Below are 57671 nucleotides of genomic sequence, written 5' to 3' on the forward strand. Positions count from 1 at the left end.
ATATTTAATCGCTAATGCGACAATCATATTTAATCGCTAATGCGACTAAGTAAGTCATAACCTCTCAGGGGTTAACATCTATTCAAGTCTATTTCTATTTATAGTTTTAAAAGTTATAACTTTTTCCAAAAAAACGATCGGTAATATAAGTCGCAATAGAATTTAATTACATACTTAGAAATAACGGCGTAGGAATCATCAGTTATATAATACTGAAAAATTAATAATTAATTAGTATTATCGGCTTATTATCGGTTAAGAGTGTCAGCAAGTGAACTTAAACAATCAGTCAATTGGTTTAGATGCGCACAGCCACCGCACTGCAACTTCAAGCACGATGGGTATATAATGTCGCTACAGAGCCATCTCGGCATCCTTAGTTGCCGATAGAGAATTGAGATTAATATGAGCCACTTTTTTGCCCATCTATCCCGCCTGAAACTTATCAACCGTTGGCCGTTGATGCGCAATGTCCGCACTGAAAATGTGTCAGAGCACAGCTTGCAGGTGGCATTCGTCGCTCATGCGTTAGCCATCATTAAAAATCGTAAATTTAATGGCAATCTCAATGCTGATCGTATCGCGCTGCTGGCGATGTACCACGATGCCAGCGAAGTGATCACCGGGGATTTACCTACACCTATCAAGTATTACAACCCACAAATTGCCCATGAATACAAGAAGATAGAAAAAGTCGCACAGCAAAAACTGATCGAAATGCTGCCGGCAGAGTTGCAGCACGATTTTCGCTGTCTGCTTGATGAGCACTACTACAGCGAAGAAGAAAAAGCACTGGTTAAACAAGCCGATGCCCTGTGCGCTTACCTCAAATGTCTGGAGGAGCTATCCGCAGGCAACAACGAATTCATTCAAGCCAAAGCACGGTTAGAGAAAACCCTCGCCATGCGCCAAAGCCCAGAGATGGATTACTTTATGGAAGTCTTCGTCCCTAGCTTCAGCCTCTCACTCGATGAAATCAGCCTCGACTCACTGGATTAATCGTTATAGCCTGTTTATGCAGGCTATTTTTTATAAAAAACAATTAACAGTTTTTTCTAGCAATGTGCTCTTTCAGAATATATATAGGATGGGTAATACTCATCGAACCTATAAAACCACTTCTGGTTTTTATTGCTTTCCTCATACATTCGACACGATTCCTGTCCTGCACCAGTTTTTTATTTTGGGCAATAATTTCTTCAACAGTCATTGCATGAGCATATCCAATCGGCATGACACCAGAAAAAAATATGGCACAACACACTGAAAATAATGGTAATTTCATAAAAACCCTTAATCAAATTAAATAATTTCCATGTAATATAATAAATTGAATCAATATTAATTGATTGCAATCATATTACATAGAATATTTAAATTATCAAACCTAGCTAATAAAAAGAATATTATTTAATAGCTATTAATTTAATTAAGTGAATTATCGTTCAAATTAAAACGGAAATAGCACCGGCACCACCATCACACTCACAATCATCACTAATATCGTAAATGGCACCCCCATGCGGACAAAATCACCAAATTTATAGCCGCCAGGGCCTAAAACCAGTGTATTTACCGGCGAGGAGACCGGTGTCATAAATGCAGCCGACGCGGCGATACCAATAATCATGGCGAATGGATACGGGGAAAGTGACATCTCGCGGGCCGCCGCAATCGCGATTGGGGCCATCAATACCGCCGTTGCGGTATTGGAGATAAATAAACCAATCGTGGCGCAGAGCACAAACAAACACAGCAACATCACCCGCGGCCCCATCCCGCCGGCCACATCCATTAGCCCCTGCACAATCAAATCTACCCCACCGGTTTTCTGGAGGGCCTGCGCAAAGGGCATCATCCCAATAATCAGAATTAAGCTCGGCCAATGGATCGAGCGGTAAGCACTCTCCATATCAATGCAACGGAACTGCCCCATCAGCAGACAGGCCACCAATGCCGCAATCACATTTGGCACTTCATCAGTCAGCATCATCGCGACCATCAGCGCCAAGCAGAACAGCGCATGGGGCGCTTGGGAGATGGCAGGTGCCACTTCGTCAACTTCAGCAGGCAGATTCAGCACGATAAAATCGCGCGTTTTTTGCTGCAACTGGCGGATCAGTTTCCAATCGCCAATCACCAGTAAGATATCGCCAAACTGTAATTTTTCATCGACCAGTTTGCCCTCCAAAGTCTTACCATTGCGACGGATACCCACCACATTGAGGCCATAGCGGGTGCGGAAGGTGACCTCACGTAAGCTATTGCCCAATAAGGCGGAATCAGGAATAAGCGACACTTCAGCCATCCCGACGTTGCGGGCCTGCTCGGAGAAATATTCACCGCGCAGCACCAGTGGTTCTAGCATCTGTTCAGTACAAAATTGCCGCAAATCGACGTCGCAATCGGACATATCAATGAGCAGCACATCGTTTTCGTGCAGCTCCGATGAACTGGTGGCGCTGACCATCACACGCCGAAAGCGCTTCCAACGTTCGATCCCCACCACATTGGCACCATAGCGAGCGCGCAGATGCAGCTCATCGAGTGAGCGGCCAATCAGCGGGGAGTTGTGGCGGATAGCCAGGCGGCGAGCGCGGCCAGTCAGCTTATAATCGCGGATAAGATCACGAAAGGTGCGGCGCTTCCACTGATCTTTTTCTGAGTGCTCTTGTTTGCCCCCCAGCCAGCGGCGGGCCACTAACATATAAGCGACCCCCATCAGTAAAATGATGATACCTATCGGGGTGACGCCGAAGAAACCAAATCCTTTAATCCCTTCCCGCAGCAATTCGCTGTTGACTACCATGTTTGGTGGTGTCGCGACCAGTGTCATCATGCCGCTAATCAGGCCAGCAAAACTCAGGGGCATCATTAATCGCCCCGGCGAGATTTTCATCCGGCTGGCAACACTCAGTACCACGGGGATAAATATCGCCACCACACCGGTCGAGCTCATAAAAGCGCCCAAACCGGCGACGGTCACCATCAATAACGCCAGCATTTTGGTTTCACTGTGGCCCGCGACTTTCACCAGCCAATCCCCGACCTGATAGGCAACACCGGTTCTAACTAACCCATCACCAATAACAAACAGCGCCGCGATCAATATCACATTGGGGTCGCTGAATCCGCTGGTGGCCTCAGCAAGAGACAAGGTGCCACTCATCACAAAGGCGATAATCACCAACAACGCCACGACATCCATTCGCAATTTATTGGTGGTAAACAGCACAATAGCTATCAGCAGTAGCGTCAACACCCACAATAGTTCGCTGTTCAAAATGGCCTCGTTGGCAAAAAGTGAAGGGAAATTTCCGGTTTTGGCAGTAAAGCATTAAATTCAGCAGCGACCGCTGTCCAAGATCAATAATGACCTGCTAATTTATGAGCTTACCACTCAATAAGTCTATTAATCGTACTTTTTTTCAGAAAAAACACTCATCAATTTGTGATGCACTATTCACCAGTAAAAAAAATGTCACTGAAACATTCAGATATTCAGGGGCATTTAACCGACTGACTATACTGATAATAGTCAATGGCGAGCAGTCATTGGATCCTCTGGGCGGGAGCAGTGAATGATTAATATTACGGATTATCCGATTGTCCTTTTTCTGCTGTCATGTGGGCTGTTGTATAGCGCCGCCTATATCGGTCAGGCTTTCTTTCGACGCGGGCGAGATCTGGACGATAATATCCGCGAAAATTTTACCGTTATTCAAGGGGCGACACTCACCCTGCTGGGCCTGATTATTGGTTTCAGTTTTTCGATGGCCATCAATCGCTACGATCAGCGTAAGAATTATGAGGAGGCGGAAGCCAATGCGATCGGCACTGAATATCTGCGTACCGATTATCTGCCTGCGGCATCTAGCGCCACCACCAAAGCGCTATTAGTGCACTATCTTGATCAACGGATACTTTTCTATACCACACGCAATGAAACCCATCTAACAGCGATTAATAACCAAACTAATCAACTGGAGAGCGCCCTGTGGGTTGAGTTGCTAGAACCGGTGAATCAGCGCCCTGATCCCGTCAGAGCTTTGGTGGTTTCGGGGATGAATGATGTTTTAAATTCAGCGGGTTACACGCAGGCCGCTTGGTGGAATAGAATTCCACACGCCGCCTGGTTGTTGATGCTGATTATTGCGGTTTGTAGCTGCACTCTGGTGGGATATGGTTCCAAACAGGGCAAAAATGGCAAGATCATGACCTTGATATTGCCGCTGGTGATTTCGTTCTCTTTTATGTTAATCGCCGATATTGATAGCCCACGCGGTGGGATTATTCGCGTGAAGCCGCAAAACCTGCACAGTCTGGAAGAGAGTTTGCCGCCTCTCATCCACCCGCAGCAATAAAGCAAAAGAGTGCCAGTTGGCGCTCTGAGGTTAATGACAAAGTGTCAGCGGCGGAGAGGACAGATAGATCGTAAAGACGCCGTAAATCCATCCATGGAGGCTCGAGCCGCGCCATCCTTGGCGCGGACGCTTTACTCTTCTATCTGCCCTCACCTCTTGAGATCGAGTCGTCGAGGTTTGTCAGCAATCTGAGATCGGTTAAGCAGTGAAACGATTAATCCACCCGGCGAACAATGGCCCCATTCGCGGTGGCTGCAACAGCAATTTGCTCAAGTGATGTGAGCACCAGATCAACCTGATCCAGTTTTGGCGTGTCAGCCGGTGCATTCACCGCAATCACTTTGCAGCCCGCCGCCAGCCCTGACAAAATCCCCGCTGGCGCATCTTCCACCACGATGCAATCCGCAGGTGCCAGTCCTAAACCCTCAGCCCCCAACAGATAGGCATCAGGCTTGGGTTTTCCGTGTTTCACCAGCTCGGCGGTGACAAAAACTTTAGGTTCCGGCAAATGGCCCGCTGCACGGCGCGCGGAGGCAACCGGCACCGAACCTGAGGTCACAATCGCCCAGGGAATCGACAGCCTGTTCAGCCGCTCCAACAGTGCGACAGCCCCCGGCAGGGCGGTCACACCATCAGTGTCGTTGGCCTCAATGTGCTCTAATGCCAGAAACTCGGCCTGAAGTTCAGCATCACTTGCGCCTGGCATAAAATGGCGAAGAGAGGTAATTGCTTGTTTGCCATGGATAAAATCTAGCACTTCCGATGGATTGATACCGCGACTTTGCGCCCAGCCAATCCAGGCTCGTTCAACAGCAGGTAGTGAATCGACTAGAGTCCCGTCCAAATCAAAAAGAAAACCTTTACACTCCACAAGCACATCCTCATCTTTTTTGTAAACCAATCGCTTCAATCTGCCCTATCAGGCATTAATAATTTGCGAAATCTCAACGGCGCTCAAATGATATTGGCGTGGGCATGAATGCCAGATAGCCAGCATACGTTGATATTTGTCCCACATTGGGGTTTGAGAATTAAAACCGTGGGTGCCGGAGTCAAAATGGGTATAGCGCCCTTCGGTGTTGACCATAAAACGCACATAACTCAGGTAGCGGGATTCGGTGGCAGCATCGAAACCGAGGAACGCGATACGGCGCTCATCCAAATCCTGCTTATCTTTCAGATTGCCCCAGGAGACTTGCAGCGCGTGGTGCATCTCCATGATATTAATGATGGTTCGGCAAGTCTCTTCGCTCATTTCACCAAAATCGCGGTCCAGTTCACGCATCTGCAAACCAAAGCCACGTTCGACAATCGTTTGCTGGCGGCGGTAGCGCTCAGCGTTTTCTGGGTCCAGCATGGTCATCATCTTGTACTGATTCGACAGAATCAATCGTTGGGCGTTGGTCATATCCATCACTAAACTCCTAAGACATAAATAATGAGGAAATCATCGCACACAGGCTTAGCCCATACTTTGATTTGACAGGGGATTTTGCGCAGCTAATCCTTTGGGGCTAGAGATCATCGAGAAACGTTTTATCCAGCTGTTTAAATGCGCGCTTCAGCACCTCTGCCAGCGACTGATACGTCGGCGTTTGTTCAACTGGCGCAACAGCCTGCCCGGCTTCAGCCAGCTTGTTACGTACTTCGTGGAACCACTGCAATAGGGTTGGCGGTAGCGGCGTAATCGCACGTTTACCTAACCACCATAACCCTTGCAGTGGTAAACCACAGGCGAACAGCGCCGTGGCGATGGCGGGGCCTAATTGACCACCGAGCGCTATCTGCCAGGTCAGGGTAAATATGGCCAGTGGCGGCATAAAGCGAATGCCAAAACGGGTCGCGGTTACCACCCGATTCTCCGGAAACATCGGAGCCAGGCGTTTGTCCGCGGGCCAGGTCTTCATATAGTGCTGACCACGTTGCAGTACTTGAAACCAATTTACGGTATCAGAGGGTTTTGTTGTCATGGCTCACCTCAACTTCACAAGCAAAAATTAAAATTTTTTTGTAATCCACAAACTAAAAATTAGTCTGTTAAATATATTTTGTTTTTAGGCGACGCTATCGGTATCCTAGCTCGGCCTTTTGGCCGCTAGAAGATGACGATAAATATGTCAACTTTTTGCAGCATTTAAATCAATTTTGTTAAATCGCGCGGGCTTTTGCCACCAGGCGTTAACGTTTGTTCTTAATACTAAATCGGCGATTTTTCCTTCATCATGCATTTTTCGCTATCGTATGATGTTAATCATTAATGTCGACGCCAATATGCGCTACGCTTTTGGACAGATTGACGTTTTATTAACCACGTGTTTTTCGCTGTTTTTGCAAAAACAGCTGTCGAACACGACCATAAATAGGTACTTCCATGTCGAGTAAGCTAGTACTGGTTCTTAACTGCGGTAGCTCTTCCCTAAAATTTGCTATCATCGACGCGACCAATGGTGAAGAACACCTCTCTGGTTTAGCCGAATGCTTCCATCTGCCGGAAGCCCGCATCAAATGGAAAATTGATGGTGGCAAACAGGAAGCAGCATTGGGTGCTGGTGCAGCACACAGCGAAGCACTGAATTTCATTGTTAATACTATTCTGGCACAAAAACCAGAGCTTTCTGCTCAACTGACTGCTATCGGTCACCGCATTGTTCATGGTGGCGAGAAATTCACTGCATCAGCAATTGTTACCGACGAAGTTATTCAGGGTATCAAAGATTCCATCCCGTTTGCACCACTGCATAACCCCGCTCACCTGATCGGTATTGCTGAGGCATTGAAATCCTTCCCGAATCTGACGAATAAAAATGTCGCGGTCTTTGACACGGCCTTCCATCAGACCATGCCGGAAGAGTCTTATCTCTACGCCCTGCCGTACAGCTTATACAAAGACCACGGTATCCGTCGCTATGGCGCACACGGCACCAGCCACTTCTATGTGAGCCAGGAAGCCGCTAAAACCCTGAACAAACCGCTGGAAGAACTGAACGTTATCACCTGCCATTTGGGCAACGGTGGTTCAGTCACTGCGGTACGTAACGGTAAATGTGTTGATACTTCTATGGGCCTGACGCCACTGGAAGGTCTGGTTATGGGCACCCGTAGTGGTGATATCGACCCAGCAATCATTTTCCACCTGCATGATTCAATGGGGATGAGTGTTGATCAAATCAACAAGCTGCTGACCAAAGAGTCAGGTCTGCTGGGTCTGACTGAAGTCACCAGTGACTGCCGCTATGTTGAAGACAACTATGAAACCAAAGCCGATGCGCGCCGTGCAATGGATGTGTTCTGTCACCGTCTGGCAAAATACATCGGTGCTTACACCGCGCTGATGGATGGCCGTCTGGATGCCGTTATCTTCACCGGTGGTATTGGTGAAAACGCAGCCATGGTACGTGAACTGACGCTGGACAAACTGGGCCTGCTGGGCTTTGAAATTGACCACGAACGTAACCTGGCCGCGCGCTTTGGCAAATCTGGCACCATCACCAAAGATGGTAGCCGTCTGGCGCTAGTTATCCCAACCAACGAAGAGTTGGTTATCGCACAAGACGCAGCCCGTCTAACTGCGTAAGTCTCCTCAACACCGCAGCCTTCTGGCTGCGGTGCTACTTTTGACTAACGAGCAATCGTATAAGAGGTTTAGCCGTGTCCCGTACAATAATGTTGATCCCTACCGGCACCAGCGTTGGTTTAACCAGCGTCAGCTTGGGTGTCATCCGCTCCATGGAGCAAAAAGGTGTGCGCCTGAGCGTATTCAAGCCCATCGCGCAGCCACGTGCTGGCGGTGATGCACCTGACCAAACCACTACCATCATTCGTGCCAACTCCAGCATCACTGCTGCTGAGCCACTGAACATGGGTTATGTGGAAACCTTGCTGAGCTCTAACCAGCAAGACGTGTTGATGGAAGAGATTGTTGCCCGTTATCACGAAAACACCAAAGATGCAGAAGTGGTGCTGGTTGAAGGTTTAGTGCCAACGCGCAAACATCAGTTTGCCAATGCGCTGAACTATGAGATCGCCAAAACCCTGAATGCAGAGATCGTGTTTGTTATTGCCTTGGGCAATGATTCACCTGATCAATTGAAAGAGCGTATCGAACTGGCCCGCTCCAGCTTCGGTGGCAGCAAAAACAAAAATATCACCGGCGTTATCATTAACAAACTGAATGCTCCGGTGGATGATCAAGGCCGTACCCGCCCTGACCTATCTGAAATCTTTGATGATTCCACCAAGGCCAGTGTCGCGAACATCGATCCAAAGCAGCTGTTTGCCAATAGCCCGCTACCCGTTCTGGGCTGCGTGCCATGGAGCTTCGAGCTGATTGCGACCCGTGCTATCGATATGTGTAAGCACTTGAACGCGCGCATCATTAACGAAGGTGATATCAATACTCGCCGCGTTAAGTCTGTTACGTTCTGCGCCCGCAGTATCCCGCACATGCTGGAGCACTTCCGCCCGGGTTCTCTGCTGGTGACCTCCGCAGACCGCCCAGACGTGTTGGTTTCTGCTTGTCTGGCAGCAATGAATGGCGTTGAAATTGGTGCCATCCTACTGACTGGCGGTTATGACATTGATGATCGCATCAATAATCTGTGTGCGCGTGCCTTCCAGACTGGCTTGCCAGTATTTATGGTTGATACCAACACCTGGCAGACCTCGCTGAGCTTGCAAAGCTTCAATCTGGAAGTCCCTGCCGACGACCATGAACGTGTTGAGAAGCTGCAAAACTACGTTGCCAGCCATATCAGCAGCGAGTGGATCGACTCTCTGAGCGCCACCTCTGAGCGTTCACGTCGCCTCTCTCCACCGGCATTCCGTTATGAGCTGACCGAGTTAGCACGTAAAGCTGGTAAGCGTATCGTGCTGCCAGAAGGCGATGAGCCACGTACCGTTAAAGCAGCCTCTATCTGTGCTGAACGCGGTATCGCGACTTGTGTGCTGCTGGGTAACCCAGAAGAGATCCAACGTGTGGCCGCGGCTCAAGGTGTTGAGTTGGGTAAAGGCGTTGAAATCATCGATCCGGTTGCGGTGCGTGAGCAATACGTTCCGCGTCTGGTTGAGCTACGTAAGAGTAAGGGCATGACCGAAGTGGTCGCTCGCGAACAGCTGGAAGACAATGTGGTTCTCGGCACGCTGATGCTGGAGAAAGGCGAAGTTGACGGTCTGGTTTCCGGTGCGGTTCATACCACCGCGAACACCATCCGCCCGCCGTTACAGTTGATCAAAACCGCACCGGGCAGCTCACTGGTCTCTTCTGTGTTCTTCATGCTGCTGCCTGACCAGGTTCTGGTTTACGGTGACTGCGCGATCAATCCAGATCCAACTGCTGAGCAACTGTCTGAGATTGCTATTCAGTCCGCGGATTCTGCGGCAGCATTCGGTATCGAACCGCGTGTGGCGATGATCTCTTACTCTACCGGTAATTCCGGTGCGGGTAGTGATGTCGAGAAAGTGCGTGAAGCGACCCGTTTGGCACAGGAAAAACGCCCGGATCTGATCATTGATGGCCCGTTGCAGTATGATGCGGCAATCATGGCCGATGTGGCTAAATCCAAAGCGCCTAACTCACCTGTGGCGGGTAAAGCGACGGTGTTTATCTTCCCTGATCTGAACACCGGTAACACCACCTATAAAGCGGTACAACGTTCTGCTGACCTGATCTCTATCGGGCCGATGCTGCAAGGCATGCGTAAGCCAGTTAACGACCTGTCCCGTGGTGCCTTGGTTGACGATATCGTCTATACCGTGGCGCTGACGGCTATCCAGTCTGCACAGGCTGACGCCGCCTCTTAATCTCAGGATTGAGTGCCTCAGTGGTAAAAGAGACGCCAGCTTTGTGCTGGCGTTTTTGTTTGCTATATCAAAAAGTTGATTCAGGTACTTTGCCGCAGTTCGAATTTATAGCTGAAACTCTGGCTTATGGGTTCATCCGCTTCGCTGGCGTCATCATTATCCAGCAGATCAATCAGCATCTTACCGGCTTCTTTACCCATCTTTTTGTAGTCAATGCGCATTGAGGTTAAGGTCGGATGGGTTTGATCACAGCTATCTGACCCGTCCAGACAGGCCACCGCGATACCTCCTGGGATTTTGAGTAGCCGCCGCTGGCACTCGAATAACACGCCGAGCGCAATATCTTCGTGGCTACATATCACCGCGTCCAATTCGGGTTGGCGCAACAGCATCTCCGTCAGCGCATAGCGGCCAAACTGCAAACTGGCCACCTCTGGCGTGGTGACGGTTTGATCCGCATTCTTATAGTGCTCCAGCATCGCTTTGTGCCATCCATTGAGCTGTTGGCGTTGCAAACGGTTATCCATATGCGCGCCAATATAGCCAATATGGTGATAGCCGCGCTCTAGCAGGTGGCGACTTAGCTCATAGGCAGACTCAAAAAAAGCCGCCTCAAGAGTGATTTTAGCCCCTTTGAAGTCGGAACCTACCACATTGACCGTTGGAATATTCGCCCGTTCGAGTAGTTGATAGGTTTTATCGGCCAGCTGTGAGCCGAATATCACCACTGCCGCTGGACTACTTTGCAGCAGTGTCATCAATATTTCCGCTTCTTTGCGCTGGTTATATTCATGGCAGCCCAGCAATAACTGAAATTCATTTTTATTCAGAATTTGTTGTAGCGCCTGCATAAAGCGGGAGCTGGCTTTATCGGTTAATGACGGAATTAAAACGGCGATAGTGTCGCTGTGCCCTGATGCCAATGCGCCAGCAGCACGGTTAGGAATATAACCAAGAGTTTCAACCGCTTGCTCTATCTTCTCCCGTAATTTATCTGAAACCTGCTCCGGCGTTCGCAGCGCTCTGGAAACAGTCATCGACCCTACTCCGGCGTAGTTCGCCACGTCAGATAGAGTGACCCGCCCGGTATTACGGCGCTTGCGCGTTTTTTCCATGCTGATTTCCTGCCTGATTAAAATGTCTTGTCGGGTTAAAACCAGCCCTTCCTGACTGGCTTCGACAATACATTGCATTGTATATGGCTTATTCGGCGATAGCCAAAGCTCATAAAGTGGCAAATGATAGCGCTATCACAAATTTTGATAGCGCTATCAGGTAGCGCTATCAATTGCGATATCCATCACATTAATGGCAGTGATAACTCTCTACTCTCAGGTTAACACTCATCGGGAGTCATCAATATCATGTTAAAAACCCTGTTAACGCCTGACGTCATTCAGGTGGTCAGCCAAGCCAGAGATTGGCGTGATGCCATCGCGATTTCATGTCAGCCGCTGATTGATAATGGCTCAATTGAAGCGCGTTATGTTGAGGCAATTTATCGCTCCCATGAAGCTATTGGCCCGTATTACGTGGTCGGGCCGGGGATTGCCATGCCACATGCCCGCCCGGAAGAGGGGGTAAATAAACTCTCTTTGGCATTAACCGTCATTACCGAGGGTGTCACTTTCAATGCACAAGAGAATGACCCGGTAAAACTGCTCATCGTGTTAGCCGCGACAGACAGTACCAGCCATATTGAGGCTATTTCTCAACTCGCTCAGTTGTTCGATAACGATAATGATGTACAAGCCTTACTAAATGCCAAAACGCAGCAGGATATTTTATCGGTCATTACGCGTTACTAATCATGGTATTGAGTTTGGATGATAATTTTAAGGGGAAAGAAAATGAAAATTACAGTGGTTTGCGGTAACGGTTTGGGCACCAGCCTGATGATGGAAATCAGCATCAAAAGTATTCTGAAAGAGTTGGCCGTCAGCGCGGAAGTGGATCATGTCGATCTAGGTTCAGCGAAAGGGACACCCAGTGATATTTTCATCGGCACCAAAGATATTGCTGAGCAATTAGTGGCGCAAGCCGTTGGCGGCAAGATAGTTGCGCTCGATAACATGATCGATAAGAAAGCCATGAAAGAACGTTTGTCTGTGGCATTAACTGAATTAGGCGCGCTGTAACTGGAGGCTGGCATGGATTTCTTTCGCTTTTTAATGAGTGATGTTCTCTCCGAACCGGCAGTACTGGTCGGTTTGATCGCTTTAATCGGCTTGATTGCCCAGAAAAAACCGGTGACCGAGTGCATTAAAGGCACCGTAAAAACCATCATGGGTTTTGTTATCCTGGGCGCAGGTGCGGGTCTGGTGGTTTCATCTCTGGGTGATTTTGCCAATATCTTCCAGCACGCTTTCGGTATCCAAGGCGTCGTGCCAAATAACGAAGCCATCGTCTCTGTGGCGCAGAAGAGTTTCGGTAAAGAGATGGCGATGATTATGTTCTTCGCTATGGTGATCAATATTCTGATCGCTCGCTTTACTCCATGGAAATTCATCTTCCTGACCGGTCACCACACCCTATTTATGTCAATGATGGTCGCCGTTATTCTGGCAACCGCCGGGATTAGTGGTGTGACACTGATTGTTATCGGTTCGCTGGTGGTTGGGGTGGCAATGGTGTTCTTCCCCGCGATTGCCCACCCTTACATGAAAAAGGTCACCGGCTCTGATGACGTGGCAATCGGCCACTTCTCTACCCTGTCTTATGTTCTGGCGGGCTTTATCGGCAGCAAATTCGGCAATAAAGAGCATTCAACCGAAGACATGAATGTGCCGAAAAGCCTGCTGTTCTTGCGTGATACACCGGTCGCTATCTCCTTTACCATGTGTATCATTTTCATCGTGACCTGCCTGTTTGCCGGGCCGGAAGTGGTGAAAAGCCTGAGCGGTGGCAAAAACTGGTTTATGTTCTCGCTGATGCAATCCATTACCTTTGCTGCGGGCGTGTACATCATCCTGCAAGGTGTGCGAATGGTTATTGCCGAGATAGTCCCCGCGTTTAAAGGGATCTCCGACAAATTAGTGCCTAACGCTAAACCTGCGCTGGATTGCCCGGTAGTCTTCCCATACGCGCCAAATGCGGTATTGGTCGGCTTCCTGAGCAGCTTTGCCGCGGGCCTTATCGGGATGTTCGCGCTCTATTTGATGAATATGACCGTAATTATCCCCGGTGTCGTACCTCACTTCTTCGTCGGCGCAGCCGCCGGGGTGTTTGGTAATGCCACAGGTGGACGCCGTGGCGCTATTTTAGGGGCGTTCGCTCAAGGTTTGCTGATTACCTTCCTGCCAGTGTTCCTGCTGCCAGTGCTGGGTGATATCGGTTTTGCTAATACCACATTCAGCGACGCTGACTTCGGTGCTTTGGGTATTTTGCTGGGTATTATTGTTAGATAATCAGTGAAATAGCGGTAAGAAAGCGGCCCCCCAATGTTAGGTTGATATCCTATATTGGGGGGCCGTTCTGTTTATAGCCGCTTCTGTTTAGACGCTTAGTTTTTACGATTGAACGACACGCTTTTTATCTGCGCATATACCCACTGACCCGGTTTCAGCCCCAGTTCATCGCGCGCCCAAGGGGTAATCCGCGCCCATAACCATTGGTCGCCAATCGCGAGTTTGACATCCACCTGCCCATCGACCTCAAGGCATTCGGCTATTTTTACCGGCAAGATATTGCGGATACTGCTGTTTTGCGGTGGCTGCAACACTAACGAGACATCCGCTGCATTGATGCGAATACGCATTGAGCTACCCTCTGGCGCATCCAGCTTACTGACCCACAAGCGCTGATCAGCTAATGCCAGTGCGGTCATGGCATAGCGCTCATGATGACCAATCACACTCACCCGCAATATGCTGCTCGGCTCCTCGCGCTGCAACCAAGGGCGCAGTGCACTACTGGCCCACACCTCCTCCAGCCCGCCGACAGCGCGAACTTTACCGGCATCCATTACCACCACCTGATCCGCCAGCCGCAGGATCTCATCCATGCTATGGCTGACATACAAAATGGGGGTGTTTACATCTTGCGCCAGGCGCTCAAGATAGGGCAGCAGTTCGCGTTTGCGCGGTAGATCCAGCGAGGCCAAAGGTTCATCCATCAGCAGCAACTCAGGGGCTGTGAGCAGTGCGCGACCAATGGCCACTCGCTGTTTCTCACCACCGGACAGGGTTAGCGGAAAGCGGGTTAATAAGGGTTCGATACCCAGCAGATCGACAATCGCGTCAAACTGCCCGCGCATCGAGGGGGCCATGCCGTACTGCAAGTTGCCCCGCACCCGATAATGGGGAAACAGGCGCGCATCCTGAAAAACATAACCTACCCGGCGTTTTTCTGGCGGCAGATAAATTTGCTGCTCCACATCTACCAGTACCCGGCCATTGAGCACCACTTTCCCTTGCTGCGGCCGCGTCAGCCCGCCAATCACATTGATTAGCGATGTCTTACCCGCACCGGACAAACCAAAAATCGCGGTAATGCCCTGCGCCGGTAAATCCGTGGCCACCTGCAGGTGCAAATCACCCAGCTGTTGACTGAAATCCAGCTCTAGCATGGTGCCCCCATGCGCTTTTTACCCCACCGGGCCAGCCACTCGGAGAGCAGCAGTGACACCAATGACAAAATAATGGCGATAACACACAGCCGCGCCGCCGCAGCTTCCGCCCCGGGCGTTTCAATCAGCGTGTACATCGCCAGCGGGATGGTGCGGGTTTCGCCGGGAATATTGGACACGAAGGTGATGGTTGCGCCAAATTCCCCCAGTGAGCGGGCAAAGGAGAGCACGGTGCCGGCAATCACCCCCGGTAAAGAGAGCGGCAGCGTAATAGTGAAAAACACCCGCCACGGATTAGCGCCTAAGGTGCGGGCCGCTAACTCCAAACGGGTATCGACCGCCTCCAGCGCCAACCGGATCGCCCTGACCATCAGCGGGAAAGCCACCACCGCCGAGGCCAATGCCGCACCGCGCCAACTGAAACTGAAATTAATACCAAACCAGCTATAGAGCCATTCGCCAATAAAGCCGCGCCGGCCCATGCTGATCAGCAGCAAATAACCAATCACCACCGGCGGTAGCACCAGTGGCAAGTGAATGACGCTGTCTAACAACGATTTACCGGGGAAACGGCAGCGCACTAAAATCCATGCCATTAAAATACCTAATGGCAAACTGCACACCACCGCTACACCAGAAACCTTCAGGCTAAGAATAATGGCCTGCCATTCATACTCACTCAATATCATTAGCGTAGGGTAAATCCATAATTTTTGAAAATAGTCGCCGCCGCAGGGCTTTTCAGGTAATTATAAAAAGCAGTGACGGTCGGATTTTCATGATCTTTAACTATCGCCATTGGGTATTCAACCGGCTTATGACTGGCCTCCGGGAATATCCCCACAACTTTAACTTTCTTACTGGCTATCGCATCAGAGCCATAGACAATACCCAGTGGCGCTTCTGCCCGCTCGACCAGCGCCATTGCGCTACGAACATTGTTAGCACGGGCCATTTCTGGGGCTAAAGTTGACCAGGCCCCTAAATTCTCCAGTGACTCTTTGGCATAAATCCCGGCAGGAACATGGTCAGGATCGCCCACCGCTAAACGGCCGCCATCCAACAATTTTTTCCAGTCGGTTTTTTTATCAATGACCACTTTATCAATTTTGCTCTCTTGTGGCGCGATCAATACCAACTCATTGCCTAATAAAGTATAGCGCGTATTGGCAACAATTTGCTGTTTATCAATAGCATAATCCATCCATTGCTGATCTGCAGAGATAAAGAGATCCGCGGGCGCGCCCTGCTCAATCTGGCGTGCCAGGGTGGAGGATGAGGCGAAAGAGGCGACCACATCCACCTGCTGCTCTTTTTTATACTGCGCGGCAATATCTTGCAGTGCATTGGTCAACGAGGCAGCCGCAAAAACAGTAATGTTCTCTGCAGCGAACGCGGTGCTGGAAAATGTTGCCAGCAGTGCCGCACTCGCGACCCATTTACTCACTTTACCATATTGATTTTTCATGTTGTTCTCCGCATTAATGAGGCCGTTATATAGATTGAAATATAACGTAACATCAGCAGCAGGTCATGCGGTTTATCGGCAAGATGTGAGGTAACTTGAGTTGCAACCAGATGGGGAGAGATGAAGCGAAGCATAAAAACGAAAATGCCCAGCATTGAGGTGCCGGGCATTAAAATTCGGAGATCAGATTAGGAGCGTTCTTTGCTGTGGCCTGTTTTAGAGATGATGTTAAACACCTCTCCCAGCCCATAGATCATACCCAAAATCACTGCCATCACCACAGGTACCATGACCACGGCAAAAAGCAGACTTTTCAATAAATCTAACATGCCAGCCTCTCATTACTGCTTATTGAGCGATAACCTAGATTACCACAATAACTACCATCTATCATTTGCTGTAAATTATATCAGCAATAAGTGAATCCTGTTATTTTAACTAACAGCAAAAAAATGTAACCTGCCAAACGTGCGATCTGCCTATAAACAGGTAGTTAGAGCACGATAACTCTTTCCCGCTGGAGCAAAATAGACATGCAGGCCGAAATCCTACTGACATTAAAACTTCAGCAACGGCTGTTTGCCGACCCTCGACGCATTGCCTTGCTGAAACAGATACAGCACAGCGGATCTATCAGTCAGGGGGCAAAACTCGCCGGTATTAGCTATAAAAGTGCCTGGGATGCCATCAATGAGATGAATACCTTGGCGGAAGAGATATTAGTGGAGCGGGCAACCGGTGGCAAAGGTGGCGGCGGTGCGCATCTGACCCGTTACGGCGAGCGCTTAATCCAGCTTTATGATTTGCTCGAGAAGATTCAGCAAAAAGCGTTCGATACGCTGAAAGATGATTCGATGCCACTCGATAGCTTACTGGCCGCTATTTCCCGCTTTTCACTGCAAACCAGCGCCCGCAATCAATTTTTTGGCGCCGTCATTGAGCGCGACCACCAGCAGGTTCAGCAACACATCAATATTCTGCTGTCAGACGGTAAAACTCGTCTATCCGCAGCGGTGACCCAGCAGAGCGCCGATCGGCTACAACTTTCAACCGGCAAAGAGGTATTGGCGCTGATAAAAGCGCCCTGGGTGAAACTGGTCATTGATCAGGCACTGGCGGGTGCCGCAGATAACTCCCTTTCGGGGAGAGTTGCCAGCATCGAACCGGGCCACGATCACAGTGAAGTCATAGTGACCTTAACGGGGGGAGCCAGCCTCTGTTCGACGCAAAACAACAGTGAGTTACACCAACTGAATTTACGTGTCGGCAGCCCTGTTATTGCTCAATTCAATGCTGATCGCGTCATTATCGCGACACTTTGCTAAATAATTCAGCTCAGTTATTAGCCGTGAGTGTGGTATTGCTTATTGACAATCCGGCCCTTTCCGCTTATCCCTAACACTCATATTGTGTTGCAGAATGTGGGAAGGGTGATGTCTGAGTTGCATATATCGCAAGGTTGTTTTCGCCTAAGTGACACTCGGACACTCATCGTGCCGGAGTTATCTATCTCTGTTAGTGATAAAGAGCTGCCGGGCGATCAGCAGCAATCCGGCGATAGTTGGGCATTTGTTGGTGCTAATGGCAGCGGAAAATCAGCACTCGCCAAAGCATTATCAGGAGAGCTAACCCTGCTAAACGGCAGCCGCCAGAGTGATTTTCGCCATACGGTGCGGTTGTCATTCGAGCAGCTCCAGCAGTTAGTCAGCGAAGAGTGGCAGCGCAATAACACTGACCTGCTCAGCGCAGATGAAGATGATACCGGGCGCACCACCGCTGAAATTATTCAGGAAGAGTGCCAGGATCCGCAGCGCTGCCAGCAGTTAGCCGAGCAATTTGGTATCAGCCACCTACTCTCACGTCGATTTAAATATCTCTCTACCGGTGAAACCCGCAAAACAGTGTTGTGCCGCGCACTGATGCCACAACCGGACCTGTTGATTCTGGATGAACCCTTCGATGGGCTGGATGTCACCGCCCGCGCACAGCTAGCGGGCATGTTATCCACCCTCTCTGCGCAAGGTGTCACACTGGTTCTGGTACTCAATCGCTTTGATGATATCCCTGATTTTGTGCAGTATGTCGGCGTGCTGGCGGAGTGCCATCTGACCCATAGCGGCCCACGACAACAAATTCTATCAGAAGCCCTGATAGCCCAACTGGCCCACAGTGAAAATCTGGATGGCTTGTTGCTTCCCGAAACAGAACACCCGCAGCAGCGCGGCTTACCGCAAGATAACCCGCTGATTATATTGCGTAATGGGGTGGTGGAGTACAATGACCGCCCTATTCTGCACAATCTGAGTTGGCAGGTGAATCCCGGCGAGCACTGGCAAATTATCGGCCAGAACGGCGCGGGGAAATCAACCTTGCTCAGCTTGATTACCGGTGACCATCCACAAGGCTACAGCAATGATCTGACACTGTTTGGCCGCCGTCGTGGCAGTGGCGAAACCATCTGGGATATCAAGCGCCATATTGGTTATGTCAGCAGTAGCCTGCATTTGGACTATCGGGTCAGCTCCAGTTTGCGTAACGTCATTTTGTCCGGCTTTTTCGACTCTATTGGTATTTATCAAGCTGTATCTGACCGCCAGCAACAGTTAGCCGATGAATGGCTGGCCCTGTTGGGCTTCTCTGCCTCCGCCGCCAGTCAGCCTTTCCATAGCTTATCCTGGGGGCAACAACGACTGGCATTGATCGCACGGGCGCTGGTGAAACATCCGGCACTCCTGATTCTTGATGAGCCATTACAAGGTTTAGATCCGCTTAATCGCCTGTTAGTCCGCCGGTTTATTGATGTGATGATCGGCGAGGGGGAGACGCAACTCCTGTTCGTCTCTCACCATGCGGAAGATGCACCGCAGTGCATAACTCACCGTCTAACCTTTATTCCTGAGGGTGATATCTATCACTATCGTCAAGAGAAGTTACCCCGCTAAATCGCCTATGTTATGATCTCTAGCGCCAGCCATTATCAGTGCTGATTGTGGGTAATGAACCATTCAATAAAGGGATTATTTATGTGGGGTATCCTGGCGGCTTCGCTGCTTTTTTTATCTATTAACCGGGTTCTTGCCCTGTTTCTCCTGGCCTCGTCACTGTCGATTGCCTTTTATCACGGCGTCCTGACACTGCCCTCAGCCGTATTTTTGCTGGTGACCCTGATCGTTGCGCTGCTACTAAATAGATACCGTCAGCAGAAATGGCTAGCTGTCGGGCTGGAAACCCTGCTGGTATTGGCCTCCATCGCGCTCTTGCTGCATCTGGTGCCCGGCTTTAATAATCTCAAAGTGCTGGATAACGTCACGGTAGGGCCGCTCAGCGCGCTATTCACCATGTACTACAACCTTGATAAAGCGCTGATCCCCTTTATTTTGCTGGCTTGCCTGCCCACTCTGTTTGTTGCCAAAAATCATCCATCAATGAGCCGAATGGGCTGGATTGGATTGATTGTCAGCATGCCTGCATTGCTGCTGTTGGCCGTCGCCTTGGGTGGCCTGAAGATTGAATTGCACACCCCAGCATGGATTGGCTCCTTCGTGGTCGCCAATCTCTTTTTTGTTTGTTTGGCGGAAGAAGCACTATTCCGTGGCTATTTGCAGCAGCGTTTGAGTCAGTGGTTAGGGAGCTATCCGGCATTGATCATCACCGCCCTGCTCTTTGGCGCAGTACATTTTGCCGGCGGCCCACTGTTAATGATATTCGCCACGCTGGCTGGTTTGATTTACGGCCTGGCATGGCTGTGGAGTGGTCGTTTATGGGTAGCCGTGGCATTCCATTTCGCATTTAATCTGCTGCACTTACTCTTCTTCACCTATCCACTCTATTTGCCGCAGTAGCATTGATTGGTGAGCTTCCTTCGGAGCCGATCTGCGCGTTCAGCGCGGTATCGGCTCATAACATCACTAACTGGACATTCCTGCTAAATTGATGGATGGGAACGCTACCATTTCAGATATCATTGTCACCACCGAGATTTTTGTGATTTTTTATCTAACCTTGTTCATTCCGCACTATTTATGCTGCAACAGAGAATAAACTTGGATAAAATTGAGTGTAAACGATTCCATTATTGAGCGCAGATCACCTTTTCGCAGATAATGGCATGCTATCTTTCTTAGACCAAAGTCATTCGAGGAGACTTTTATGTACGTTCTGGTAACAGGTGGTAGCGGTTACATTGGCAGCCATACCTGTGTGCAATTGATTAAAACTGGTCATAAACCAGTGATCCTCGACAACCTTTGCAATAGCAAATCCAGCGTGTTAGATCGGATAAACTGCCTGACCGGCTATACACCTCAACTTTATCAGGGTGATATCCGTGATCGCGCCCTGCTTGACAAAATATTTGCAGCTCATCCTATTAGTTCCGTCATTCATTTTGCGGGCCTGAAAGCCGTGGGTGAGTCGGTCAGTAAGCCATTGGAATATTACAATAATAATGTCTACGGCACTCTGGTCTTGCTGGAGGCGATGCGCGCCGCTCAAGTCAAAAACTTTATCTTCAGCTCATCTGCCACGGTCTATGGCGATCAGCCGAAAATACCTTACGTCGAAAGCTTCCCAACAGGCTCCCCATCCAACCCCTATGGCCGCAGTAAATTGATGGTTGAGCAAATTTTGCAAGATGTGCAACTGGCTGATCCACAATGGAATATGACGATTCTGCGCTATTTCAATCCGGTCGGCGCCCATCCGTCAGGGCTGATGGGTGAAGACCCGCAGGGCATCCCAAATAATCTGATGCCATTTATTGCTCAGGTTGCCGTCGGCCGCCGTGAATCACTGGCGATATTCGGTAATGACTACCCCACCCCTGATGGCACTGGGGTGCGTGATTACATTCATGTGGTCGATTTAGCCGATGGTCATGTGGTGGCGATGAAAAAACTCCACAATCAGCCCGGCGTACATATTTTCAATCTGGGTGCCGGTGTCGGCAGCAGTGTCCTACAAGTGGTCGAGGCGTTTACCAAAGCTTGTGGCAAGCCGCTGGCCTACCACTTTGCCCCACGTCGCGAGGGCGATCTGCCCGCTTACTGGGCTGATTCGACCAAAGCCGCAGAACAGTTGGGCTGGCGCACCAGCCGCTCACTTGACGAAATGGCAGCCGATACCTGGCGCTGGCAATCCAACAATCCGCAGGGCTACCCCGATTAAGGTATTGTTATGACTGATTTTAACCCTGTGGATCATCCACATCGCAGATATAACCCACTGAGTGATCAGTGGGTGTTAGTCTCGCCCCATCGGGCCAAACGCCCATGGCAAGGCCAGCAAGAAGCCGCGGCGACGGAGAGCTTACCTGCGCACGATCCTGACTGTTTCTTATGTCCTGGTAATACCCGGGTGACGGGGGATGTCAATCCTGACTACACCTCCACCTATGTGTTTACCAATGATTTTGCCGCGCTAATGCCCGAGACCCCCGATGCGCCGCAGAGCGAAGATCCCCTGATGCGTAGCCAAAGCGCTCGTGGCACCAGCCGTGTTATTTGCTTCTCACCGGATCACAGTAAAACCCTGCCACAGCTGACCCTGCCGGCACTGGAAGATGTGATTCAGAGCTGGCAACAGCAGAGTGCCGAGTTGGGTAAAATTTACCCGTGGGTGCAAGTATTTGAGAATAAAGGCGCGGCGATGGGCTGCTCGAACCCCCATCCCCATGGGCAGATTTGGGCTAATAGCTTCCTGCCCAATGAGGCCGCGCGCGAAGACCGCCTACAGCGGGACTATTTTCAGCAACATCGGTCGCCCATGCTACTTGATTATGCCGAACGTGAGCGCCGTGACGGCAGCAGAACGGTGGTTGAAACCGAGCACTGGTTAGCGGTGGTGCCCTACTGGGCGGCATGGCCATTTGAAACCTTGTTGCTGCCAAAGGTGCAGATATTGCGCTTAGAGGATATCTCGGCAGCGCAGCGCGCCGATCTGGCTATCGCGCTGAAAAAACTGACCAGCCGCTACGACAATCTCTTCTCGTGCTCCTTCCCCTACTCAATGGGATGGCACGGCGCGCCCTATAGCATTAGTGGCACTGATAGCAGCAATGGTACTGATAACAGCGACAACAACGCGCACTGGCAGTTACATGCTCACTTCTACCCACCACTACTGCGCTCGGCGTCGGTACGTAAATTTATGGTGGGTTATGAAATGCTGGCCGAGACCCAGCGCGACCTTACAGCAGAGCAGGCGGCTGAACAGCTGCGGGCAGTCAGTGATGTTCATTATCGGGAAGGCGGAGTCAAATAATGAGTTTAAAACAGCATACCCAGGCTATTTTCCGCCAACAGTTTAACCGCGACGCTGAGGTAACCATTAAAGCGCCGGGCCGCGTCAATCTCATTGGCGAACATACCGATTATAACGACGGTTTTGTGCTGCCCTGCGCCATTGATTATGAAACAGTGATCAGCTGCGGTAAGCGTGATGACCGTCAAGTTCGGGTGATTGCCGCAGATTATGACAATCAGCAGGATATTTTCTCCCTTGATGCCCCAATAGTTCCACACCCGGAGTACCGCTGGGCAGATTATGTGCGCGGCGTGGTGAAGCATTTGCAACTACGCCATGCCGATTTTGGTGGCGCGGATTTGGTGATCAGCGGCAATGTACCGCAGGGCGCGGGCCTTAGCTCATCGGCATCATTGGAAGTGGCGGTCGGTCAGGCGCTGCAATCACTCTACCAGTTGCCGCTCAGTGGCGTGGAGCTGGCACTGAATGGCCAGGAGGCTGAAAACCAGTTTGTCGGCTGTAACTGCGGCATCATGGATCAGTTGATCTCCGCACTGGGTCAGCAAGATCACGCGCTATTGATCGATTGCCGCACACTGGAAACCCGCGCAGTGCCGATGCCGGCCAATGTCGCGGTGGTGATTATTAACTCCAATGTGAAACGGGGTCTGGTTGATAGCGAATACAACACCCGCCGTCAGCAGTGTGAAACTGCCGCCCGCTTCTTTGGGGTCAAAGCGCTGCGCGACGTCGATCCTAACCTATTTTTCTCCATTCAGGATGAGCTAGATCCGGTGGTCGCTAAACGCGCTCGCCATGTGATTACCGAAAATGAGCGCACGCTGGCCGCCGCCACTGCACTGGCCGCTGGTGACTTGAAATTGATGGGGCAATTGATGCAGGAGTCTCATATTTCGATGCGTGATGATTTCGAGATCACAGTTCCACCGATCGATAGCCTGGTGGATATTGTTAAATCGGTGATTGGGGAGCAAGGTGGTGTTCGTATGACTGGCGGTGGTTTTGGCGGCTGTATTGTCGCGCTAATGCCAACATCGCTGGTCGAGCAAGTTCGAGCTACCGTCGCGCGCGAGTATCCGGCACATAGCGGCGGCAGGACAGAAACCTTCTACGTATGTCAGGCCTCACAAGGAGCGGGTTTATGCTGAAAAACGACGCTGCATCGCCAGGCAGTGTTGACCAGTTAGCACCGGATGGTCACCCCTTTGTCATGACCGAGTTGCGCAATAAGTCAGGTATGAGCGTGACGCTGATGGACTGGGGTGCTACCTGGCTATCGGCGATACTGCCGCTGCCAGCGGGCGAAGAACGCGAACTGCTGCTGGGTTGCCAAACCCCCGCTGACTACTTGCAGCAGGCGGCATACCTCGGTGCCACGGTTGGTCGCTATGCAAATCGGATTGCTAACGCGCAAATCACCGTGGAGGGGCAAAACCTGCAACTGATACCGAATCAAGGCCCTCACCAGCTTCATGGTGGCCCAGAGGGGTTCCATGCCCGCCGCTGGCAAAAGGTTAAGCAGGATGAGAAGCAGGTCACCTACCAACTGCATTCGCCTGATGGTGATCAGGGTTTCCCCGGCAATCTGACCGCTGAAGTGCAGTATCTGTTAACCGAAGATAATCGATTGGAGATCCACTATCAGGCGCAGGTGGATAAGGCCTGTCCAGTGAATCTGACCAATCATGCTTACTTCAATCTTGATGGCGAAGGGCGTGATGTTCGGGCGCACCGTTTACAGCTGTTTGCCGACCGCTATTTACCCGTCGATAGTGATGGTATCCCAACAGGCGGGTTGGCGAATGTTGAGAAAACCGGCATGGATTTCCGTCAGCCGAAAACATTGGCGCGCGACTTCCTGCAAGATCGTTGCCAACAGCGGGTGAAAGGGTATGACCATGCTTACCTGTTACACCGCACCTGTGGTGCCACAGAGAGCCCGGCGGCACATTTGTGGTCATCTGACCATCGCGTACAGATGAGTGTCTACACCACAGCTCCGGCGTTGCAGCTGTATAGCGGCAATTTTCTTGGTGGTACGCCATCACGCAATGGCGGAACTTACGCCAACTACACCGGTGTTGCACTAGAGAGTGAATTCCTGCCGGATAGCCCGAATCACCCCGAATGGCCACAACCAGATTGCTGGCTAAAACCGGGGAAAACCTATCGCGCGACCACTGTTTATCATTTTATCGCCTTGTAACTTTTTTTATATGCGGCCGCCGACTACGCTTAATGGCATCTGTCAGGCGGCCGGTTCCGCTGTTGCCTGCCCTTTCAGACGCCAAAATAGCTTATAACCCGTGGTTAAATAAAGGGAATCCCTATGCGTCTAACTACCTTATGGTTGCTCTCAGCAGGCTTGTTGCTAAATGCCAATGTAATAGCAGCAGATACGGCTAAGACGCCCTCACCCGCTCAAGCCGCGCAGCAACAGAAAATGACCGATTGTAATAAGCAGGCAGCCACAAAATCGCTAAAAGGGGATGAGCGGAAGAGCTTCATGAGTCAATGCCTGAAAGCACAGCCTGCGCCAGATGCAAAAGCTCTGACGCCACAACAGCAGAAAATGAAAAGCTGTAATGCCGAAGCCGCAACCAAAGCACTAACAGGCGATGAGCGCAAAACCTTTATGAGCACCTGCCTGAAAAAAGCGGCCTAACCCCTCGGATAACACTCACTATAGCCAAAGTCATTGGCATCGCAGGTAAACATGCCCCTGCGGTTCCAAGGGCAGATTGTATTTCGCAGAATCGATTCAACTAACGCCCTTACGTTAACGCAAAAAATTGGTTATGGTTAAACACAAACGATTGCTGTTAGCGGCAATCCGGCAATATAATGATAATAGTTATCATTGAATCATTTGAGGAGTTCGAACTATGGCAGTAACAAAGCTGGTTCTGGTACGTCACGGCGAAAGTCAATGGAACAACGAAAACCGTTTCACCGGTTGGTATGACGTTGATTTATCTGAGAAGGGCCGTACTGAAGCAAAAGCAGCGGGCAAGCTGTTAAAAGACGAAGGCTTCGCTTTTGATTTCGCTTACACCTCAGTGCTCAAACGCGCTATCCACACTTTGTGGAGCATTCTGGATGAGTTGGATCAAGCCTGGTTGCCAACAGAAAAAACCTGGAAGCTGAATGAGCGTCATTACGGCGCGCTGCAAGGTTTGGATAAATCAGAAACTGCGGCTAAATACGGTGATGACCAAGTTAAACTGTGGCGTCGCGGCTTTGCTATCACGCCACCAGCACTGGACAAAAGTGATGAGCGCTTCCCAGGCCATGACCCACGTTATGCAAAATTAACCGATGCAGAGCTGCCGACCACTGAGAGTCTGGCGCTGACTATCGATCGCGTTATCCCTTACTGGGAAGAGGTGATCAAACCACGCATTGCCAGCGGCGAGCGCGTTATCATCGCCGCCCACGGTAACTCTCTGCGTGCTTTGGTAAAATATCTCGATGATCTGAATGAAGAAGAGATTCTTGAGCTGAACATCCCAACTGGCGTGCCATTGGTGTATGAGTTTGATGAAAACTTCAAACCAATCAAACACTACTATCTGGGCAATGCTGAAGAGATCGCAGCTAAAGCGGCTGCGGTTGCCAATCAGGGAAAAGCAAAGTAATTATCGCTGATTAGCGCCATTAAAAAACCCCCGTTCATCATTGATGCCGGGGGTTTTTATTTGCCTGCCTAATCATTTGCATCGGCGGTTTGTTTGACGGCAGACAGCGCTTACTGGCGGCGTGCCTTCACTGCGCTGGCCAGTTGGCGCAGTAACACTTCGGTATCTTCCCAGCCAATACAGGCATCGGTGACACTCTTGCCGTAAGTCAGTGGCTCACCACTTTCAAGATTCTGATTGCCTTCCACCAGATGGCTCTCAATCATCACGCCCATAATGGATTTTTCACCCTGAGCAATCTGGCGGCAAACATCAGTCCCGACTTCCATCTGCTTTTTGAATTGCTTACTGCTGTTGGCATGGCTGAAATCAATCATTATCTGTGGTTCAAGGCCCGCTTTGCTTAGCCCCTCTTTAACCGCCACAACATGTGCGCTGCTGTAGTTTGGCTCTTTACCGCCACGTAAAATGATATGGCAATCACCATTACCGGCGGTATTGACTATCGCTGAATGGCCCCATTTGGTCACAGACAGGAAGCAGTGTGGCGCACTGGCGGCATTAATTGCATCAATGGCGACTTTAATCGTGCCATCAGTGCCATTTTTAAATCCAACCGGGCAAGAGAGGCCCGACGCCAGCTCACGATGAACCTGAGACTCAGTAGTACGGGCGCCAATAGCCCCCCAGCTCATCAGGTCAGCCAGATATTGCGGGGTGATCATATCCAAAAACTCACCCGCCGCCGGTAAACCGCTATCGTTAATATCCAGCAGCAACTTACGGGCGATACGCAAACCGTCATTGATGTCGTAGCTACCATCCATATGCGGATCGTTAATCAGACCTTTCCAACCCACCGTGGTACGCGGTTTTTCAAAATAGACTCGCATCACCACTTCCAGCTCGCTTTGCAGCTCTTCGCGCAGCGCCAGCAAACGGGTGGCGTACTCTTTTGCCGCCTGAGTATCATGAATTGAGCATGGGCCGATAACCACCAACAGACGGTCATCATTTGCGCGCAAAATATTGTGAATCGCTGTGCGGGTCTTGGATACGGTTTCTGCGGCATTTTTGCTGGCAGGAAACTTCTCTAACAGGGCAACAGGGGGCAGGAGTTCCTTAATTTCATTAATCCGTAGGTCATCATTCAGGTAATTCATAGCTTTTCCATTAAGTCTTGTGACGATCATCGCACAACGTCTATCTGTACCAATATAGTTGAACCAATTTAGCGGGTGAATTGAACGCTGTAAATCTACTTTGTCGCTTTAAATGTTGAACACGGATTAACCTGAGTTAAAGCCAGTAAGGCAAACTCGCCCCTAAGACCTATACTCAACAACAATTTTATCAGCGCGGTTAATTCACGGTTTGAATCCAACTCTACCAGCGTTAACATAAACAAACTGTTACCAGCACCTATCTCATGGTCAAGGATAAACATGGCGGCATCCTCACTTTTCCCACCAAACAGCAATAGCAAACGTCTGCTGATCGCCTTCGCTGTCACTACCCTGTTTATGATAGTCGAAGCTATTGGTGGCTGGTTATCCGGCTCTCTGGCGCTGCTGGCGGATGCGGGGCACATGCTGACCGACTCTGCTGCATTATTCATCGCGTTGATGGCCGTACACTTTTCGCAGCGAAAACCCGACTCCCGCCATACCTTTGGCTATTTGCGACTGACGACGCTGGCCGCTTTTGTGAACGCCGCCGCATTACTCTTGATAGTCGTGCTGATTGTCTGGGAGGCCGTCCAACGCTTCGTCTCCCCCCATGAAGTCATGGGCGTGCCGATGTTAATCATCGCCATTGCAGGGCTACTGGCGAATATCTTCTGCTTCTGGATACTTCATCGGGGTGAGGAAGAGAAAAATATCAATGTGCGCGCTGCGGCCCTACATGTCTTGGGGGATTTATTAGGCTCAGTCGGGGCGATCATCGCCGCCATCGTGATCCTAACCACCGGCTGGACGCCAATCGACCCTATTTTGTCAGTATTGGTCTCTGCGTTAGTGCTACGTAGCGCCTGGCGGCTACTGAAAGAGAGTTTCCATGAATTGTTGGAAGGCGCGCCGCAGGAGATTGATATCGCGAAACTGCGCCAAGGCCTATGTACTGACATATATGAAGTGAGGGATGTCCATCACGTTCATCTATGGCAAGTCGGTGACCAGCGGCTTATGACGCTGCATGTGCAGGTGATCCCCCCAAGGGATAATGATGAATTGCTGCAACGTATTCAGCACCATTTATTGCATCACTACAATATTGGTCATGCCACCATTCAAATGGAGTATCAGGGCTGCGAACCCCCCGACTGCTCAATTAATCAGGCGACTCCGGCAGGGGGGCATCACCACCATCATCACTGAGGCAAACAGTCAGGCCGTAGGCTCCACAAAGGGATACCTACGGTCTGATTTATGCTACCCAGCAAAAAGCTATTGAACTGAAATATTACTCACCTTGGACCGACAGCGGGCGTGAATGATTTCGCGCCGCACTCTTCATCCACAACCACGAACCGTTCAGGGCAATCAGCGTCAGTATTACGTACTCCAGCGCCATGGCGTACACCCCTTGATAGGCGAATATTGCGACACTGATCACGTCAATCACCACCCAAATCAACCAGTTTTCAACATATTTGCGGGTCATCAGGATCATTGCCACAATGGACAAGACCATCATGGTGGAGTCCCAGAAAGGAAAAGCATCAGGTTGCAACTCAGGCATTTGCACATTGGCACCAAAGCTCTGCATCACCGTCACAGCCACCCGAGTCAACCAGGCAAATACGCTATCAATATGCAGTGTCATCAAGGTGATACCGGCGATGCAGACCGCCGCCCAACCCAATGCCTTGGGCAAAGATAGCCAGCGGATCTTCAACTCAGCCTGATTATCGGGGGTCTGTTTGCTCCAGGCATACCAGCCGTAAATATTGGCGACGAAGAAGAACAGCTGCAATAACAAGCTGGCATAGAGCTGGATCTGGAAGAAAATCACCGCGAACAGTGTCACGTTAATCAAACCAAACAGATAGTTGATGATCTTCTCTTTGCTGGCAAACCAGATGCACAGCAACCCAAACAGCGTACCAATCGCCTCAATCCATGAAAGGTCATAACCGCCCGCACCCAGCGGAATATGCACCAATATATTGCTTGTACTGAAGAGATCCATTTGGCGTCCTTTTAGCTGTCACCCATCGTATTTGAAGTTGCAGGGGTGTTGACCACGCGCCCTCACCCGAATCACTTACTGATGTAAACTCATCGGGATTCTCTTGTTGCCGCCTACCTGCAACGCCAAATTTTTTGGGTATAAATAATTTTTGGTATAAATAATAAGTGTTAAGGCCATTTAATCGAATTCACAACTTAAGCATTGCCTTTGATTTGCAACTTCAATTGGTTGGCAAAATCCAACATACGATTTAGCGGTATCAGCGCCTGCTGACGCAACGCTTCATCAACATCTATCTCATGCATCACCCCGCCCTGCTCCAGCCCTTCAGCAATGGCTCTGAGGCCGTTCATCGCCATCCACGGACAATGGGCGCATGTTCTGCATGTCGCGCCTTCGCCTGCGGTTGGCGCTTCAAATAACTCTTTATCCGGGCAGGCCTGCTGCATCTTGTAAAAAATGCCGCGATCGGTTGCGACGATCAATTTCTGCTGCGGCAAGGTTTTTGCCGCCTGAATCAGTTGGCTGGTTGAACCAACAGCATCCGCCATATCGACGATCGCCTGAGGAGACTCCGGATGGACCAGCACCGCCGCGTCAGGGTGCAGGGCTTTCATACGGGCCAGTGCCTGGGTTTTAAACTCGTCATGGACGATACAGGCCCCCTGCCAGCATAAGATATCTGCCCCACTCCTCTTCTGCACGTAGTTGCCCAAATGGCGGTCGGGCGCCCAGAGGATTTTCTCGCCCAAGCTATCGAGATGCTCGATCAACTCAACAGCAATACTCGAGGTGACCACCCAGTCAGCTCTGGCCTTTACTGCCGCCGAGGTATTGGCATAGACCACCACGGTGCGATCTGGGTGGCTATCACAGAAGGCGGCAAATTCATCAATCGGGCAACCTAAATCCAGCGAGCACTCGGCATTCAGGGTGGGCATCAATACTTGCTTCTCTGGATTGAGAATTTTGGCCGTCTCCCCCATAAAGCGCACGCCGGCGACCAATAGGGTCGAAGCCGGATGAGTATTGCCAAAGCGCGCCATTTCGAGGGAGTCAGCGACGCAGCCACCGGTCTCTTCTGCCAATGCCTGAATTTCGGGGTCGGTATAATAGTGAGCGACTAACACAGCATCGCGTTGCTTCAGCAGTGTTTTGATTTTCTCACGGTAAAAGGCTTTTTCATCCGCATCCAGAGGGACTGGACGTGGTGGGAAAGGGTAAATAGCCGCATTCACATCAAAAATTTCGCTCATCGCTCACATCTCTGTTGCCAATCATTCCGACGCCACCAACCATTGCTGACTGCCAGTAGAATTGGTTTGTTTTTTATCCTAAACAAAATAACCAATATTTAGCGAAAAGTCGCTCGATATTGTCCGATAATGGCAAAAATGTTTAATGGAGTTAAAAGTGAGGTGAAAAATAGAGTGATAGAAGAGCGGTAGGAAGATTATAGAGATGATATTTGGGGGCTGGAAGTAAAAATATAAATTGGGAGCTTGGGAGGAGTATGGTTCAGGCGACATAAACATAATGGTGGGCCGTGCGGGATTCGAACCTGCGACCAATTGATTAAAAGTCAACTGCTCTACCAACTGAGCTAACGGCCCATTATGTTTTGTTACTGACTAACAATTCGATGCTCATCGTGCGGGATTACTCGTCCTGCGGACTCGCCCTTCGGGTCAACGCTAGCGCGTTGCTGTCTCGCTTCGCTCGGCTCGAACCTGCGACCAATTGATTAAAAGTCAACTGCTCTACCAACTGAGCTAACGGCCCATTATGTACTTACTGCTTAATGACAATTCGGTATTCGTGGTGCGGGATAACTGTGCTGCTACATAATGGTGGGTCGTGCGGGATTCGAACCTGCGACCAATTGATTAAAAGTCAACTGCTCTACCAACTGAGCTAACGACCCATTATGTATTTACTGCTTAATGACAATTCGATATTCGTGGTGCGGGATAACTATGCTGCTACATAATGGTGGGTCGTGCGGGATTCGAACCTGCGACCAATTGATTAAAAGTCAACTGCTCTACCAACTGAGCTAACGACCCATTATGTATTTACTGCTTAATGACAATTCGATATTCGTGGTGCGGGATAACTATGCTGCTACATAATGGTGGGTCGTGCGGGATTCGAACCTGCGACCAATTGATTAAAAGTCAACTGCTCTACCAACTGAGCTAACGACCCATTACCGGTACTACTGACGATAATTTCCTGCTGCCTTAACGTTTTACAAGTTGTCTTGGCAACGGCGGCATATATTACTAATTTCTCTTCACAGTGCAACTTAAATTTCTGTTGAGGCGTCTAACTGCTTGTTCTTCGCTCGCCAAAGCCCAGAAATTAGTCAATATGACCAATTCCTGGACTCTAAAAAGGCTAAAGAGCAGATAAACGTTTCTGTGCCTGTTTAGCAGCATCAGTATTAGGATATTGCTTGATCACTTGTTGATAAACCGCCTTCGCTTTATCGCTTTGGCCTTTATCCTGCATGATCACCCCAACTTTAAACATCGCTTCTGAACTTTTTGGAGACTTGGGATAATTTTTCACTACAACAGCATAATAATATGCAGCATCGTCTTTCTTACCTTTGTTGTAATACAACTGCCCTAGCCAGTAGTTGGCATTAGGCTGGTAAGTCGACTTTGGATACTGTTTCACAAAACCTTGGAAAGCAGTGATCGCTTGATCGTATTGCTTTTTCTCAAGAGCCAAGGAAACAGCCGCATTATAATCGCTGTTTTCATCACCAGTACTTGCCGCAGGAGCCGCTGTAGTAGCTATTGTCCCTGCCGCAGCAGTATCGGAACTTCCAGTCGCTGCATTAGCTGACGCAGCAGCATCAGCCGCAGGCGCGGCTGTTGAAGCCCCCTGACCACCACTCAGACTATCCATCTGCTGGTAGATCTGTTTTTGCCGCTCAACAATTTGATTGAGCTGGTACTGATTTTCTTGGATCTGACCGCGTAAACTATCAACATCGCGTTGCGAATCAGACAGTTGTTGCTGAAGTTGAGTTAATAGCTGGCTGTGAGCGTTGGAAATACGCTCAAGTTGAGTGACCCGATCTTCTACCGAGCCGGAGCCGACATTACTGATTGGCGCTTGGGCAGTAGCGGCCCATGGGACCGCTACGCCAACCAGTAACGACAGACCCACCAAGTGACGTCTGAAGTTACTGTTCATGCGATTCTCTTAGTAAACCAGAACTGCACGACGGTTTTTAGCGAACGCTGCTTCGTCATGGCCCAGTACTGCTGGTTTCTCTTTACCGTAAGAAACGATAGAGATCTGGTCAGCAGAAACGCCTTTACCTTGCAGATACATCTTCACTGCATTAGCACGACGCTCGCCCAACGCGATGTTGTATTCTGGCGTACCGCGTTCATCCGCGTGGCCTTCAACAACAACTTTGTAAGATGGGTTGCTACGCAGGAATGCAGCATGTGCATCCAGCATTTGAGCGAAGTCAGAACCGATATCGTATTTATCGAAACCGAAGTAAACGATATTGTTCTTTTGCAGTTCTTGCATCTGAAGACGTGCTTGCTCTTCGGAAGACAGGTTGCTGCCGTTTTCTGTACCAGTGCCAGCGCCCATGCCAGATTGGTCATTATTTGCGCTTTTGTTAGAACTACACGCAGCTACAGCCAGAACTGGCAAAGCCAACATTAGCCCTTTTAGCACTTTGTTCAGTTGCATCTCTTTGATCCTTTTATAGTTTGCCATACATACGTATTTACACATGCATCACAGATACGGCGACCAGGCAGGAAATTTGACCTGTCCATCAGTTGCCGGAAGACGCGCTTTGAAACGCCCATCAGTCGAGACCAGCTGTAACACGGCTCCCAGCCCTTGTGTCGAGCTATAGATAACCATGGTGCCGTTAGGCGCGATACTAGGCGTTTCATCCAGGAACGTGTCCGTTAATACTTGAACGGCTCCCGTTACTAGATCCTGTTTGGCGATGTGTTGCGCCCCACCATTGGAACTAACCAATACCAGGAACTTACCATCAGGACTCACATCTGCGTTCTGGTTCTGAGAACCTTCCCACGTGATTCGCTGTGGCGCACCGCCATTAATATTCACTTTATACACTTGTGGACGACCGCCCTGATCCGAGGTATAGGCCAGATTTTGGCTATCCGGGAACCAGCTTGGTTCTGTGTTATTGCTACGGCCATCAGTAACCTGGCTGATTTGGCCAGAAGCTAAGTCCATAACATACAAGTTCAGGCTACCGCTTTTAGATAACGCGAAGGCCAGTTTAGTCCCGTCCGGTGAGAAGGCTGGTGCGCCATTATGACGTGGGAATGAAGCCACTTGTCTGATTGCACCATTTGCCAGCGTCTGGATAACCAGTGCTGATTTACCACTCTCGAAAGTGACATAAGCAATTTTGCTACCATCTGGAGACCAGGCTGGTGACATCAAAGGTTCAGGAGAGCGGTGAACCACAAACTGGTTGTAGCCATCGTAATCAGAAACCCGCAATTCATGTGGGAATTTACCGCCGTTCGTCTGCACGACATAAGCAATACGGGTACGGAAAGCACCTTTAATCCCGGTCAGTTTTTCAAATACTTCATCACTGGCAGTATGCGCGGCATAACGTAACCATTGCTTGGTTACTTTATACTGGTTTTGCGCCAAAACGCTACCTGCAGCACCAGAAGTATCGACTAACTGGTAAGAAACGACATAACTGCCATCGGCACTCGGTTGAACCTGACCAACAACAACGGCATCAATACCCAATGCCGTCCAGGCCGCAGGCGTGACTTCAGCCGCAGTGGAGGGCTGTTGTGGCATGCGAGCTGCGTCAATAGGGTTAAACTTACCACTGTTACGTAAATCCGCGCCAACAATAGCGCCAATCTCTTCAGGTGGTGTGCCCGGCCCCATCCATTTGAATGGAACGACTCCAATTGGGCGCGCAGAGTCTACCCCTTGGGTAATCTCAATTCGAACTTCTGCGTGTAATACAGACGCCCATAAAACTAAAAAGCCTAGCGCTACTCGAAATGCCTGCTTCATCTTGTCTCCCTTATCCGAGCGGGATGCCCGCGATAATTAGCAGAATTTTAACAAACCAACGCAAACAAAACTACATAATCCACTGGTCGATTAACACTATTATCCACTGCCAATCAAACTTTATTGCGGTTTAAAATCAAGTGGAACATTCTTAAACACTTCATAAACATCCTGGCTTGGCGGTTTAGGTATTTTAGCCAGTTTTGCCGCGGCAATAGCAGCCTGACACAGTGCCGGGTCGCCACCTTCCGCTTTAACATCAATTAATAGACCATCTGGTGCTAATTTAATTCGCAGATTACAGGTACGGCCTTTGTAAAGATCTGCATCATAAAATTTACTTTGGATTGCAGCGGTTACCTGGCCCAGATAGCCACTGATATCACCCGCTGATGCCCCACTCTTCTTGCCACCACCTTTACCTGCGGCGGCAGCACCTGCGCCTGAACCACTTTTCGGTGCATTCTTGGAGTTTGCCAGGCCACCAAACAGATCATCTACGTCTGTTGTGGCAGCCGCAGCTTCTGCGGCAGCTTTTTTCTTAGCGTCAGCAGCGGCGGCTTTCTTAGCGTCAGCAGCGGCGGCTTTCTTAGCGTCAGCAGCGGCGGCTTTCTTAGCGTCAGCGGCAGCTTTTTTCTCAGCATCTGCGGCCGCTTTCTTTTCAGCAGCATCGGTTGCGGCTTTTTCAGCAGCTTCTGCGGCCTTCTTCGCATCAGCATCGGCTTGTTTCTTCGCAGCAGCCGCTACAGCAGCCTCTTTTTTGGCTTCAGCTTCCGCTTTTTTCTGCGCGTCAGCCTGCGCTTTCACGATTTTGTCTGCTTCCGCTTTGGCCTGAGCCGCTGCGGCCTCAGCCTGTTTCTGCTCTTCTTTCGCTTTTGCAGCAGCGGCGGCGGCAACTTTCTGTTGCTCAGCGGCCTGTTTTTGCTGCTCAGCGGCTTGTTTTTTCTGTTCTTCAGCCGCCTGCTTGGCATCTTCTTGCGCTTGCAGACGCTCTTTTTCCAACTCTTTCAGGCGCTGTTGTTCTGTGGCCTGTTTTTGCTGTAACTCTTCCGCTTGTTGTTCGGCTTTCTTCTGGCGTTGCTGTTCTGCGCGTTTAGCATCCGTCTGCTGCTGTTGCTGACGGTTATACTGTTCTGTCACCGCGCCCGGATCGACCATGACGGCGTCGATAACTTCGCCACCAGCACCACCGCCGCCCATTTCAGTCGTCTGCGTCAGAGAGCCCCAAATCAACAGGGCAATCAATACGATATGCAGAACCACCGAAACTATAATGGCGCGATTCAGCTTATCATTTTGCTCGGTTGCCTTACCCACGCTCGATTTCCACACTCGATGTCCGCGCTCTATTTCTAAAAAACGGAACTGCTAAAAACAGGGTATCTACTGACTGGATTCACTAGCAATCTAGCCAATATCAACGCAAATTTATATCGGTTGAGTCATTAAGCCCACCGATGTCACGCCAGCCTGATGCAGCATATTCAGGGCCTTGATGATTTCATCATAAGGGACCTCTTTTGCGCCGCCAATCAGGAATACGGTTTTCGGATTCGATTTCAATCTCGCCTGAGCTTCCGCCACCACTTGTTCTGAGGGCAGTTGCTCCATCCGCTGATGATCAATCACCAGCGAATATTGCCCCACACCTGACACTTCGACAATCACCGGTGGATTATCATCACTTGAGACGGTTTTTGAATCCGTCGCATCAGGCAGGTCCACTTCAACGCTTTGCGTGATAATCGGCGCTGTCGCCATAAAAATCAGCAATAGCACCAGCAAGACGTCAAGCAAGGGAACAATGTTAATTTCAGACTTAAGCTCGCGACGTTTACGACCACGTACTCGCGCCATACAACCCCCTACTTATTTGCTATCAGCGCTGGCAAAAGCCTGACGATGCAGAATAGCAATGAACTCTTCCATGAAGTTGTCATAGTTTTGTTCAAGTTTATTCACGCGCTGATTCAGACGGTTATAAGCCATAACCGCAGGGATGGCTGCAAACAGACCGATTGCCGTAGCAATCAGTGCTTCAGCAATACCCGGTGCGACCATCTGCAATGTTGCCTGCTTTACCGCACCCAGAGAAATAAAGGCGTGCATAATCCCCCATACTGTACCAAACAGGCCAATATACGGACTGATGGAACCGACAGTACCAAGGAATGGAATATGAGTTTCCAGCGCTTCCAATTCACGGTTCATTGAGATGCGCATCGCACGGGAAGCGCCGTCAATCACGGCCTCAGGTGCGTGGCTGTTTGCACGGTGCAAACGGGCAAACTCTTTAAAACCAGAATGGAAGATCTGCTCGGAGCCGCCAAGCGTATCGCGGCGGGCCTGGCTTTCCTGATACAGGCGAGATAACTCAATGCCGGACCAAAATTTATCTTCGAAGGCTTCCGCATCGCGGGTGGCAGCATTCAGAATACGCGTTCGCTGAATGATGATCGCCCATGAAGCAATAGAAAAGCCCATCAAAACCAGCATGATAAGCTTAACAAATAGGCTTGCCTGCAGGAATAAATCCAGAATGTTCATGTCAGCCACTACTTAAACTCCGCGACAATAGACTTAGGAAGCGCTCTTGGCTTCATTTGGTGTGGATCGATACATGCGATCAATACTTCTGCACTACTCAGAAGATTGCCATGTGAGTCGAGAATTCGTTGAGCAAACGTGAGAGAAGCCCCACGCATTGCGGTAATTTCACTCTGAACTTCCAGCATATCATCAAGACGTGCAGGTGCCAGATATTCTACCGTCATGCGGCGGACAGCGAAAGCGACATGCTCACTGAGCAATTGCTGCTGGTGGAAATTGCGTTGGCGCAACATTTCTGTGCGCGCCCTTTCGTAAAAGGCAACGTAGCGTGCATGGTAAACCACGCCACCAGCATCGGTGTCTTCAAAATAGACACGTACTGGCCATCGAAACAACGTATTACTCACTCTACTTCCCAGTAATGCAATTAACGGACACACTATACTGAAGAGCGTTACGCTTTGGAATCACTTGCGAGAATAGAACGAAAATAATTATGGGCCAGGCGGCCCATAAGGAGAGATTTTGTGCAGATTAGGCGATATAGCTTCAGATTAAGCGAAAAAGTAGAATAATCCCGCGCCCAAGATCACAATTGCTGGAAGTGGTGAGAAAAAAGCGCGCAGCCACACCCGTTTAGGGCGAAAACCTACACCATGAATCACACCAGTACACACTGCCCACACGATAAACACCTCTTGCCACACTTCAAGTGAGCTGGTTGCCGCCGCGAAACGCGAAGGGTCCCAAAACACACAGAAAGCCACAGCAAACGCGAGCAGCAGTGAAAGGGCCCTAAGCGGGCCCTTATCCATTAACTCATATAACTTATCGGACAACATCGTCTTCGCCATTTTTAGCGGCTTTCTCGGCTGCATTGGCTTCACTCTGCTCCAGCGCCAGAGCAGTAATGATACCAAAGGAGCAGGCCAGAAGTGTCCCTAGAATCCAGGCAAAATACCACATGCTTTATGCTCCTTAGTACAGTGAATGCTTGTTGTTTTCGATAAAGTCTTTATCAATGCGCCCGAACATTTTGTAGTAGCACCAACTGGTGTACAGCAAGATGATAGGCACAAAGATGATTGCAACAATGGTCATCACTTGTAGTGTCAACAGGCTGGATGTCGCATCCCACATTGTCAGACTGATATTTGGCACTGTGCTTGACGGCATAACAAATGGGAACATGGTGACCCCGGCAGTCAAAATCACACAGGCAATGGTCAGTGATGAGAACAGGAAGGCCCAAGCCCCTTTTTCAAAGCGCGACAGCAAGATAGTAAACAGTGGCAGAATCACCCCAAGAGCAGGCAGCGCCCACAGGCTTGGGTACTTGTTGAAGTTAATCAACCACGCACCGGCCTGATGTGCCACTTCTTTGCGCATCGGGTTAGATTGAGCTGCTGTATCTAACGCTGAGGTAATAACAAAACCATCAATGCCATTAACTAACCAGATACCGGCCAGCAGGAAGGCAACCGCCATCACCAAGGCAGAGATCTGCGCGGCAGCGCGGGAACGCAGATGCAGCTCGCCGCGGGTACGCATTTGCAGATAGGTTGCCCCTTGCGTGACCAGCATGGTTAAGCTGACCACCCCCGCCAGTAGGCCAAACGGGTTCAGCAACTGGAAGAAGTTACCGGTGTAGAACAGGCGCATGTAGCTATCCATATGGAAAGGCACGCCTTGCAGCAAGTTACCGAACGCCACACCGAACACCACCGCAGGCACGAAGCTACCCGCAAAGATGCCCCAGTCCCACATGTTGCGCCAGCGGTTATCTTCCACCTTGGAGCGGTAGTCAAAACCGACCGGGCGGAAGAATAACGCAGCCAACACCAGAATCATCGCAATATAGAAGCCGGAGAATGCGGCGGCATACACCATTGGCCAGGCGGCAAACAGCGCCCCACCTGCGGTTATCAACCAAACCTGATTACCATCCCAGTGGGGGGCAATCGAGTTAATCATAATCCGACGTTCTGTATCATTCTTACCGATGATCCGCAGCAGAATACCGACACCCATATCGAAACCATCGGTGACTGCGAAACCAATCAGCAGCACACCGATCAGCAGCCACCAGATAAATCGTAATACTTCATAATCAAACATAAGTGGACTCCTGTTTACCGTGCTTCCTGCACTGGTGCAGTCGGCTGTTCAAAATGATAGCGGCCAGTTTTCAGGCTGCTAGGCCCAAGACGCGCGAATTTGAACATCAGGTACATTTCTGCAACCAGGAACAGCGTGTACAGACCGCAAATCAGCCCCATGGAGAATAGGATATCCCCAGCAGTGACGGATGAGTTTGCAATTGCTGTCGGTAGCACTTCACCAATGGCCCATGGTTGACGGCCATATTCCGCCACAAACCAACCGGCTTCTACTGCAATCCACGGCAACGGGATACCGTACAACGCAGCACGCAATAGCCATTTTTTCTGACCAATCTGACCACGAACGACGTTATAGAACGACAAACCAATGATCAGCAACATCAAGAAGCCACAGGCCACCATGATGCGGAAGGCAAAGTACAGCGGCAGAACGCGCGGGATTGAGTCTTTAGCGGCTAACTGAATTTGTTCTTCAGTCGCATCAGTCACGTTTTGCGTATAGCGCTTCAGTAACAGACCGTAGCCCAGATCTTGCTTAGTTTGACTGAAAGCTTCACGTACGGCTGGATCAGTATTACCGGCGCGTAATTTTTCTAACAAACTATAAGCCTGAATACCATTACGGATGCGCACTTCATGTTGAGACATCAAATCACGTAAGCCGATAACCGGAGTGTCCAGTGAACGGGTGGCGATGATGCCCAGCGCGAATGGAATCTGAACAGCAAAGCGGTTCTCCATTGTTTCCTGATTAGGGATCGCAAACAGCGTAAAGGCAGCTGGAGGCGGTTGGGTTTCCCATTCAGCTTCAATAGCAGCCAGTTTGGTTTTCTGCACGTCGCCCATCTCATAACCGGATTCATCACCCAGAACAATAACAGACAGCGTAGCGGCCAAACCAAAGCTCGCAGCAATCGCAAAGGAGCGCTTGGCGAACGGAATATCACGGCCTTTCAGCAAATAGTAGGAGCTGATACCCAGAACAAACATCGCACCGGTAACATAACCGGCCGCCACTGTGTGAACGAATTTCACCTGCGCGACAGGGTTCAGAACCAGTTCTGAGAAGCTCAGCATCTCCATCCGCATGGTTTCAAAGTTGAAATCAGAGGCAATCGGGTTTTGCATCCAACCATTGGCAACCAAGATCCACAGCGCAGAGAAGTTAGAGCCTAATGCAACCAGCCAGGTTACGGCCAAATGCTGATGCTTACTCAGACGATCCCAACCGAAGAAGAATAGACCGACGAAAGTAGATTCCAGGAAGAACGCCATTAAACCTTCGATTGCCAGAGGGGCACCGAAGATATCGCCGACGTAATGTGAGAAATATGACCAGTTAGTCCCGAACTGGAACTCCATAGTCAAACCAGTAGCAACCCCCAGAGCAAAGTTAATAGCAAATAACTTGCCCCAGAATTTGGTCATATCTTTATAGATTTGTTTACCGGACAGCACATAGACCGATTCCATAATTGCCAACAAAAACGCCATACCCAGCGTGAGTGGGACAAATAGGAAATGGTACATTGCCGTTAAGGCAAACTGTAACCGTGACAGTTCGACAATATCAAACATCTTGACTCCTTGCTCCTCGCAGGAAGACTCCGACTTGCGGCAACTAGACTTCCCGATAAATCAGAAGTCCCATAATAGCCCGCAGTGAATGCCCAAAAAAACACAACAAAAATAACAATATCAACTACCCAGTATTACACCGCGGTAATAGTACGCTTCTAATCCCACACAATAAATAGGATTTTACGTGACCCAGCGTTGAGTTCTGGATACAGGTCAACAAATAGGCCATTTACCCATTATGCCGTAGTTTGATCTAGAACAATTTAAGCGTATCTGAACATTATTGCCATATTCAAAAGTTGATTTAGAACAATTAATTATTTTTCATGTTAATAAAAAGTTCGATTGTTTTTATATAAGCTCGAACTGTTAATGAGATGTAATTTTATAGTTTAGTTAATGCATTATTACTTCGTTATTATGCGATCTAGATTAACTTTTAAATTTATTAGATTCAGAGTGAGTTAAATCACAATTCCGAGTTTTATATAAATATATTAGCCCATCCTGAGAGAAGCGTTCGCAAGTGTTGCCATTTTGTTGCATGATAAAATGCTATTACTTGATAAAATATTGAATCCTCTCAATGAAAAAAATAGCCATCACCACATTACTCTGTGTCAGTACCGCCTCTATTGCCGCGCAACAAGTTGATATTACTATCCTTGGCACCTCTGATCTCCATGGCACTTTTGTGCCGTGGGACTATGCCAGTGACAGTGAAAATTTGGCTGGCAGCCTCAGTCAAATTGCCACCAAAGTGCAGAAAATACGCGCCGAACAGCCAAATATCATTCTGGTGGACGCCGGTGATACCATCCAAGGCAACTTTGTTGAAACCTTTAAAAATGAACCCATCAGCCCGATGATCCTCGGCTTTAATGCCTTGAAATATGATGCCTGGGTGATGGGTAACCATGAATTCGATTTCGGTCTGAAAGTACTGGGCACCTCATTAAAGCAATTTAATGGTACTGCACTGGCTGGCAATATTTTCTGGGACTCAGGTAAACCTTACCTACCCTCTTATAAGATCATCGAGCGTCAGGGCGTTAAAATCGGCATTATCGGCATGGATACCCCAATGACCGCTGAATTTGCTCAGGGCACAGACCGTATTAATGGTATCCATTTCACTGATCCGGTACAGGAAGTGAAAAAAGTCATTCAGCAAATCCAACCGCAAGTTGACGCCATTGTTCTGGTCGCTCATATGGGGATCGATAATGAGAACCAGCGGCCTGGAACTGGCGTTGGAGATATTGCCAGGGCTAATCCAGAGTTGGCCGCCATCGTCGCGGGTCATATGCATGTGAAGATTGATAAAGCCGTGGTTAACGGCGTCATTATCACTGAACCGGATAAGTATGGTCGCGCCCTTTCCCGTATTGACCTGAAATTTGAGCAGCGTGATGGTAAATATCAGTTAATCAATAAAGAGAGCTACGCCTATCCGATCAAAGGGGTCGAGTCAGATAAAAGTCTGGAAGCCATTTACCTGCCTTACCATGATATTTTGCGTGCCAATGCGAACCGGGTGATTGCTAAGTTGAGTGGCAGCAATCTGGTGCCTGCCGATGAGATTAAAGGTATTCCTCAAGTCCATGTGCAAGACACCGGTATCAGCGCGCTGTATCAAGAGGCCGCGCATTATTACGCCCCTCAGGCCCAAATCATCGCCCTACAAATTGATAATGACCGACCAAAGCTAAACGTGGGTGATATCACTGCGAAAGACATTGCATTTAACTATCAATATGCCGGCGGTGAAATCACGGTTTACGCCCTGACGGGCAAAGAATTAAAGCAGTATATGGAGTGGTCGGCTGACTACTTTAATCAGGTAAAGCCCGGTGATGTCACTTACAGCTTTAATCCACAACGCCGCGCCTCAAAATATTCAACCAATGACTTCTTTGATGGCGTAACCTACACCATTGATTTAAGCAAACCGATGGGGGCGAGAATTACCGATTTACGCCTCAATGACGGCACACCCGTGATTGATATCACGCCAATTCATCTGGGCATGAATAGCTATCGAATGGGCCATCTCACGCAAAAAGGTGGCGTGCTTGAGGGGCAGGAATTCTTGATACTGTCTGACAGTAAAGCCGAGTATGGTGAAGAGGCAGGCACCATCCGTAATCTGACCATTCGCTATCTGACCGATGTTAAAGCAGGGAAATATGAGGGTAAACCTCAGCAGCGCTGGCAATTAGTTGGGTTGGAAGGTTATGAAAAAGAACGGAAAATAGTTAAAGACCTGATTAATAAAGGTACAATTTCAGTGCCGACAACAGCTGATGGCCGCTACACCAATATTGCGTCAATCAATGTCAAAGATAAGTTATTTAAGGACAAGGCCAGCTACGATGCCGCACTCACCACCTTGCGACAGCAACTCGCTAACGCCAGCGATGAGCAGACTAAGCAACAGCTGCAAACGGATATTGCATTAATCACCGCGTTGAATAAATTCTAATCGGCCATTGAAAAGGCCACCGAAAGGTGGCCTCCATCGACTGCCGTTTTATTGATTACTGCGGCAAGATAGCTTTAACCGCATCACCAATTTCAGCCAAGCTACGTACTGTTTTCACGCCAGCAGCTTCCAGTGCCGCGAATTTGTCATCTGCCGTACCTTTACCGCCAGCAATGATGGCACCTGCGTGCCCCATACGTTTACCTTTTGGCGCAGTGACACCGGCAATGTAACCGACAACAGGTTTAGTCACGTGCTCTTTGATATAAGCTGCCGCTTCTTCTTCTGCATTACCGCCGATTTCACCTATCATCACGATGACTTCAGTTTGTGGGTCTTCCTGGAACAACTTCAGAATATCAATAAAGTTGGAACCAGGGATCGGATCACCACCAATACCAACACATGTCGATTGACCAAAACCGATGTCAGTGGTCTGTTTTACCGCTTCATAGGTCAATGTACCTGAGCGGGAAACGATACCGACTTTACCTGGCAAGTGAATATGGCCCGGCATGATACCAATTTTACACTCGCCCGGGGTGATAACACCTGGGCAGTTCGGGCCGATCATGCGCGCATCAGACTGTTCTAATTTGACTTTTACCACCAGCATATCCAGCGTTGGGATGCCTTCAGTAATACAGATAATCAGTTTGATACCAGCGTCGATAGCTTCCAGAATCGAATCTTTGCAAAACGGTGCTGGCACATAGATAACAGATGCGGTCGCACCGGTAGTCTCTACTGCTTCACGCACAGTATTGAAAACCGGCAGACCCAGATGTTGAGTGCCGCCTTTACCAGGCGTGACACCGCCAACCATTTTTGTGCCGTAGGCGATAGCTTGTTCAGAGTGGAAAGTCCCCTGGCTACCGGTAAAACCCTGGCAAATAACTTTGGTGTTTTTATTAATTAAAATTGACATTATTTAGCCCCCACTGCCGCTACAACTTGCTGAGCCGCATCTGTCAGGCTGGTCGCAGCAATGATATTCAAACCGCTGTCTGCCAGCTTTTTGGCACCCAGTTCGGCATTATTCCCTTCCAGACGAACCACCACTGGCACGCTAACACCCACTTCTTCAACGGCACCAATAATGCCATCAGCGATCAGATCGCAACGCACAATGCCGCCGAAGATGTTAACGAAAACCGCTTTCACTTTGTCGTCAGACAAAATGATTTTGAAAGCTTCAGTCACACGCTCTTTGGTTGCACCACCGCCCACATCAAGGAAGTTAGCCGGTTCACCACCGTGCAGTTTCACGATGTCCATGGTACCCATTGCCAAACCAGCACCGTTGACCATACAACCGATGTTGCCATCCAGCGCCACATAGTTCAGTTCCCACTGCGCAGCTTGTGCTTCACGGGCATCTTCCTGCGACTGGTCGCGCATTTCGCGCAGTTCTGGTTGGCGGAACAGAGCATTACCGTCAGCACCCAATTTGCCATCCAGGCAGACCAAATCGCCCTGTTTGGTGATAACCAGCGGGTTGATCTCAACCATCGCCAGATCACGCTCCAGGAACAGTGTTGCCAGACCCATAAAGATCTTGGTGAACTGAGCCACTTGCTTACCCGTCAGCCCCAGCTTAAAGGCCAACTCACGCCCCTGATAAGGCTGCGGGCCAGTTAATGGATCCAGTGCAATTTTATGGATCAGTTCTGGCGTCTCTTCGGCCACTTTCTCAATTTCAACACCGCCTTCGGTGGATGCCATAAACACCACACGACGGGAGCTACGATCAATAACCGCGCCCAGATACAACTCTTTGTCGATATCAGTTGCTGCTTCAACCAGAATCTGATGAACCGGCTGACCATGCGCATCTGTCTGGTAAGTCACCAGTTTTTTACCTAACCACTGTTCAGCGAAAGCACGAATATCTTCTTTGCTGTTAACCAGTTTCACGCCGCCCGCTTTACCGCGACCGCCCGCATGAACCTGACATTTAACCACCCACGGGCCAGCACCGATTTTAGATGCGGCTTCTTCTGCTTCACGCGGTGTGCTACAGGCGTAGCCAGTTGGAGCTGGCATGCCATACCGAGCAAACAGTTGTTTTGCCTGATATTCGTGTAAATTCATGATGTTCTATCCATATAAGGTCTGAGATGGGCCGAAGCCTACTAGGCTGCCTGATTGCGCGGAGGCAGGTAATCAACACCTTGCAATCAGGCTAACCTTGTCATTTATCTTTTTTATACGTCGAGCAGCAAGCGAGCTGGATCTTCCAGCATCTCTTTCACCGTCACCAAATAACCCACAGACTCGCGGCCATCGATTAAGCGGTGATCGTAGGAGAGTGCCAGATACATCATCGGCAGAATCACTACCTGACCATCTACCGCCATTGGACGATCTTTGATGGCGTGCATGCCAAGGATCGCGCTTTGTGGTGGGTTAATGATCGGAGTCGACATCAGGGAGCCAAATACACCGCCGTTAGTAATGGTGAAATTACCGCCGGTCAGCTCTTCAACTTTCAGTTTGCCATCACGGCCTTTTACAGCCAGCTCTTTGATTTTCTTCTCAATATCTGCCATGCCCATGGTATCTACATCACGCAAGACCGGGGTCACCAGGCCGCGCGGGGTAGAAACCGCAATGCTGATATCGAAGTAGTTGTGGTAAACCACGTCTTCGCCATCAAGGGAGGCATTCACTTCAGGATAGCGTTTCAGTGCTTCAACAACCGCTTTGATATAGAAGGACATAAAGCCCAAGCGGACACCGTGACGTTTCTCAAAAGCTTCACCATACTGCTTACGCAGATCCATGATTGGCTTCATGTTGATTTCGTTGAACGTGGTCAACATCGCGGTGCTGTTTTTCGCCTCTAACAGTCGCTCAGCAACACGTTTACGCAGGCGAGTCATTGGCACCCGCTTTTCACTGCGGCCCGCCAACGCGGCTGGCGCGGCGGCTTCAACTTTAGCGGCAACCGCTACTGGCGCAGCTTTACGGTTTGCCAAATGGCTATCAACGTCTTCACGTGTGATTCGACCGCCAACACCGCTACCTTTAATGGCAGTGGCATCGAGGTCATGCTCAGCAATCAGGCGGCGAATAGCCGGGCTGAGGCTATCGTTGCTCTCTTCTTCCAGGCTGGCAGTCTGGCGCTGAGCCGGAGTGGACTCAGTGCTTTGGCTCTTCTCTTCTGTCGGCTTGCCTGAGCTATCACTTGGACGGATACGGCCCAGAACCTGACGTGAGGTGACGGTTGCCCCTTCATCTTCCAAAATGGCGTCCAAAATACCGTCCTGACTAGCCGGAACTTCCAGAATCACTTTGTCTGTTTCAATCTCAACCAGCACTTCATCACGCTTAACGCTGTCACCCGGTTTTTTGTGCCAGGTTGCGACTGAGCCATCGGCGACAGACTCAGGGAGGTCAGGAACATTAATATCTACGCTACTCATTCTCTATCCTTTATGTGTTAACCGATTCGCTATTCAACGGTCAGCGCGTCATTAACCAGAGCTTGTTGTTGTTTCTGGTGTACGGAAATGTATCCCACTGCCGGTGAAGCGGACGCCGGGCGGCCTGCATAGCGCAAGGAAGCACCAAATGGAATCACTTCGCGGAAGTTGTGTTGGCTGCAATACCATGCACCCTGATTAAGCGGCTCTTCCTGACACCAGACGAAATCATGCACGTGAGCAAATTGCTCCAATACAGCCTGGACGGCATGGTGTGGGAACGGATAAAGCTGCTCGATACGCACGATAGCAACATCGGTTTGCCCATTCTTACGGCGCTGTTCCAACAGATCATAATAGACCTTGCCAGAGCACATCACGACCCGCTTAACGCCTTTCGGGTCCATTTCGTCAACTTCACCGATAGCAGGCAAGAAGCTCCCATTCGCCAACTCATCCAGAGATGATATTGCTAATGGATGACGCAACAGTGACTTCGGTGACATCACCACCAGCGGACGGCGCATCCCACGCAGCGCCTGACGGCGAATCATGTGGTAAACCTGTGCCGGCGTTGATGGGATACACACTTGCATATTTTGTTCAGCACAAAGTTGCAGGTAGCGTTCCAACCGCGCAGAGGAGTGCTCCGGGCCTTGGCCTTCGTAGCCATGTGGCAACAGCATCACCAGACCACACATCCGGCCCCATTTCTGCTCACCGGAGCTGATGAACTGGTCGATAACCACCTGTGCACCGTTGGCAAAGTCACCGAACTGCGCTTCCCAGATAGTCAGGGTGCGAGGTTCTGCGGTGGCGTAGCCATATTCGAATGCCAAGACCGCTTCTTCCGACAGCACAGAGTCCCAAACCTGGAACTCGCCCTGCCCACTGTGCACATTCGACAGTGGTACATAAACTGAGCCATTTTTCTGGTTATGGATCACAGCATGACGATGGAAGAAAGTTCCGCGCCCCGCATCTTCACCCGACAGGCGGATTGGAATGCCTTCATCAACCAGTGTGGCGTAGGCCAGTGTTTCAGCCCCACCCCAGTCGAATGGCTTCTCACCACTGGCCATCAAGGCGCGGTCACCATAAATCTTGGCAACACGGGATTGCATTTCAATAGCTTCCGGCGCATGGCTGATACGGCGCGCCAAATCTTGCAGGCGTTTCATTTCAACTTTGCTTGGGTACTCTTCATCCCATTCATGGTTCAGATACGGCGACCAGGTGAAGGATTGCAGATTCATCGGACGCCACTCTTCCACCACACACTCGCCACCATCCAATGCATCACGGTACAAATTGACCATTTCCGTGGCATCTTCCAGGGTCGCGATGTTTTGCTCAGTCAGCTTATCAGCATAGATTTTGCGCGGTGTCGGATGTTTTTTGATCTTCTGATACATCACTGGCTGCGTGGCACTTGGCTCATCGGCTTCGTTATGCCCATGGCGACGGTAGCAAACCAGATCGATCATCACGTCACGTTTAAAGGTGTTACGGAAATCCAACGCCAGACGCGTCACAAACGCCACAGCTTCAGGGTCATCCGCATTCACGTGGAAAATCGGTGCCTGTACCATTTTAGCGATGTCGGTACAGTACTGAGTAGAACGTGCATCCAGCGGGTTCGAGGTGGTAAACCCAATCTGGTTGTTGATAACAATGCGCACAGTCCCGCCGACTTCATAGCCGCGAGCTTGTGACATGTTCAAGGTCTCTTGCACCACACCCTGACCGGCAATCGCCGCATCACCATGAATGGTGATTGGCAATACCATATTGCTGCGGGCTTCATCCAGGCGGTCACGGCGTGCGCGCACAGAACCGATAACCACCGGGCTGACAATCTCCAGGTGAGATGGGTTGAAGGCCAGCGCCAGGTGAACCAGACCGCCTTCCGTTTCCACATCAGACGAGAAGCCCTGATGGTATTTGACGTCCCCCGTCCCCAGATGCTCTTTATGCTTACCGGCGAACTCATCAAACAGATCTTCCGGTTTCTTACCCAGCACGTTAATCAATACGTTCAGGCGGCCACGGTGAGCCATCCCCAGCACCACTTCGCGTGTGCCATTTTTACCGGCATGGCGAATCATCTCTTTGAGCATGGTGACCAGCGAATCGCCCCCCTCCAGCGAGAAGCGCTTAGCACCGGGGAATTTGGCCCCCAGATAACGTTCCAGACCTTCAGCGGCGGTCAGTTCGCTCAGGAAGCGACGCTTCTCTTCTTCGCTGAATGTCGGCTTCCCGACCACCGACTCAATACGCTGTTGCAGCCAGCGTTTCTCGTCGGTGTTGGTGATGTGCATATATTCAGCGCCGATAGGGCCGCAGTAAGTCTGCTTCAGGGCTGCATACAGGTCAGACAGCTTCATGGTCTCTTTGCCGATAGCAAAAGAGCCTACATTGAAGGTGTTCTGGAAATCGGCCTCAGTCAGGTTGTGGTAGGAAGGCTCGAGGTCTGGAACAGACTCCTGCTTCCACAAACCAAGTGGGTCAAGGTTGGCATGTTGATGGCCGCGGAAGCGGAAGGCGTTGATTAACTGCAACACCTTGACTTGCTTGGCATCATTTTCAGGATCGCTGATGGATGAGTTATAACGCGAGGGGTCCTTCGCCAGGCGACGGAAATACTCACGCGTTTGAGAGTGGAACTGATCAGGTTTTACACCCGTCGTTGGTAGTTGTTGAAAAATTGAACGCCAACTATCATCAACGGAACCAGGATCAGTTAAAAAGTCTTCATAGAGCTGCTCTATGTAGGACTGGTTCGCGCCCGCCAGATAGGAGGAATCCAGCCAGGCCTTCATTGCGCCGTTCTGCATCATGATCCCTTAAGCTTTGAAGCTTCAGTTTTCGCCGTGGTTAACATATACACCGTAATATCAACGGTTTGCCGTAAAAACGGTTCACTCGACATGCTCAATGCACGTTCTGTTATGGACCTTAACGGTCCCGTTCAAGGAACCTCTAAAAACGGACAGCGCGCCGGCTTTTAGAGATTCCCTACCTTGAAGCTACCTGGGGAAAACACTCCCCAGGTTAATAAACTCACATCACGCACTATGTTGCAACAGTCATTCGCTACGCTGCGCAACACTTTGGTTATCATGCGCTACGCTGTAGCAGCATAGATTTAATGTGGCCAATCGCTTGGGTCGGGTTAAGGCCCTTAGGACAAACACTGACACAATTCATGATGCTATGGCAGCGGAAAACACTAAAAGCGTCGTCCAGATCATCCAAACGTGCTGTTGTTTCAGTATCACGGCTATCTATCAGGAAGCGATAGGCAGCCAATAACCCCGCAGGGCCGACAAACTTATCCGGATTCCACCAGAATGACGGGCAAGAGGTTGAGCAGCAAGCACACATAATGCACTCGTACAGACCATCCAGCTTCTCGCGCTGTTCCGGCGACTGTAAATGCTCACGTGCTGGCGGATTTTTGCCGTCATTTAATAGGTAAGGTTTGATTTTCTCGTACTGAGTATAAAACTGCCCCATATCGACCACTAAATCCCGCACCACCGGTAGCCCCGGCAATGGGCGAATCACAATCTTCTTATTACCCTTCTGCAAAGCTGAAATTGGCGTGATGCAGGCCAGGCCATTTTTGCCATTCATATTCAGGCCATCAGAACCGCAAACCCCCTCACGGCATGAGCGGCGGAACGATAGCGTCGGATCTTTTTCTTTCAGCTGGATTAGCGCATCCAGCAACATCATGTCCCGGCCCTCTTCCGCTTCCAGCGTATACTCTTGCATGTGCGGCGCGTCATCGACGTCCGGGTTGTAGCGATAAATTGAAAACTCAAGCTTCATGATCTAATCCTCCGCAACGGGTTAGGGTTTAACCCTATCAGCACAACACATGTCTTAATAAGAACGCACTTTCGGCGGGAAGGCCGCGCGTAACTTAGGTTGCATGTTTACCTCACGGCGGGTCATGCTTTCGGTATCTGGCAAATAGAGCGAGTGACACAGCCAGTTCGCATCATCACGTTCCGGGAAGTCGAAGCGGCTATGCGCGCCACGGCTTTCGGTACGGAAGTTTGCTGATACGGCGGTGGAAAACGCAGTTTCCATCAAGTTGTCCAACTCTAGGCATTCAATACGCTGAGTATTGAACTCACTAGATGTGTCATCCAGACGGGCATTTTGCAGACGTTCGCGGATAGTTTTCAGTTCTTCCAAGCCGTTTGCCATAGCATCACCTTCACGGAAGACCGAGAAGTTATTCTGCATACAGGCCTGTAATGCTTTGCGGATCTCAACCGGATCTTCACCTGAACGGGTGTTATTCCAGCGATTCATGCGGTCCAGTGAAGCTTCAATATCTGAGTCGCTGGCATCGCGGCTAGTACCCTGCTCCATCAATGACTCTTGCAGATGCATACCGGCTGCGCGACCAAAGACCACCAGGTCCAGTAATGAGTTGCCACCCAGACGGTTTGCGCCGTGGACAGAAACACAGGCAATTTCACCCACTGCAAATAGACCAGGGATGACAACGTCTTCGCCCTTTTCATTTACGGTGATAGCTTGACCGGTCACTTTAGTTGGAATCCCCCCCATCATATAATGGCAGGTTGGGATCACTGGGATAGGTTCTTTGATTGGGTCAACGTGAGCAAAGGTACGTGATAACTCAAGAATACCCGGCAGGCGGGACTCCAACACATCTTTACCCAAATGATCCAGTTTCAGTTTGGCGTGTGGCCCCCACGGCCCCTCACAGCCACGGCCTTCACGGATTTCGATCATAATGGAACGTGCCACTACGTCACGACCCGCCAAATCCTTAGCGTTCGGGGCATAACGTTCCATAAAGCGCTCACCGTGTTTATTCAGCAGATACCCGCCTTCACCACGGCAACCTTCCGTCACCAATACCCCCGCGCCGGCGATACCCGTCGGGTGGAATTGCCACATTTCCATATCCTGCACCGGGACTCCGGCACGCAGAGCCATGCCGACACCGTCACCGGTATTAATGTGCGCATTGGTGGTGGATTGATAAATACGCCCGGCACCGCCGGTCGCCAGGATTGTCGCCCGCGCTTTGAAATAGACCACTTCACCGGTTTCGATACAGATGGCAGTACAGCCAACAAAAGCACCATCCTGATTCTTCACCAAATCCAGCGCATACCACTCGGAAAAAATGGTGGTGTGGTTTTTCAGGTTCTGCTGATAAAGGGTGTGCAACAGCGCATGTCCCGTGCGGTCAGCTGCTGCCGCGGTACGCGCAGCTTGCCCACCGCCGAAGTTTAACGACTGCCCACCAAATGGCCGCTGATAAATGCTGCCATCATCCAAACGAGAGAAAGGTAACCCCATATGTTCCAGTTCCAGCACCGCTTCTGGGCCGGTTTTGCACATATATTCAATGGCATCCTGGTCACCGATATAATCGGAGCCTTTTACCGTGTCATACATATGCCATTCCCAGTTATCTTCGTGGGTATTACCCAGCGCGACGGTAATACCGCCCTGCGCAGACACCGTATGGGAACGGGTTGGGAAAACTTTTGATATCAGGGCGCAAGATAGCCCCATTTGTGAAATTTGCAGCGCGGCGCGCATACCAGCACCACCCGCACCGACAACAACAGCATCAAACTCTCTGACCGGCAGTTTCATTTAAGCACCCCACACCACAATTGTTCCATACAAGAGATAAACCAGCAGCGTAATCACGACAGCAAGCTGTAACACCAGTCGTATCGCTAGCGGCTTTATATAGTCCGTTAATACCTGCCACAGACCAATCCAGGCGTGAACCAGAATCGACAGTAAAGTCAGCAGGGTAAATACTTTTGTGATGTGCGAAGCGAAGAAGCCACGCCAGATTTCATAGGTGATATCTGGGACGATAATCACGAAGCCCAGAATATAAAGAATATATAGAGTGATGACGATTGCAGAAGCACGCAGTAACAGCCAGTCGTGTACTCCATTACGCCCTAACGCAGAAGCATTGCTTACCATACAAGGACTCCAGCTAAAACTGACAGCACCAGGGTTAACACCATTGTGACTTGGGCGGAGCGGGTCCCCGCAGCCAAGCTCTCTTCGATATAGCCGAAATCCATTAGCAAGTGACGAATGCCACCGCAAACGTGATAGGCCAGCGCAGTGAGTATTCCCCAGAAGATGAATTTAACAATAAAGCTATTCATGATCGCCGCAGCCTGCATGAATCCATCTTGCGAGGAGACAGACAAACCTAACAGCCAGAGGAGGATACCAACGGCAACGAAAGTCATTACGCCAGAGACGCGGTGTAAAATGGACGCTATCGCAGTAACAGGAAATCGGATCGTTTGCAGATCCAAATTGACAGGTCTTTGTTTTTTCACGTTTTTGCCCACACAGCTCTTATTAATTTCCATCCTCCGGGCCTGGGTGGGGATCAGACAGCGTTAAGGGTTTAAACCCTTCACATCGCACCTTTAACCATAACATCCTGAATGCTTAAAAGGCGTGCTCTTTATAACGCTGGGTGCTCCTACTTCAGGGTAATCCGGAGACCTGGCGGCAGTATAGGGGGTTCACATTCTTATTACAATTCCCACACAATCTGATTGGGAACATTTCCCCTGAACAGTGATTACGATCACGGTTTACATAATTTACATAAAATTAATTATCTGATTTGACAAAGAATAAACATTTAAATTACAACTAAAGTAGAAATATGCCATATCATTCACCAAAGGTCTGCGTATACACTTCCCCATAAGCGCTAGTTATGTAACAGTGTAATGAGTGAATATCCCCATAGAAATCGTAGGCAATGAATTATAAAAGATAAGAACCTGATAAATCATTAACAACTTTGTAACTCCACCTGTCGATCCAGTACCTCGGATCACGGGCTGCATTGGCAAGATACTCTGTACCCTAAATCACGTTCTTGACCTAAAGAACTTGACGTAGCAGCGAGACAGCAAGCAAACGAATAGCGAGGCCCTTACACCGGTAAGTTATTCGGGAGAGAGAGGCCGGCTACTCACGCTGCAACAGCGAGTCAGAAGGATAAGCGATGAAAAAACAGAGCAGTGCTGCCTTACAGACATGTAAGCTATTTTAGTTGTTAGAGGTTTTAAAATAAGCGCTAAGGAGACTGTAAATGGCTAACAAAAAGGCGACGCTGAATCTGGAAGGCGAAGCTGCGATCGAACTGGGCGTGCTATCCCCAACCCTCGGCACTGACGTTATTGACGTCCGCACCTTGGGTTCTAAAGGTTATTTCACCTTTGATCCCGGTTTTACCTCTACCGCATCCTGCGAATCAAAAATCACTTACATTGATGGTGATGAAGGTATTCTGCTGCACCGTGGCTTCCCGATTGCCCAATTGGCAAAAGATTCGACCTATTTAGAAGTTTGCTACATTCTGCTGTATGGCGAAACGCCAACCGCAGAAGAGTATGAAACGTTCAGAACCACGGTGACCCGCCATACCATGATCCATGAGCAGATTACCCGTCTGTTCCACGGTTTCCGCCGCGACTCACACCCAATGGCCGTATTGTGTGGGGTCACCGGCGCACTGGCAGCCTTCTACCATGATGCGCTGGATGTGAATAATGAACGCCATCGTGAAATCACCGCCTTCCGTCTGCTGTCCAAAATGCCGACCGTCGCCGCGATGTGCTACAAATACTCACTTGGTCAGCCATTTGTTTATCCGCGCAATGACCTCTCTTACGCGGGCAACTTCCTGCACATGATGTTCTCCACGCCATGTGAGAAATATGAAGTTAACCCAGTGCTCGAGCGCGCTATGGATCGTATTTTCATCCTGCATGCCGACCATGAACAAAACGCCTCTACCTCTACTGTACGTACCGCCGGCTCTTCTGGCGCAAACCCATTTGCCTGCATCGCCGCAGGTATCGCCTCCCTGTGGGGGCCAGCTCACGGTGGCGCGAACGAAGCTTGCCTGAAGATGCTGGAAGAGATTAAAACCGTAGAGCACATTCCTGAATTTATCCGCCGTGCGAAAGATAAAAATGACTCTTTCCGCCTGATGGGCTTCGGTCACCGGGTGTATAAAAACCACGACCCGCGCGCCACCGTGATGCGTGAAACCTGTCATGAAGTGCTGAAAGAGCTGAATCTGAACGACAACCTGCTGGAAGTCGCGATGGAGCTGGAACGTATCGCGCTGAACGACCCGTACTTCATTGAGAAGAAACTCTATCCGAACGTGGACTTCTATTCAGGTATCATCCTGAAAGCCATGGGCATTCCATCTTCAATGTTTACGGTGATGTTCGCTATCGCCCGAACCATCGGCTGGATTGCTCACTGGAATGAAATGCACGATGACGGCATCAAAATCGCCCGTCCACGTCAGCTTTATACCGGCTATGCAGAGCGTGATTTTAAAAGCCAGCTGAATAAATAAGCTGACATCTCGTTCTGCTCAGTCTGACAAACCCCGATGACGCGATCTGGAACGGAGAGGACGGGTAGAAGAGTAAAGCGTCCGCGCCAGGGATGGCGCGGCTCGAGCCTCCAGGGACGGATTGACGGCGTCTTTACGATCTAGCTGTTATCTCCGCAACCGGCACTTTGTCAATAACCTCACGCCACCCTTAGGTGGCGTTTTTTTATCCCCAGAGAGTGGGAGTTATAAGCAACATCAATGAATCGCGCCACCAGAGATATGCAAATCATGCTCAATTTGCAACGCGATCGAAATGGCTAACTCCAACGCAATCAATACCGAATGAGTCGACATACTCGGCGCACCAGGGTGATTGACCGCCTGCTCAGGCAGATAAGGGATATGGATAAACCCACCCTTTACCTCACTATTAAGCTGGTTTAACCGATGCAATAGGCCATACATCACATGGTTGCAGACATAGGTTCCCGCCGTCTGGGAAACCGAGGCCGGAATACCCGCCTCACGCATCCCCTGCACCATCGCCTTAATCGGTAAACGGGTAAAGTAAGCTGCGGGGCCATTTTCAACGATGGGTTGATCTACCGGCTGATGGCCCAAATTATCGGGAATTCGCGCATCATCGACGTTAATCGCCACCCGTTCGATGGTGATATCCGCACGCCCTCCCGCCTGCCCAATGGCTAACACCAAAATCGGCTGAATATCATCTATCGCAGCATTCAGCGCAGTGAGTGCCTCCCCGAAGGCGCAAGGTAGCTGACGGGTCACCACTCTGACCCCGCCCAGCATTAAATCATTCAGCTGCTTAACCACTTCCCACGACGGATTGACACGCTCCCCGCCAAAGGGTTCAAACCCGGTAATGAGTACGCTTTTCATCGCCTCTCCTAGAGGAACATCAGAAAATAGAGTAAAAATACGTTAACTATCAAAAGCGTAATACCGGTTGGAATTTGTGCTTTGATTACCGCATTTTTGTCCGGCAGCTCCAATAATGCTGCTGGAACAATATTAAAGTTGGCTGCCATTGGTGTCATCAATGTACCGCAGTAACCGGAGAACATCCCGATAGCCGCCATCACCGCCGGATTACCGCCGTGTTGCAACACCAAAATGGGAATACCGATACCGGCAGTCACGATTGGGAAAGCAGCAAAAGCATTGCCCATAATCATAGTTAATACTGCCATGCCAATAGCATAGACCGCCACGGCGACAAAGCGATGATCAACCGCCAGGTACTCTTGCGTCAGGTGTGCAATGGCCACACCGACACCGGCGGTGGTAAACAGCAGGCCCAGTGTTGCCAAAATTTGCGGCAAGATAAATGCCCAACCGATTGAGTCCAGCAGCCGCCGCGCTTCTTGTACCGGCTGTGCTGCCGTTTCATGGGTCATCACCACCGCAATAATCAAGCCAACGACACAACCAACAGTCATCGAAAACAGGGTGACCAAGGTGGCGTGATTACCCGAACCAAATAGCCATTGATCCAGTGCCGGAATATTATTAAACAGTAACACGCCAATTACCGTCACCACCGGAATAGCCAGGGCGGGAATAAACAGCCGATTACCCAAGCGCTTAGCGCTCACTTCGCGCTCTTGCGCTGTGCGCTGATGATAACTGCCCAGTTTTACACCGCCGAAACCTGCAATCAGCGCCATTATCACCACCACCACACCGACGGTAATATTCAGGATGCGCTTCTCATCCGGCCCCTCGCCTGCCAGCGTATTGGCCAGTCGATAGCTCCAATCGCCCACCAGAAAAATCAGCCCGTACAGCCCCCAGAATAGACCCGTCGTGATACGGCGCGGGTTGGCCTTATCACGAAACGACATCACCGAGACAATCAGTAACACGGCACCGGCCAGCCAGTACAAATATTGTTGTTGGACAATCATTTGGCGTCTCCCTTAGTTGCCAGGGCAGAGCGGTTCAGCGCGGTTAATTCAGCAGCGAGTTGCTTATCTAAACGTTGCAGACGGAAAGCATGGATCAAGAAAGCACAAATCGCGGTCGGAATTCCCCACAGCGCGATGTGTAGTGGCTCGGTTTGAATGCCCCCCGACTCCAACATAAAGTTGTGCATGAAGATAATGGCACCGAAGGCGACAAAAATATCTTCACCGAAGAACAGGCCGACGTTATCCGTGGCAGCCGACATGGCGCGCAAACGATAACGCACTTTTTCCGGCAGCTCACCATAGCGGGTTTCCGCAGCCCCTTCCGCCATCGGTGCCAGCAATGGCCGCACCATTTGTGGATGACCGCCAAGACTGGTGAGACCCATTGCTGCCGTGGCTTCGCGCACAAACAGGTAGACAATCAGTAAACGGCCAGAGGTGGCACTCTTAATTTGCGCAATCCACGCCTGCGCACGCTCTTTCAAGCCGTGGCGCTCAAGCAAGCCGATAACGGCCAGTGGCAATAGCAGGATTAGTGGTAGGTTACGGGTGTTGAGAAAGCCCTCCCCCAACTTTTCCAAAATAGTAGCGAGGGGCATCAATGCCGCCACACCGGTGATGATCCCGGCGGTAATCACCACTAACACCGCGTTGATACGCAGTAAAAAGCCAATTACGATCGCCGCGATACCAATCAGCGGCCAAAGATTTACTGTTTGTTCCAAGGTGACTCTCCTGTCTTAAAATGCATTTAATGGGTGAATCTATTCCACCTGGGCCAAGCGGTTATGA

Annotated in this window: 54 protein-coding genes, 4 tRNA genes and 1 other RNA gene; 19 read left to right on the forward strand and 40 right to left on the reverse strand. The window is 50.1% G+C overall.

Annotated elements, in window-relative coordinates; genetic code table 11:
* Nucleotides 1-405 precede the first annotated feature (405 nt).
* Nucleotides 406-999, forward strand: a complete 594-nt coding sequence (gene yfbR / locus FFE93_RS14460) for a 5'-deoxynucleotidase (RefSeq protein ID WP_005276407.1) — start codon at nucleotides 406-408, stop codon at nucleotides 997-999.
* Nucleotides 1000-1042: 43 nt separating this feature from the next.
* On the opposite strand, the gene FFE93_RS14465 is transcribed toward yfbR, so the two are convergent.
* On the reverse strand, nucleotides 1043-1285 hold the full coding sequence (locus FFE93_RS14465; RefSeq protein ID WP_099460618.1) for a hypothetical protein: 243 nt from the start codon (nucleotides 1283-1285) through the stop codon (nucleotides 1043-1045).
* A 165-nt stretch (nucleotides 1286-1450) separates the two neighbouring features.
* A complete protein-coding gene (locus FFE93_RS14470) occupies nucleotides 1451-3283 on the reverse strand; it encodes an SLC13 family permease (RefSeq protein WP_054872438.1) in 1833 nt (610 codons plus the stop codon).
* A 298-nt stretch (nucleotides 3284-3581) separates the two neighbouring features.
* Here FFE93_RS14470 and FFE93_RS14475 point away from each other — a divergent pair, with 298 nt between their 5' ends.
* Nucleotides 3582-4364 (forward strand): hypothetical protein, encoded by a 783-nt coding sequence (locus tag FFE93_RS14475; RefSeq protein ID WP_032898293.1) that lies wholly within the window; start codon nucleotides 3582-3584, stop codon nucleotides 4362-4364.
* A gap of 214 nt (nucleotides 4365-4578) precedes the next feature.
* Here FFE93_RS14475 and FFE93_RS14480 read toward each other — a convergent pair whose 3' ends face one another.
* The 3 genes from FFE93_RS14480 to yfbV all read right to left on the reverse strand — a co-directional run bounded on the left by FFE93_RS14480 (nucleotide 4579) and on the right by yfbV (nucleotide 6334).
* Nucleotides 4579-5235, reverse strand: a complete 657-nt coding sequence (locus FFE93_RS14480) for a sugar phosphatase (protein WP_005277881.1) — start codon at nucleotides 5233-5235, stop codon at nucleotides 4579-4581.
* Between the two features lie 48 nt (nucleotides 5236-5283).
* Nucleotides 5284-5778 carry a YfbU family protein gene (locus tag FFE93_RS14485; RefSeq protein ID WP_005277883.1) on the reverse strand — a complete coding sequence of 165 codons (495 nt, stop codon included), beginning with the start codon at nucleotides 5776-5778 and terminating at the stop codon, nucleotides 5284-5286.
* Nucleotides 5779-5878: 100 nt separating this feature from the next.
* Entirely contained in the window at nucleotides 5879-6334 is a 456-nt protein-coding gene (yfbV, locus tag FFE93_RS14490; protein ID WP_005277886.1) for a terminus macrodomain insulation protein YfbV, read from the reverse strand.
* Between the two features lie 401 nt (nucleotides 6335-6735).
* On the opposite strand from yfbV, the gene ackA reads away from it, so the two are divergent.
* The gene (ackA, locus tag FFE93_RS14495; protein ID WP_004878179.1) at nucleotides 6736-7938 is read left to right on the forward strand and encodes an acetate kinase; all 1203 of its coding nucleotides are present in this window, start codon (nucleotides 6736-6738) and stop codon (nucleotides 7936-7938) included.
* 89 nt (nucleotides 7939-8027) lie between these two features.
* The gene (pta, locus tag FFE93_RS14500; protein WP_005277890.1) at nucleotides 8028-10163 is read left to right on the forward strand and encodes a phosphate acetyltransferase; all 2136 of its coding nucleotides are present in this window, start codon (nucleotides 8028-8030) and stop codon (nucleotides 10161-10163) included.
* Nucleotides 10164-10243: 80 nt separating this feature from the next.
* Here the strand turns inward: pta and FFE93_RS14505 are convergent, their stop codons facing one another.
* A complete protein-coding gene (locus FFE93_RS14505; protein ID WP_032898634.1) occupies nucleotides 10244-11278 on the reverse strand; it encodes a LacI family DNA-binding transcriptional regulator in 1035 nt (344 codons plus the stop codon).
* A 249-nt stretch (nucleotides 11279-11527) separates the two neighbouring features.
* Here FFE93_RS14505 and FFE93_RS14510 point away from each other — a divergent pair, with 249 nt between their 5' ends.
* From FFE93_RS14510 to FFE93_RS14520, 3 genes are read left to right on the forward strand one after another with little or no spacing between them, the layout of a single operon-like run.
* Nucleotides 11528-11971 carry a PTS sugar transporter subunit IIA gene (locus FFE93_RS14510; RefSeq protein WP_049599419.1) on the forward strand — a complete coding sequence of 148 codons (444 nt, stop codon included), beginning with the start codon at nucleotides 11528-11530 and terminating at the stop codon, nucleotides 11969-11971.
* A gap of 42 nt (nucleotides 11972-12013) precedes the next feature.
* A complete protein-coding gene (locus FFE93_RS14515; protein ID WP_004877260.1) occupies nucleotides 12014-12301 on the forward strand; it encodes a PTS sugar transporter subunit IIB in 288 nt (95 codons plus the stop codon).
* A gap of 12 nt (nucleotides 12302-12313) precedes the next feature.
* A complete protein-coding gene (locus FFE93_RS14520; RefSeq protein ID WP_005277900.1) occupies nucleotides 12314-13570 on the forward strand; it encodes a PTS ascorbate transporter subunit IIC in 1257 nt (418 codons plus the stop codon).
* Between the two features lie 95 nt (nucleotides 13571-13665).
* Here FFE93_RS14520 and modC read toward each other — a convergent pair whose 3' ends face one another.
* The 4 genes from modC to FFE93_RS14540 form a co-directional block, all read right to left on the reverse strand.
* The gene (gene modC / locus FFE93_RS14525) at nucleotides 13666-14730 is read right to left on the reverse strand and encodes a molybdenum ABC transporter ATP-binding protein ModC (protein WP_049599422.1); all 1065 of its coding nucleotides are present in this window, start codon (nucleotides 14728-14730) and stop codon (nucleotides 13666-13668) included.
* Nucleotides 14724-15419 carry a molybdate ABC transporter permease subunit gene (gene modB, locus FFE93_RS14530; RefSeq protein ID WP_032898637.1) on the reverse strand — a complete coding sequence of 232 codons (696 nt, stop codon included), beginning with the start codon at nucleotides 15417-15419 and terminating at the stop codon, nucleotides 14724-14726. The genes modC and modB overlap by 7 nt, the downstream gene beginning before the upstream one ends.
* Nucleotides 15419-16198 (reverse strand): molybdate ABC transporter substrate-binding protein, encoded by a 780-nt coding sequence (modA, locus tag FFE93_RS14535; protein ID WP_005277908.1) that lies wholly within the window; start codon nucleotides 16196-16198, stop codon nucleotides 15419-15421. The genes modB and modA overlap by 1 nt, the downstream gene beginning before the upstream one ends.
* A 188-nt stretch (nucleotides 16199-16386) precedes the next feature.
* Nucleotides 16387-16527 carry an AcrZ family multidrug efflux pump-associated protein gene (locus FFE93_RS14540; protein ID WP_005277911.1) on the reverse strand — a complete coding sequence of 47 codons (141 nt, stop codon included), beginning with the start codon at nucleotides 16525-16527 and terminating at the stop codon, nucleotides 16387-16389.
* Nucleotides 16528-16731: 204 nt separating this feature from the next.
* On the opposite strand from FFE93_RS14540, the gene modE reads away from it, so the two are divergent.
* The 9 genes from modE to gpmA all read left to right on the forward strand — a co-directional run bounded on the left by modE (nucleotide 16732) and on the right by gpmA (nucleotide 26100).
* A complete protein-coding gene (modE, locus tag FFE93_RS14545; RefSeq protein ID WP_005277914.1) occupies nucleotides 16732-17523 on the forward strand; it encodes a molybdenum-dependent transcriptional regulator in 792 nt (263 codons plus the stop codon).
* Between the two features lie 108 nt (nucleotides 17524-17631).
* Nucleotides 17632-19140: a molybdate ABC transporter ATP-binding protein ModF gene (gene modF / locus FFE93_RS14550; RefSeq protein WP_057646987.1), complete on the forward strand. Its 1509-nt coding sequence runs from the start codon at nucleotides 17632-17634 to the stop codon at nucleotides 19138-19140.
* 81 nt (nucleotides 19141-19221) lie between these two features.
* A complete protein-coding gene (locus FFE93_RS14555) occupies nucleotides 19222-20040 on the forward strand; it encodes a CPBP family intramembrane glutamic endopeptidase (RefSeq protein ID WP_054872439.1) in 819 nt (272 codons plus the stop codon).
* 307 nt (nucleotides 20041-20347) lie between these two features.
* Nucleotides 20348-21364: a UDP-glucose 4-epimerase GalE gene (gene galE, locus FFE93_RS14560; protein ID WP_138775382.1), complete on the forward strand. Its 1017-nt coding sequence runs from the start codon at nucleotides 20348-20350 to the stop codon at nucleotides 21362-21364.
* 9 nt (nucleotides 21365-21373) lie between these two features.
* On the forward strand, nucleotides 21374-22459 hold the full coding sequence (gene galT / locus FFE93_RS14565) for a galactose-1-phosphate uridylyltransferase (protein ID WP_032898644.1): 1086 nt from the start codon (nucleotides 21374-21376) through the stop codon (nucleotides 22457-22459).
* Nucleotides 22459-23610 carry a galactokinase gene (gene galK, locus FFE93_RS14570; RefSeq protein ID WP_138775383.1) on the forward strand — a complete coding sequence of 384 codons (1152 nt, stop codon included), beginning with the start codon at nucleotides 22459-22461 and terminating at the stop codon, nucleotides 23608-23610. The genes galT and galK overlap by 1 nt, the downstream gene beginning before the upstream one ends.
* Nucleotides 23604-24668 (forward strand): galactose-1-epimerase, encoded by a 1065-nt coding sequence (galM, locus tag FFE93_RS14575; RefSeq protein ID WP_057646984.1) that lies wholly within the window; start codon nucleotides 23604-23606, stop codon nucleotides 24666-24668. Before galK ends, galM begins: the two co-directional genes overlap by 7 nt.
* Before the next feature lie 123 nt (nucleotides 24669-24791).
* Complete coding sequence (locus FFE93_RS14580) at nucleotides 24792-25127, forward strand: PsiF family protein (RefSeq protein WP_032898648.1); 336 nt, start codon at nucleotides 24792-24794, stop codon at nucleotides 25125-25127.
* 220 nt (nucleotides 25128-25347) lie between these two features.
* Nucleotides 25348-26100, forward strand: a complete 753-nt coding sequence (gene gpmA, locus FFE93_RS14585; RefSeq protein WP_004877283.1) for a 2,3-diphosphoglycerate-dependent phosphoglycerate mutase — start codon at nucleotides 25348-25350, stop codon at nucleotides 26098-26100.
* Between the two features lie 110 nt (nucleotides 26101-26210).
* Here gpmA and aroG read toward each other — a convergent pair whose 3' ends face one another.
* Nucleotides 26211-27263, reverse strand: a complete 1053-nt coding sequence (gene aroG / locus FFE93_RS14590) for a 3-deoxy-7-phosphoheptulonate synthase AroG (RefSeq protein WP_005277937.1) — start codon at nucleotides 27261-27263, stop codon at nucleotides 26211-26213.
* 282 nt (nucleotides 27264-27545) lie between these two features.
* Here aroG and zitB point away from each other — a divergent pair, with 282 nt between their 5' ends.
* Entirely contained in the window at nucleotides 27546-28478 is a 933-nt protein-coding gene (zitB, locus tag FFE93_RS14595) for a CDF family zinc transporter ZitB (protein WP_138775384.1), read from the forward strand.
* 85 nt (nucleotides 28479-28563) lie between these two features.
* Here the strand turns inward: zitB and pnuC are convergent, their stop codons facing one another.
* The 18 genes from pnuC to cydA all read right to left on the reverse strand — a co-directional run bounded on the left by pnuC (nucleotide 28564) and on the right by cydA (nucleotide 40613).
* Entirely contained in the window at nucleotides 28564-29292 is a 729-nt protein-coding gene (gene pnuC, locus FFE93_RS14600) for a nicotinamide riboside transporter PnuC (protein WP_049599441.1), read from the reverse strand.
* Nucleotides 29293-29489: 197 nt separating this feature from the next.
* On the reverse strand, nucleotides 29490-30551 hold the full coding sequence (gene nadA / locus FFE93_RS14605; RefSeq protein WP_057646978.1) for a quinolinate synthase NadA: 1062 nt from the start codon (nucleotides 30549-30551) through the stop codon (nucleotides 29490-29492).
* A 281-nt stretch (nucleotides 30552-30832) separates the two neighbouring features.
* Nucleotides 30833-30908 (reverse strand) — tRNA-Lys (locus FFE93_RS14610).
* 29 nt (nucleotides 30909-30937) lie between these two features.
* Nucleotides 30938-31070: non-coding RNA, RtT sRNA (locus FFE93_RS21560), on the reverse strand.
* A 73-nt stretch (nucleotides 31071-31143) separates the two neighbouring features.
* Nucleotides 31144-31219, reverse strand: a tRNA-Lys gene (locus FFE93_RS14620).
* A gap of 66 nt (nucleotides 31220-31285) precedes the next feature.
* Nucleotides 31286-31361, reverse strand: a tRNA-Lys gene (locus FFE93_RS14625).
* Nucleotides 31362-31427: 66 nt separating this feature from the next.
* Nucleotides 31428-31503 (reverse strand) — tRNA-Lys (locus tag FFE93_RS14630).
* 192 nt (nucleotides 31504-31695) lie between these two features.
* Nucleotides 31696-32505, reverse strand: coding sequence for a cell division protein CpoB (cpoB, locus tag FFE93_RS14635; RefSeq protein ID WP_032898745.1), 810 nt, complete (start codon nucleotides 32503-32505; stop codon nucleotides 31696-31698).
* Nucleotides 32506-32514: 9 nt separating this feature from the next.
* The gene (gene pal, locus FFE93_RS14640; protein ID WP_005278500.1) at nucleotides 32515-33021 is read right to left on the reverse strand and encodes a peptidoglycan-associated lipoprotein Pal; all 507 of its coding nucleotides are present in this window, start codon (nucleotides 33019-33021) and stop codon (nucleotides 32515-32517) included.
* Nucleotides 33022-33069: 48 nt separating this feature from the next.
* Complete coding sequence (tolB, locus tag FFE93_RS14645) at nucleotides 33070-34362, reverse strand: Tol-Pal system beta propeller repeat protein TolB (RefSeq protein ID WP_005278498.1); 1293 nt, start codon at nucleotides 34360-34362, stop codon at nucleotides 33070-33072.
* Between the two features lie 120 nt (nucleotides 34363-34482).
* Entirely contained in the window at nucleotides 34483-35679 is a 1197-nt protein-coding gene (tolA, locus tag FFE93_RS14650; protein ID WP_186367659.1) for a cell envelope integrity protein TolA, read from the reverse strand.
* 111 nt (nucleotides 35680-35790) lie between these two features.
* Nucleotides 35791-36219: a colicin uptake protein TolR gene (tolR, locus tag FFE93_RS14655; RefSeq protein WP_004393306.1), complete on the reverse strand. Its 429-nt coding sequence runs from the start codon at nucleotides 36217-36219 to the stop codon at nucleotides 35791-35793.
* Nucleotides 36220-36231: 12 nt separating this feature from the next.
* The gene (gene tolQ / locus FFE93_RS14660) at nucleotides 36232-36918 is read right to left on the reverse strand and encodes a Tol-Pal system protein TolQ (RefSeq protein ID WP_004715787.1); all 687 of its coding nucleotides are present in this window, start codon (nucleotides 36916-36918) and stop codon (nucleotides 36232-36234) included.
* Complete coding sequence (gene ybgC / locus FFE93_RS14665; RefSeq protein ID WP_005165498.1) at nucleotides 36918-37319, reverse strand: tol-pal system-associated acyl-CoA thioesterase; 402 nt, start codon at nucleotides 37317-37319, stop codon at nucleotides 36918-36920. Before ybgC ends, tolQ begins: the two co-directional genes overlap by 1 nt.
* A gap of 147 nt (nucleotides 37320-37466) precedes the next feature.
* Entirely contained in the window at nucleotides 37467-37754 is a 288-nt protein-coding gene (ybgE, locus tag FFE93_RS14670; protein WP_049599449.1) for a cyd operon protein YbgE, read from the reverse strand.
* Nucleotides 37741-37878, reverse strand: coding sequence for a cytochrome bd-I oxidase subunit CydX (gene cydX, locus FFE93_RS14675; RefSeq protein WP_005278488.1), 138 nt, complete (start codon nucleotides 37876-37878; stop codon nucleotides 37741-37743). Before cydX ends, ybgE begins: the two co-directional genes overlap by 14 nt.
* Nucleotides 37879-37890: 12 nt before the next feature.
* Nucleotides 37891-39030, reverse strand: a complete 1140-nt coding sequence (gene cydB, locus FFE93_RS14680) for a cytochrome d ubiquinol oxidase subunit II (RefSeq protein ID WP_005278486.1) — start codon at nucleotides 39028-39030, stop codon at nucleotides 37891-37893.
* A 14-nt stretch (nucleotides 39031-39044) separates the two neighbouring features.
* Nucleotides 39045-40613 (reverse strand): cytochrome ubiquinol oxidase subunit I, encoded by a 1569-nt coding sequence (gene cydA, locus FFE93_RS14685; RefSeq protein ID WP_005278483.1) that lies wholly within the window; start codon nucleotides 40611-40613, stop codon nucleotides 39045-39047.
* A gap of 589 nt (nucleotides 40614-41202) precedes the next feature.
* On the opposite strand from cydA, the gene FFE93_RS14690 reads away from it, so the two are divergent.
* The gene (locus tag FFE93_RS14690) at nucleotides 41203-43101 is read left to right on the forward strand and encodes a bifunctional metallophosphatase/5'-nucleotidase (RefSeq protein WP_054872441.1); all 1899 of its coding nucleotides are present in this window, start codon (nucleotides 41203-41205) and stop codon (nucleotides 43099-43101) included.
* Between the two features lie 55 nt (nucleotides 43102-43156).
* Here FFE93_RS14690 and sucD read toward each other — a convergent pair whose 3' ends face one another.
* From sucD to sdhC, 8 genes are all read right to left on the reverse strand, one after another.
* Entirely contained in the window at nucleotides 43157-44029 is an 873-nt protein-coding gene (gene sucD, locus FFE93_RS14695) for a succinate--CoA ligase subunit alpha (RefSeq protein WP_032898742.1), read from the reverse strand.
* Nucleotides 44029-45195: an ADP-forming succinate--CoA ligase subunit beta gene (gene sucC / locus FFE93_RS14700; protein ID WP_005278478.1), complete on the reverse strand. Its 1167-nt coding sequence runs from the start codon at nucleotides 45193-45195 to the stop codon at nucleotides 44029-44031. The genes sucD and sucC overlap by 1 nt, the downstream gene beginning before the upstream one ends.
* A gap of 113 nt (nucleotides 45196-45308) precedes the next feature.
* On the reverse strand, nucleotides 45309-46529 hold the full coding sequence (gene odhB / locus FFE93_RS14705) for a 2-oxoglutarate dehydrogenase complex dihydrolipoyllysine-residue succinyltransferase (protein WP_005278475.1): 1221 nt from the start codon (nucleotides 46527-46529) through the stop codon (nucleotides 45309-45311).
* Between the two features lie 29 nt (nucleotides 46530-46558).
* Nucleotides 46559-49366: a 2-oxoglutarate dehydrogenase E1 component gene (sucA, locus tag FFE93_RS14710; RefSeq protein ID WP_138775984.1), complete on the reverse strand. Its 2808-nt coding sequence runs from the start codon at nucleotides 49364-49366 to the stop codon at nucleotides 46559-46561.
* 283 nt (nucleotides 49367-49649) lie between these two features.
* Nucleotides 49650-50366: a succinate dehydrogenase iron-sulfur subunit gene (locus FFE93_RS14715; protein ID WP_004875590.1), complete on the reverse strand. Its 717-nt coding sequence runs from the start codon at nucleotides 50364-50366 to the stop codon at nucleotides 49650-49652.
* A 54-nt stretch (nucleotides 50367-50420) separates the two neighbouring features.
* Nucleotides 50421-52187 carry a succinate dehydrogenase flavoprotein subunit gene (gene sdhA / locus FFE93_RS14720; protein ID WP_005278468.1) on the reverse strand — a complete coding sequence of 589 codons (1767 nt, stop codon included), beginning with the start codon at nucleotides 52185-52187 and terminating at the stop codon, nucleotides 50421-50423.
* On the reverse strand, nucleotides 52188-52535 hold the full coding sequence (gene sdhD / locus FFE93_RS14725; protein WP_032898739.1) for a succinate dehydrogenase membrane anchor subunit: 348 nt from the start codon (nucleotides 52533-52535) through the stop codon (nucleotides 52188-52190).
* Entirely contained in the window at nucleotides 52529-52939 is a 411-nt protein-coding gene (gene sdhC / locus FFE93_RS14730) for a succinate dehydrogenase cytochrome b556 subunit (protein ID WP_172666406.1), read from the reverse strand. The genes sdhD and sdhC overlap by 7 nt, the downstream gene beginning before the upstream one ends.
* Nucleotides 52940-53679: 740 nt before the next feature.
* Here sdhC and FFE93_RS14735 point away from each other — a divergent pair.
* On the forward strand, nucleotides 53680-54963 hold the full coding sequence (locus FFE93_RS14735) for a citrate synthase (RefSeq protein ID WP_005278459.1): 1284 nt from the start codon (nucleotides 53680-53682) through the stop codon (nucleotides 54961-54963).
* A gap of 237 nt (nucleotides 54964-55200) precedes the next feature.
* Here the strand turns inward: FFE93_RS14735 and pcp are convergent, their stop codons facing one another.
* The 3 genes from pcp to FFE93_RS14755 are packed head-to-tail and all read right to left on the reverse strand — an operon-like array spanning nucleotide 55201 to nucleotide 57604.
* Nucleotides 55201-55848, reverse strand: a complete 648-nt coding sequence (pcp, locus tag FFE93_RS14745) for a pyroglutamyl-peptidase I (RefSeq protein WP_005279653.1) — start codon at nucleotides 55846-55848, stop codon at nucleotides 55201-55203.
* A gap of 8 nt (nucleotides 55849-55856) precedes the next feature.
* On the reverse strand, nucleotides 55857-56876 hold the full coding sequence (locus tag FFE93_RS14750) for a DUF979 domain-containing protein (RefSeq protein WP_032899113.1): 1020 nt from the start codon (nucleotides 56874-56876) through the stop codon (nucleotides 55857-55859).
* A complete protein-coding gene (locus tag FFE93_RS14755) occupies nucleotides 56873-57604 on the reverse strand; it encodes a DUF969 domain-containing protein (RefSeq protein ID WP_005279651.1) in 732 nt (243 codons plus the stop codon). The genes FFE93_RS14750 and FFE93_RS14755 overlap by 4 nt, the downstream gene beginning before the upstream one ends.
* Nucleotides 57605-57671 lie beyond the last annotated feature (67 nt).

The sequence above is a fragment of the Yersinia sp. KBS0713 genome, assembly GCF_005937895.2.
Classification (GTDB): domain Bacteria; phylum Pseudomonadota; class Gammaproteobacteria; order Enterobacterales; family Enterobacteriaceae; genus Yersinia; species Yersinia bercovieri.

Excerpts from the sequence above, each read along its gene's own strand:
- yfbR (WP_005276407.1), top strand. The coding sequence starts at position 406 with ATGAGCCACTTTTTTGCCCATCTATCCCGCCTGAAACTTATCAACCGT.
- FFE93_RS14465 (WP_099460618.1), bottom strand. The coding sequence starts at position 1,285 with ATGAAATTACCATTATTTTCAGTGTGTTGTGCCATATTTTTTTCTGGT.
- FFE93_RS14475 (WP_032898293.1), top strand. The coding sequence starts at position 3,582 with ATGATTAATATTACGGATTATCCGATTGTCCTTTTTCTGCTGTCATGT.
- FFE93_RS14485 (WP_005277883.1), bottom strand. The coding sequence starts at position 5,778 with ATGGATATGACCAACGCCCAACGATTGATTCTGTCGAATCAGTACAAG.
- yfbV (WP_005277886.1), bottom strand. The coding sequence starts at position 6,334 with ATGACAACAAAACCCTCTGATACCGTAAATTGGTTTCAAGTACTGCAA.
- ackA (WP_004878179.1), top strand. The coding sequence starts at position 6,736 with ATGTCGAGTAAGCTAGTACTGGTTCTTAACTGCGGTAGCTCTTCCCTA.
- pta (WP_005277890.1), top strand. The coding sequence starts at position 8,028 with ATGTTGATCCCTACCGGCACCAGCGTTGGTTTAACCAGCGTCAGCTTG.
- FFE93_RS14505 (WP_032898634.1), bottom strand. The coding sequence starts at position 11,278 with ATGGAAAAAACGCGCAAGCGCCGTAATACCGGGCGGGTCACTCTATCT.
- FFE93_RS14510 (WP_049599419.1), top strand. The coding sequence starts at position 11,528 with ATGTTAAAAACCCTGTTAACGCCTGACGTCATTCAGGTGGTCAGCCAA.
- FFE93_RS14515 (WP_004877260.1), top strand. The coding sequence starts at position 12,014 with ATGAAAATTACAGTGGTTTGCGGTAACGGTTTGGGCACCAGCCTGATG.
- FFE93_RS14520 (WP_005277900.1), top strand. The coding sequence starts at position 12,314 with ATGGATTTCTTTCGCTTTTTAATGAGTGATGTTCTCTCCGAACCGGCA.
- modC (WP_049599422.1), bottom strand. The coding sequence starts at position 14,730 with ATGCTAGAGCTGGATTTCAGTCAACAGCTGGGTGATTTGCACCTGCAG.
- modB (WP_032898637.1), bottom strand. The coding sequence starts at position 15,419 with ATGATATTGAGTGAGTATGAATGGCAGGCCATTATTCTTAGCCTGAAG.
- modA (WP_005277908.1), bottom strand. The coding sequence starts at position 16,198 with ATGAAAAATCAATATGGTAAAGTGAGTAAATGGGTCGCGAGTGCGGCA.
- FFE93_RS14540 (WP_005277911.1), bottom strand. The coding sequence starts at position 16,527 with ATGTTAGATTTATTGAAAAGTCTGCTTTTTGCCGTGGTCATGGTACCT.
- modE (WP_005277914.1), top strand. The coding sequence starts at position 16,732 with ATGCAGGCCGAAATCCTACTGACATTAAAACTTCAGCAACGGCTGTTT.
- modF (WP_057646987.1), top strand. The coding sequence starts at position 17,632 with ATGTCTGAGTTGCATATATCGCAAGGTTGTTTTCGCCTAAGTGACACT.
- FFE93_RS14555 (WP_054872439.1), top strand. The coding sequence starts at position 19,222 with ATGTGGGGTATCCTGGCGGCTTCGCTGCTTTTTTTATCTATTAACCGG.
- galE (WP_138775382.1), top strand. The coding sequence starts at position 20,348 with ATGTACGTTCTGGTAACAGGTGGTAGCGGTTACATTGGCAGCCATACC.
- galT (WP_032898644.1), top strand. The coding sequence starts at position 21,374 with ATGACTGATTTTAACCCTGTGGATCATCCACATCGCAGATATAACCCA.
- galK (WP_138775383.1), top strand. The coding sequence starts at position 22,459 with ATGAGTTTAAAACAGCATACCCAGGCTATTTTCCGCCAACAGTTTAAC.
- galM (WP_057646984.1), top strand. The coding sequence starts at position 23,604 with ATGCTGAAAAACGACGCTGCATCGCCAGGCAGTGTTGACCAGTTAGCA.
- FFE93_RS14580 (WP_032898648.1), top strand. The coding sequence starts at position 24,792 with ATGCGTCTAACTACCTTATGGTTGCTCTCAGCAGGCTTGTTGCTAAAT.
- gpmA (WP_004877283.1), top strand. The coding sequence starts at position 25,348 with ATGGCAGTAACAAAGCTGGTTCTGGTACGTCACGGCGAAAGTCAATGG.
- aroG (WP_005277937.1), bottom strand. The coding sequence starts at position 27,263 with ATGAATTACCTGAATGATGACCTACGGATTAATGAAATTAAGGAACTC.
- zitB (WP_138775384.1), top strand. The coding sequence starts at position 27,546 with ATGGCGGCATCCTCACTTTTCCCACCAAACAGCAATAGCAAACGTCTG.
- pnuC (WP_049599441.1), bottom strand. The coding sequence starts at position 29,292 with ATGGATCTCTTCAGTACAAGCAATATATTGGTGCATATTCCGCTGGGT.
- nadA (WP_057646978.1), bottom strand. The coding sequence starts at position 30,551 with ATGAGCGAAATTTTTGATGTGAATGCGGCTATTTACCCTTTCCCACCA.
- cpoB (WP_032898745.1), bottom strand. The coding sequence starts at position 32,505 with ATGAACAGTAACTTCAGACGTCACTTGGTGGGTCTGTCGTTACTGGTT.
- pal (WP_005278500.1), bottom strand. The coding sequence starts at position 33,021 with ATGCAACTGAACAAAGTGCTAAAAGGGCTAATGTTGGCTTTGCCAGTT.
- tolB (WP_005278498.1), bottom strand. The coding sequence starts at position 34,362 with ATGAAGCAGGCATTTCGAGTAGCGCTAGGCTTTTTAGTTTTATGGGCG.
- tolR (WP_004393306.1), bottom strand. The coding sequence starts at position 36,219 with ATGGCGCGAGTACGTGGTCGTAAACGTCGCGAGCTTAAGTCTGAAATT.
- ybgE (WP_049599449.1), bottom strand. The coding sequence starts at position 37,754 with ATGTTGTCCGATAAGTTATATGAGTTAATGGATAAGGGCCCGCTTAGG.
- cydX (WP_005278488.1), bottom strand. The coding sequence starts at position 37,878 with ATGTGGTATTTTGCCTGGATTCTAGGGACACTTCTGGCCTGCTCCTTT.
- cydB (WP_005278486.1), bottom strand. The coding sequence starts at position 39,030 with ATGTTTGATTATGAAGTATTACGATTTATCTGGTGGCTGCTGATCGGT.
- cydA (WP_005278483.1), bottom strand. The coding sequence starts at position 40,613 with ATGTTTGATATTGTCGAACTGTCACGGTTACAGTTTGCCTTAACGGCA.
- FFE93_RS14690 (WP_054872441.1), top strand. The coding sequence starts at position 41,203 with ATGAAAAAAATAGCCATCACCACATTACTCTGTGTCAGTACCGCCTCT.
- sucD (WP_032898742.1), bottom strand. The coding sequence starts at position 44,029 with ATGTCAATTTTAATTAATAAAAACACCAAAGTTATTTGCCAGGGTTTT.
- sucC (WP_005278478.1), bottom strand. The coding sequence starts at position 45,195 with ATGAATTTACACGAATATCAGGCAAAACAACTGTTTGCTCGGTATGGC.
- odhB (WP_005278475.1), bottom strand. The coding sequence starts at position 46,529 with ATGAGTAGCGTAGATATTAATGTTCCTGACCTCCCTGAGTCTGTCGCC.
- sucA (WP_138775984.1), bottom strand. The coding sequence starts at position 49,366 with ATGCAGAACGGCGCAATGAAGGCCTGGCTGGATTCCTCCTATCTGGCG.
- FFE93_RS14715 (WP_004875590.1), bottom strand. The coding sequence starts at position 50,366 with ATGAAGCTTGAGTTTTCAATTTATCGCTACAACCCGGACGTCGATGAC.
- sdhA (WP_005278468.1), bottom strand. The coding sequence starts at position 52,187 with ATGAAACTGCCGGTCAGAGAGTTTGATGCTGTTGTTGTCGGTGCGGGT.
- sdhD (WP_032898739.1), bottom strand. The coding sequence starts at position 52,535 with ATGGTAAGCAATGCTTCTGCGTTAGGGCGTAATGGAGTACACGACTGG.
- sdhC (WP_172666406.1), bottom strand. The coding sequence starts at position 52,939 with ATGGAAATTAATAAGAGCTGTGTGGGCAAAAACGTGAAAAAACAAAGA.
- FFE93_RS14735 (WP_005278459.1), top strand. The coding sequence starts at position 53,680 with ATGGCTAACAAAAAGGCGACGCTGAATCTGGAAGGCGAAGCTGCGATC.
- pcp (WP_005279653.1), bottom strand. The coding sequence starts at position 55,848 with ATGAAAAGCGTACTCATTACCGGGTTTGAACCCTTTGGCGGGGAGCGT.
- FFE93_RS14750 (WP_032899113.1), bottom strand. The coding sequence starts at position 56,876 with ATGATTGTCCAACAACAATATTTGTACTGGCTGGCCGGTGCCGTGTTA.